The 50,365-nt window shown below is 70.3% G+C and carries 42 protein-coding genes; 25 read left to right on the top strand and 17 right to left on the bottom strand.

All coding sequences use genetic code 11. The features are described from left to right. The first annotated feature begins 242 nt into the window (after positions 1-242). The 5 genes from ACFP1K_RS31640 to ACFP1K_RS31620 all read left to right on the top strand — a co-directional run bounded on the left by ACFP1K_RS31640 (position 243) and on the right by ACFP1K_RS31620 (position 8,264). Positions 243-2,312, top strand: a complete 2,070-nt coding sequence (locus ACFP1K_RS31640; RefSeq protein ID WP_380760225.1) for a putative bifunctional diguanylate cyclase/phosphodiesterase — start codon at positions 243-245, stop codon at positions 2,310-2,312. 169 nt (positions 2,313-2,481) lie between these two features. Next, positions 2,482-2,781: an Asp-tRNA(Asn)/Glu-tRNA(Gln) amidotransferase subunit GatC gene (gene gatC, locus ACFP1K_RS31635; protein ID WP_380760223.1), complete on the top strand. Its 300-nt coding sequence runs from the start codon at positions 2,482-2,484 to the stop codon at positions 2,779-2,781. Next, positions 2,778-4,268 carry an Asp-tRNA(Asn)/Glu-tRNA(Gln) amidotransferase subunit GatA gene (gene gatA, locus ACFP1K_RS31630; protein ID WP_380760220.1) on the top strand — a complete coding sequence of 497 codons (1,491 nt, stop codon included), beginning with the start codon at positions 2,778-2,780 and terminating at the stop codon, positions 4,266-4,268. The genes gatC and gatA overlap by 4 nt, the downstream gene beginning before the upstream one ends. After that, positions 4,229-5,773, top strand: a complete 1,545-nt coding sequence (gene gatB, locus ACFP1K_RS31625; protein WP_380760229.1) for an Asp-tRNA(Asn)/Glu-tRNA(Gln) amidotransferase subunit GatB — start codon at positions 4,229-4,231, stop codon at positions 5,771-5,773. The genes gatA and gatB overlap by 40 nt, the downstream gene beginning before the upstream one ends. A 292-nt stretch (positions 5,774-6,065) precedes the next feature. Then, a complete protein-coding gene (locus tag ACFP1K_RS31620; protein ID WP_380760218.1) occupies positions 6,066-8,264 on the top strand; it encodes a VanW family protein in 2,199 nt (732 codons plus the stop codon). Positions 8,265-8,324: 60 nt separating this feature from the next. Here ACFP1K_RS31620 and ACFP1K_RS31615 read toward each other — a convergent pair whose 3' ends face one another. Then, on the bottom strand, positions 8,325-9,545 hold the full coding sequence (locus ACFP1K_RS31615) for a PQQ-dependent sugar dehydrogenase (protein WP_380760216.1): 1,221 nt from the start codon (positions 9,543-9,545) through the stop codon (positions 8,325-8,327). An 83-nt stretch (positions 9,546-9,628) separates the two neighbouring features. Here ACFP1K_RS31615 and ACFP1K_RS31610 point away from each other — a divergent pair, with 83 nt between their 5' ends. From ACFP1K_RS31610 to ilvC, 5 genes are all read left to right on the top strand, one after another. Then, complete coding sequence (locus ACFP1K_RS31610; protein ID WP_380760214.1) at positions 9,629-10,537, top strand: 2-hydroxyacid dehydrogenase; 909 nt, start codon at positions 9,629-9,631, stop codon at positions 10,535-10,537. Between the two features lie 251 nt (positions 10,538-10,788). Next, positions 10,789-13,425, top strand: coding sequence for a putative bifunctional diguanylate cyclase/phosphodiesterase (locus tag ACFP1K_RS31605; RefSeq protein ID WP_380760212.1), 2,637 nt, complete (start codon positions 10,789-10,791; stop codon positions 13,423-13,425). Positions 13,426-13,462: 37 nt separating this feature from the next. Then, on the top strand, positions 13,463-15,505 hold the full coding sequence (locus ACFP1K_RS31600; protein WP_380760210.1) for an acetolactate synthase large subunit: 2,043 nt from the start codon (positions 13,463-13,465) through the stop codon (positions 15,503-15,505). Next, positions 15,502-16,026, top strand: a complete 525-nt coding sequence (gene ilvN / locus ACFP1K_RS31595; RefSeq protein WP_347626761.1) for an acetolactate synthase small subunit — start codon at positions 15,502-15,504, stop codon at positions 16,024-16,026. The genes ACFP1K_RS31600 and ilvN overlap by 4 nt, the downstream gene beginning before the upstream one ends. Positions 16,027-16,063: 37 nt before the next feature. Then, complete coding sequence (gene ilvC / locus ACFP1K_RS31590; RefSeq protein WP_380760207.1) at positions 16,064-17,074, top strand: ketol-acid reductoisomerase; 1,011 nt, start codon at positions 16,064-16,066, stop codon at positions 17,072-17,074. 90 nt (positions 17,075-17,164) lie between these two features. On the opposite strand, the gene dacB is transcribed toward ilvC, so the two are convergent. From dacB to ACFP1K_RS31570, 4 genes are all read right to left on the bottom strand, one after another. Beyond that, on the bottom strand, positions 17,165-18,727 hold the full coding sequence (dacB, locus tag ACFP1K_RS31585) for a D-alanyl-D-alanine carboxypeptidase/D-alanyl-D-alanine endopeptidase (RefSeq protein ID WP_380760205.1): 1,563 nt from the start codon (positions 18,725-18,727) through the stop codon (positions 17,165-17,167). A gap of 163 nt (positions 18,728-18,890) precedes the next feature. Next, on the bottom strand, positions 18,891-19,430 hold the full coding sequence (locus ACFP1K_RS31580; protein ID WP_380760203.1) for an FHA domain-containing protein: 540 nt from the start codon (positions 19,428-19,430) through the stop codon (positions 18,891-18,893). 98 nt (positions 19,431-19,528) lie between these two features. Continuing rightward, a complete protein-coding gene (locus tag ACFP1K_RS31575) occupies positions 19,529-20,890 on the bottom strand; it encodes an MFS transporter (protein WP_380760201.1) in 1,362 nt (453 codons plus the stop codon). Positions 20,891-21,062: 172 nt separating this feature from the next. Then, entirely contained in the window at positions 21,063-21,959 is an 897-nt protein-coding gene (locus ACFP1K_RS31570) for a hypothetical protein (protein WP_380760199.1), read from the bottom strand. Between the two features lie 210 nt (positions 21,960-22,169). Here ACFP1K_RS31570 and serA point away from each other — a divergent pair, with 210 nt between their 5' ends. The 7 genes from serA to ACFP1K_RS31535 all read left to right on the top strand — a co-directional run bounded on the left by serA (position 22,170) and on the right by ACFP1K_RS31535 (position 29,111). Continuing rightward, positions 22,170-23,759: a phosphoglycerate dehydrogenase gene (gene serA / locus ACFP1K_RS31565; protein ID WP_380760196.1), complete on the top strand. Its 1,590-nt coding sequence runs from the start codon at positions 22,170-22,172 to the stop codon at positions 23,757-23,759. A 424-nt stretch (positions 23,760-24,183) separates the two neighbouring features. Continuing rightward, positions 24,184-24,306: a hypothetical protein gene (locus ACFP1K_RS31560; protein WP_380760194.1), complete on the top strand. Its 123-nt coding sequence runs from the start codon at positions 24,184-24,186 to the stop codon at positions 24,304-24,306. Positions 24,307-24,375: 69 nt separating this feature from the next. Continuing rightward, on the top strand, positions 24,376-25,434 hold the full coding sequence (locus tag ACFP1K_RS31555) for a 3-isopropylmalate dehydrogenase (protein ID WP_380760192.1): 1,059 nt from the start codon (positions 24,376-24,378) through the stop codon (positions 25,432-25,434). Positions 25,435-25,621: 187 nt separating this feature from the next. Beyond that, complete coding sequence (locus ACFP1K_RS31550) at positions 25,622-26,719, top strand: branched-chain amino acid aminotransferase (protein ID WP_380760189.1); 1,098 nt, start codon at positions 25,622-25,624, stop codon at positions 26,717-26,719. A gap of 99 nt (positions 26,720-26,818) precedes the next feature. Further along, positions 26,819-27,211, top strand: coding sequence for a GntR family transcriptional regulator (locus ACFP1K_RS31545; RefSeq protein WP_380760187.1), 393 nt, complete (start codon positions 26,819-26,821; stop codon positions 27,209-27,211). Then, entirely contained in the window at positions 27,208-28,098 is an 891-nt protein-coding gene (locus ACFP1K_RS31540) for an ABC transporter ATP-binding protein (protein ID WP_380760185.1), read from the top strand. The genes ACFP1K_RS31545 and ACFP1K_RS31540 overlap by 4 nt, the downstream gene beginning before the upstream one ends. Further along, positions 28,095-29,111 carry an ABC transporter permease gene (locus ACFP1K_RS31535; protein WP_380760183.1) on the top strand — a complete coding sequence of 339 codons (1,017 nt, stop codon included), beginning with the start codon at positions 28,095-28,097 and terminating at the stop codon, positions 29,109-29,111. The genes ACFP1K_RS31540 and ACFP1K_RS31535 overlap by 4 nt, the downstream gene beginning before the upstream one ends. A gap of 56 nt (positions 29,112-29,167) precedes the next feature. On the opposite strand, the gene ACFP1K_RS31530 is transcribed toward ACFP1K_RS31535, so the two are convergent. Next, on the bottom strand, positions 29,168-29,818 hold the full coding sequence (locus ACFP1K_RS31530) for an O-methyltransferase (protein WP_380760181.1): 651 nt from the start codon (positions 29,816-29,818) through the stop codon (positions 29,168-29,170). 355 nt (positions 29,819-30,173) lie between these two features. On the opposite strand from ACFP1K_RS31530, the gene cimA reads away from it, so the two are divergent. Continuing rightward, positions 30,174-31,748 (top strand): citramalate synthase, encoded by a 1,575-nt coding sequence (gene cimA / locus ACFP1K_RS31525; RefSeq protein WP_380760178.1) that lies wholly within the window; start codon positions 30,174-30,176, stop codon positions 31,746-31,748. 2,001 nt (positions 31,749-33,749) lie between these two features. Here cimA and ACFP1K_RS31520 read toward each other — a convergent pair. Further along, positions 33,750-34,223 carry a MarR family winged helix-turn-helix transcriptional regulator gene (locus ACFP1K_RS31520; protein ID WP_380760176.1) on the bottom strand — a complete coding sequence of 158 codons (474 nt, stop codon included), beginning with the start codon at positions 34,221-34,223 and terminating at the stop codon, positions 33,750-33,752. Positions 34,224-34,310: 87 nt separating this feature from the next. Here ACFP1K_RS31520 and ACFP1K_RS31515 point away from each other — a divergent pair, with 87 nt between their 5' ends. After that, positions 34,311-34,856 carry a YceI family protein gene (locus tag ACFP1K_RS31515; RefSeq protein WP_380760173.1) on the top strand — a complete coding sequence of 182 codons (546 nt, stop codon included), beginning with the start codon at positions 34,311-34,313 and terminating at the stop codon, positions 34,854-34,856. A gap of 9 nt (positions 34,857-34,865) precedes the next feature. Here ACFP1K_RS31515 and ACFP1K_RS31510 read toward each other — a convergent pair whose 3' ends face one another. The 3 genes from ACFP1K_RS31510 to ACFP1K_RS31500 are packed head-to-tail and all read right to left on the bottom strand — an operon-like array spanning position 34,866 to position 36,138. Next, on the bottom strand, positions 34,866-35,300 hold the full coding sequence (locus ACFP1K_RS31510) for a VOC family protein (protein WP_380760171.1): 435 nt from the start codon (positions 35,298-35,300) through the stop codon (positions 34,866-34,868). Further along, the gene (locus tag ACFP1K_RS31505) at positions 35,297-35,794 is read right to left on the bottom strand and encodes an SRPBCC family protein (RefSeq protein WP_380760168.1); all 498 of its coding nucleotides are present in this window, start codon (positions 35,792-35,794) and stop codon (positions 35,297-35,299) included. Before ACFP1K_RS31505 ends, ACFP1K_RS31510 begins: the two co-directional genes overlap by 4 nt. Then, positions 35,791-36,138 carry an ArsR/SmtB family transcription factor gene (locus ACFP1K_RS31500; protein WP_380760167.1) on the bottom strand — a complete coding sequence of 116 codons (348 nt, stop codon included), beginning with the start codon at positions 36,136-36,138 and terminating at the stop codon, positions 35,791-35,793. Before ACFP1K_RS31500 ends, ACFP1K_RS31505 begins: the two co-directional genes overlap by 4 nt. Positions 36,139-36,478: 340 nt before the next feature. Between ACFP1K_RS31500 and ACFP1K_RS31495 the strand changes: the two genes are divergently transcribed. Next, positions 36,479-36,874: a DUF4282 domain-containing protein gene (locus ACFP1K_RS31495; protein ID WP_380760165.1), complete on the top strand. Its 396-nt coding sequence runs from the start codon at positions 36,479-36,481 to the stop codon at positions 36,872-36,874. A gap of 42 nt (positions 36,875-36,916) precedes the next feature. Here ACFP1K_RS31495 and ACFP1K_RS31490 read toward each other — a convergent pair whose 3' ends face one another. Continuing rightward, positions 36,917-37,897: a helix-turn-helix domain-containing protein gene (locus ACFP1K_RS31490; RefSeq protein WP_380760163.1), complete on the bottom strand. Its 981-nt coding sequence runs from the start codon at positions 37,895-37,897 to the stop codon at positions 36,917-36,919. A 173-nt stretch (positions 37,898-38,070) separates the two neighbouring features. Between ACFP1K_RS31490 and ACFP1K_RS31485 the strand changes: the two genes are divergently transcribed. Next, entirely contained in the window at positions 38,071-38,526 is a 456-nt protein-coding gene (locus ACFP1K_RS31485; protein ID WP_380760161.1) for a rhodanese-like domain-containing protein, read from the top strand. Positions 38,527-38,586: 60 nt separating this feature from the next. Here ACFP1K_RS31485 and ACFP1K_RS31480 read toward each other — a convergent pair whose 3' ends face one another. Continuing rightward, positions 38,587-38,790 (bottom strand): DUF397 domain-containing protein, encoded by a 204-nt coding sequence (locus tag ACFP1K_RS31480; protein ID WP_380760159.1) that lies wholly within the window; start codon positions 38,788-38,790, stop codon positions 38,587-38,589. Next, positions 38,783-39,604 (bottom strand): helix-turn-helix domain-containing protein, encoded by an 822-nt coding sequence (locus ACFP1K_RS31475; RefSeq protein WP_380760157.1) that lies wholly within the window; start codon positions 39,602-39,604, stop codon positions 38,783-38,785. Before ACFP1K_RS31475 ends, ACFP1K_RS31480 begins: the two co-directional genes overlap by 8 nt. Positions 39,605-39,782: 178 nt before the next feature. On the opposite strand from ACFP1K_RS31475, the gene ACFP1K_RS31470 reads away from it, so the two are divergent. Then, a complete protein-coding gene (locus ACFP1K_RS31470; RefSeq protein ID WP_380760155.1) occupies positions 39,783-40,175 on the top strand; it encodes an ATP-binding protein in 393 nt (130 codons plus the stop codon). A gap of 161 nt (positions 40,176-40,336) precedes the next feature. On the opposite strand, the gene ACFP1K_RS31465 is transcribed toward ACFP1K_RS31470, so the two are convergent. Both ACFP1K_RS31465 and ACFP1K_RS31460 read right to left on the bottom strand, forming a co-directional pair. Then, positions 40,337-42,019, bottom strand: a complete 1,683-nt coding sequence (locus ACFP1K_RS31465; RefSeq protein WP_380760153.1) for a heparinase II/III domain-containing protein — start codon at positions 42,017-42,019, stop codon at positions 40,337-40,339. Positions 42,020-42,200: 181 nt separating this feature from the next. Further along, complete coding sequence (locus tag ACFP1K_RS31460; protein WP_380760151.1) at positions 42,201-43,673, bottom strand: DHA2 family efflux MFS transporter permease subunit; 1,473 nt, start codon at positions 43,671-43,673, stop codon at positions 42,201-42,203. A gap of 98 nt (positions 43,674-43,771) precedes the next feature. On the opposite strand from ACFP1K_RS31460, the gene ACFP1K_RS31455 reads away from it, so the two are divergent. After that, entirely contained in the window at positions 43,772-44,728 is a 957-nt protein-coding gene (locus ACFP1K_RS31455; RefSeq protein WP_380760149.1) for a helix-turn-helix transcriptional regulator, read from the top strand. A gap of 107 nt (positions 44,729-44,835) precedes the next feature. Here ACFP1K_RS31455 and ACFP1K_RS31450 read toward each other — a convergent pair whose 3' ends face one another. Beyond that, positions 44,836-46,161 carry a cellulose binding domain-containing protein gene (locus ACFP1K_RS31450; protein WP_380760147.1) on the bottom strand — a complete coding sequence of 442 codons (1,326 nt, stop codon included), beginning with the start codon at positions 46,159-46,161 and terminating at the stop codon, positions 44,836-44,838. 503 nt (positions 46,162-46,664) lie between these two features. Beyond that, positions 46,665-47,021 carry an antibiotic biosynthesis monooxygenase family protein gene (locus ACFP1K_RS31445; protein WP_380760145.1) on the bottom strand — a complete coding sequence of 119 codons (357 nt, stop codon included), beginning with the start codon at positions 47,019-47,021 and terminating at the stop codon, positions 46,665-46,667. Between the two features lie 115 nt (positions 47,022-47,136). Here ACFP1K_RS31445 and ACFP1K_RS31440 point away from each other — a divergent pair, with 115 nt between their 5' ends. Both ACFP1K_RS31440 and gltX read left to right on the top strand, forming a co-directional pair. Next, positions 47,137-47,913, top strand: a complete 777-nt coding sequence (locus ACFP1K_RS31440) for a fumarylacetoacetate hydrolase family protein (RefSeq protein WP_380760143.1) — start codon at positions 47,137-47,139, stop codon at positions 47,911-47,913. A 46-nt stretch (positions 47,914-47,959) separates the two neighbouring features. Then, positions 47,960-49,291: a glutamate--tRNA ligase gene (gene gltX / locus ACFP1K_RS31435; RefSeq protein ID WP_380760227.1), complete on the top strand. Its 1,332-nt coding sequence runs from the start codon at positions 47,960-47,962 to the stop codon at positions 49,289-49,291. Positions 49,292-50,365 lie beyond the last annotated feature (1,074 nt).

Genomic DNA, 50,365 nt, shown 5'->3' with positions numbered 1-50,365 from the left:
GGCCTTCTGGGGGGTGCTTGCGTCCGTCGCGCGGGGGGCCGGGGGCGGGCGGAGGGTGGGGTGGGGGCAAGTATGCCATTGTGCTGGTGGGCGGGGTGTTCCGGGGGAACTGGTCGCGGGGGGGCGGGGGGAATGGCGGAGGTTCGTGGAAATCTCCGGTGACGGAACGTGCCCAACCGGTTTCGCGAAGTGGCCCAAAGGTCGTACCCTCCCATAGTGACCTCTTGGGGGTTTACTTGCCTATGACGGACCCATCCGACACGCGCGACCTCGGCCCGCGGCCCTACTCCCCGCTCTGGATCTACCTGACCGGGGTGGTCGCCGCAGGCTTCGCGGCGCTGCTCGCCGCCGAGCTGAGGCTCGGCGTCGAGGAGTTCTCCGTGCTCGCGCGCACGTCTCTGTTCTGGATGCTGGTCGTGCTGGTCGTGCTGGGAGAACTCCGGCCGATCATCGTCTCCAACTCCCGGCTGGCCGGAGGCACGGCGACCTCGACGCTGTTCACCTTCGCGGTCCTGCTCTACCACGGCCTGTCCGTGGCCGTGCTGATCCACACGCTCGCGCTGGTGGTGAGCGGCCTGCTGCACCGCAGGGCCTGGCACCGCGTGGCGTTCAACGTCTCCCAGGTGGCCCTGGCCTCCACGGCGGCGGCCGTGGTGCTCGGCGCGTTCGGCCACCATCCCCACCCGGCGGATCCCTGGATCCCGGGCGGTACGGACATCGTGCCGGTGGGCTTGGCGGCCGTGGCGTACTTCGCGGTGCGCGGCGTGCTGGTCTGCTCCGCCGTCGCCCTGCACGAGCGCCGCTCCCTGCCGAGGGTGCTGCGGGCCACGATCGTCCACCAGAGCGTCATGTACGTCGCCCTGCTCGGCCTCGCCCCGCTCGTCGTGGTCGTGATGAACCGTTCCCCGGCGCTGGTCCCCCTGTTCGTGGCCCCGCTGGCGACGATGTACTTCACCGCCTCGCTGTCGCGCCGCCGCGACCACCAGGCCATGCACGACGGCCTGACCTCGCTGCCCAACCGCAAGATGCTGATCGTCCGCACCGAGGAGGCCCTCGCCGAGGCCCGCGAGGGCGAGCGCGTCGGCCTGCTGCTGCTGGACCTGGACCGGTTCAAAGAGGTCAACGACACCCTCGGCCACCCCGTCGGCGACCGGCTCCTGCAGATCGTCGCGCACCGCCTCACCCACAGCGTCCGCCCCGGCGACGTGGTGGCCCGCCTGGGGGGCGACGAGTTCGCGGTGCTGCTGCCCACGGTCCGCGACGCGTTCGCCGCCCGCGAGGTGGCCGCGCGGCTGCGGGTGGCGCTCACCGAGCCGGTGCGCCTGGAGGGCATGACGTTCGACATGGACGCCTCGGTCGGCATCGCGCTCTACCCCGACCACGCGCCGGACTTCGAGCTGCTGCTGCAACGGTCGGACGTGGCGATGTACTTCGCCAAGGAGGCCCGCTCCGGCGTCGAGGTGTACGTCGCGGAGAAGGACCGCAACTCCCCCGAACGCCTCAACCTGCTCGGCGACCTGCGCCGTGCCATAGGCGGCAGCGAGCTGACGCTGCACTACCAGCCCAAGGTCGGTCTCGTCACCGGCGTGGTCGAGGGCGTCGAGGCGCTGCTGCGCTGGCGGCACCCCGTGCGGGGGCTGGTGTACCCGTCGGACTTCATCCCGCTGGCCGAGCAGTCGTACCTCATGCGCGAGCTCACCCAGCACGTGATCGACGTGGCGCTCGAACAGGCCGCCGAGTGGTGGCACCGCGGCATCAAGGTCCCGGTGGCGATCAACGTCTCGGCGCGCGACCTGCTGGACCCCGCGCTGCCCGACCTGCTGGAGGCCGGCCTGCGCCGCCTGCGGCTGCCGTCGGACGCCATCCAGCTGGAGGTCACCGAGCGCATCCTGATGACCGACCAGGCGTACACCGCCGACTCGGTGCACGCCCTGGTAAGGCTCGGCGTGCCGCTGGCGCTGGACGACTTCGGCACCGGCTACTCCTCGCTGGTCCGCCTGCAACGCCTGCCGGTGAGCGAAGTGAAGATCGACGGCTCGTTCGTGCAGCGGCTCGGCAAGTCCAGGGACGACGAGCGCATCGTGCGCTCGATCGTGGACCTGGTGCGCTCGCTCGGCCTGCGCTCGGTCGCCGAGGGCGTGGAGACCGAGGAGGTGGCCGCCTGCCTGCGCGAGATGGGCTGCGACGCCGGGCAGGGCTGGTGGTTCTGCGAGCCGATGTCCGCCGCCGACGTCACCACCTGGCTGCGGGAGCGCCGCATGGCGGCCGACGAGCTCCCGCTGTGCGAGTCGGCCGAGGTCACCGCGTCCTAGCGCCTCCGGCCGCGGCGGACGACGGCCGAGGCCGCGCCGCCGAAGGGCCCCGGCCGGGCAGGCCCGCGTCATGGCCGGGGGAGCGGCGGTTAACGGTTCGGCCACGTTCGGTCACTCGCCCTAGGATGACACTTGTCCGATCGCCGTCCATGAAACGGGTTGACGACTCATGTCCGCCATAACCCGCGACGAGGTAGCTCACCTCGCCCGCCTTTCCAGGCTGGCGCTGGCCGACGCCGAGCTCGACCACTACGCCGCGCAGCTCGACCAGATCATCGCCGCGGTCGCGCGTGTCGCCGAAGTCGCCACGGGAGACATCCCGCCCTCCTCGCACGCCCTGCCGCTCACCAACGTCTACCGGCCCGACGAGGTGCGGCCCTGCCTGTCCCCACAGGAGGCCCTCGCCATGGCCCCGGCCGTCGAGGACGATCGTTTCCGCGTGCCGCGCATCCTCGGGGAGGAGGCATGAGCCTCACCCGCAGGACCGCCGCCGAGCTCGGCGAGCTGATGGCCACGGGCGAGGTGTCGGCCGTAGAGGTCACCCAGGCCCACCTCGACCGCATCGCCGAGGTCGACGGCCAGGTGCACGCGTTCCTTCACGTGGCGGCCGAGGCGGCCCTGGAGCAGGCCCGCTCGGTGGACTCCCGCCGCGCCGCCGGCGAGCAGCTCGGCCCGCTGGCCGGCGTGCCGGTCGCGCACAAGGACGTCTTCACCACCAAGGACATGCCGACCACGGCCGGTTCCAAGATCCTCGAAGGCTACCGGCCGCCCTACGACGCGACCGTGACCGCGCGCCTGCGCGAGGCCGGGCTGGTCATCCTCGGCAAGACCAACCTCGACGAGTTCGCGATGGGCTCCTCCACCGAGAACTCCGCGTACGGCCCCTCGCGCAACCCGTGGGACCTCGGGCGCATCCCTGGCGGCTCCTCGGGCGGCTCCAGCGCCGCCGTGGCCTCCTTCCAGGCCCCGCTGTCCACCGGCACCGACACCGGCGGCTCGATCCGCCAGCCCGCCGCGGTGACCGGCATCGTGGGCATGAAGCCCACCTACGGCGGCTCGTCCCGGTACGGCCTGATCGCCTTCGCGTCGTCGCTGGACACCCCCGGCCCGTTCGCGCGCACCGTCCTGGACGCCGCCCTGCTGCACGAGGCGTTCTCCGGCCACGACGTGATGGACTCCACCTCGATCCACTCCGAGGTGCCCCCGGTGGTCGAGGCCGCGCGGCACGGCGACGTCGCGGGCCTGCGGGTCGGCGTGGTCAAGGAGCTCTCCGGCGAGGGCTACCAGCCCGGCGTGCTCGCCCGCTTCCAGGAGGCGGTCGACCTGCTGGACTCCCTCGGCGCCAAGGTCGTCGAGGTCTCCTGCCCGAGCTTCACCTACGCCCTTCCGGCGTACTACCTCATCGCGCCGTCGGAGTGCTCGTCCAACCTCGCGAGGTTCGACGGCATGCGTTACGGCCTGCGCGTCGGCGACGACGGCACCCACAGCGCCGAGGAGGTCATGGCCCTGACCAGGGCGGCCGGCTTCGGCCCCGAGGTCAAGCGCCGCATCATGCTCGGCACGTACGCCCTGTCCAGCGGCTACTACGACGCCTACTACGGCTCGGCGCAGAAGGTCCGCACCCTCATCGCCCGCGACTTCGAGGCGGCGTTCCACCAGGTGGACGTGCTGGTCTCGCCGACCACGCCGACCACGGCGTTCCCGATCGGCGAGCGCGCGGACGACCCCATGGCGATGTACCTCGCCGACCTTTGCACCATCCCGGCCAACCTCGCGGGCAACGCCGCCATCTCGGTGCCCTGCGGCCTGGCGGACGAGGACGGCCTGCCGACCGGGCTGCAGATCATGGCCCCGGTCCTCGGCGACGACCGCTGCTACCGCGTCGGCGCCGCCGTCGAGAAGGCTTTCCAGGACCGCTGGGGCGGCCCGCTGCTGAAGGAGGCTCCGGCACTGTGACCACCACCCGCGCCACCATGCCGTACGACGAGGCGCTGGAGCGCTTCGAGCCGGTGCTCGGCCTGGAGACCCACGTCGAGCTCGGCACCGTGTCCAAGATGTTCTGCGGCTGCCGCACCGATTTCGGCGCGCCGCCCAACACCCACGTGTGCCCGGTCTGCCTGGCGCTGCCCGGCGCGTTGCCGGTGGCCAACGACAAGGCGATCGAGTCGACCATCCGCATCGGCCTGGCGCTGAACTGCTCCATCGCCGAGTGGTGCCGCTTCGCCCGGAAGAACTACTTCTATCCGGACATGCCGAAGAACTACCAGATCAGCCAGTACGACGAGCCGCTGTGCACCGACGGCTACCTCGACGTCGAGGTCGAGGGCCGCACCTTCCGCGTCGGCATCGAGCGGGTGCACCTGGAGGAGGACACCGGCAAGTCCACCCACGTGGGCGGCGCCACCGGCCGCATCCAGGGCGCGGACTACTCCATCGTCGACTACAACCGCGCGGGCATCCCGCTGGTCGAGATCGTCACCAGGCCGGTCGAGGGCACCGACAGGCTCGCGCCCGAGGTCGCCAAGGCGTACGTCACCGAGCTGCGTGAGCTGCTGCGCGCCCTGGACGTCTCGGACGTGCGCATGGAGCAGGGCTCGCTGCGCTGCGACGTCAACGTCTCGCTGATGCCCCGCGGGTCGTCCGCGTGGGGCACCCGCACCGAGACCAAGAACGTCAACTCCCTGCGCAGCGTCGAGCGGGCGGTGCGCGGCGAGATCGAGCGCCAGGCGGCGATCCTCGCCGACGGCGGCCGCATCGTGCAGGAGACCCGCCACTTCCACGAGGACACCGGCGCCACCACGCCGGGCCGGTCCAAGGAGGAGGCGCAGGACTACCGCTACTTCCCCGAGCCCGACCTGCTGCCGATCGCCCCGGCCCCCGAGTGGGTCGAGGAGCTGCGGGCCTCGCTGCCCGAGCCGCCCGCCGCCCGCCGCGCCCGGCTCCAGGCCGAGTGGGGCCTGTCGGACCTCGACATGGCGGCCATGCGCAACGCCGGGGCCGTCGACCTCGTCGAGGCGACGATCGCGGCCGGGGTGCCCGCCGCGGACGCCCGCAAGTGGTGGATGGGCGAGCTGGCCCGCCGGGCCAACGAGTCCGGCACCGCTCTCGCCGACCTGCCGATCACCCCGGAGCAGATCGCCCGGGTGGTCGAGCTGGTGGCCTCCGGCGCGTTGAACGACAAGCTGGCGCGCCAGGTTCTGGAGGGCGTGCTGGCCGGCGAGGGCTCCCCCGACGTGGTCGTGGAGGCCCGGGGCCTGCGCATCGTGAACGACGAGGGCGAGCTGTTCTCGATCATCGACGACGTGCTGGCCGCCAACGCCGACGCGGCCGACAAGGTCCGGGCCGGCAAGATCGCCGCGGTCGGCGCTCTGGTCGGCGGCGTGATGAAGGCCAGCCGCGGCAAGGCCGACGCCGGCCGCGCCCGCGAGCTGATCCTGGAACGGCTCGGCGTCTCCGGCTGAGAGCGCGTCTTTCCGGGGCCCCGCGGCGTGTCCGTGGGGCCCTTCGCGCGTCCCGCGGGGGATCTCCGCTGGTCACGTGGCGGGCTTATTGGTGAGGGTGGGGAATGGCAGAAATTCCCCACGCAGAGGGAGTGGATTCATCTACCGATGTAGAAGAATTTACGCGTGATAGTGGTTTAGTGTGAGGCGGGGGAGTCGGGTTCGAGTGGGAGGAGGCGGGGGCGTGCGTAACGCCGGTCCTTCCGTCGATCCGCCACCCGACCCTTTCGCAGCGGTTCGCCCCGATTCTCCAATGTCGCTGCCCGCAGACCGCGACCATCCCGGCGACCACCCGGCGGCCGAGCCCGCGCCCAACGGCAAACGTCTCCCGCGCGGCGTCTCCCCGCTGCCTCCCGGTGTGTCCCCCGAGGTGTTCACGCCTCCCGGATCCCCGGGCAGCCTCCCCGGCGCCGGGGTCCCGCCCCCGGGCGCCACGCCGCCGCCGGTCCCCGGCCAGCCGAGCGCGCTGCCTCCGCCGGGCACGGCCCAGTTGTGGACGGTGTCCAGCACCCGCCGCGGCGACATCACCGCCGAGCCGTCCGTGGTCATCGCGCCCGAGTCCGCCGAGGAGGAGCCCTCCGGCCGGCTGCGCGGCCCTCTGCTGGTCATCGGCGGCTTCGTGCTGCTGTTCATGCTCGCCTACGGCGTGCCCGCCACGTACATGTGGGGCAGGGTCCTGCCGGGCACCCACGTGGCGGGTGTGCGCATCGGCGGCATGACCGAGACGGCCGCCATCGACCGCATCCGCCAGCGTTTCGAGGGCCTGGACCGCCAGGCCGTCCCGCTCGTCGTGGACGGGCGGCGCGTCGGCGTGCTGGACCCGCAGGAGGCGGGCCTGGCGTTCGACGTCGAGCGCACGGTCGCCGCGGCGCAGAAGGGCTTCCCGAGCCCGGTCGCGGTGTGGCAGTCGCTCACCGGCGACCGCGAGCTGGCCCCGCTGATCTCCGTCAACACCGCCAAGTTCGCGTCCTGGATGCGCGGCGTCGCCAAGGACGTCGACCGCACCGCCCGTGAGGGCGCCATCGTCTACACCGGCACCACGCCGAAGGTCGTCCCCCCACGCGACGGCGTGATCCTCGATCAGCAGGCCGCCGCCCTGACGATCAAGCGGGCGTTCCTCAGCCGCCCCGCGGCGATCACGCTGCCGGTGGCGACGGTGCGCGCGAAGGCGGACGCCGCGGCGTTCAACCGGCGGCTCGCCATGGCCCGCGGCGCGGTGGCAGGCCCGATCACCCTGGTCAACGGCAACAGGCGGGTGCCGCTGTCGCCGGAGGTCATCGCAGCCAACCTCGTGTTCGTGGCCGACAACGGCGGAGTCGTGCGCCCGGAGTTCGACGCCAAGACCGCGGTGACCGATTACGAGACCACGTTGGTCGGTGCCTCCCAGGCGCCGCGCGACGCCGGGTTCGTCATCGAGAACGGCGTGCCGAAGCTGGTCCCGGCGCGCACCGGCCGCGGCGTGAACATCGGCGAGCTGGGCTCGGCCGTGTCCAAGGTGATCACCAAGGGCGGGGGGCGCGTCATCCCGGTCTCCCTGTCCATCACCGAGCCGGCCCTGCGCGACCAGGAGGCGGCGAGCTTCGGCATCAAGGAGAAGATCGGCCGGTTCACGACGTTCTTCCCCTGCTGCGCCGCCCGGGTGACCAACATCCAGCGGGCCGCCGACATGGTGGACGGCCACCTGGTGCGTCCCGGCGAGACGTTCTCGCTGAACGAGATCATCGGCCGGCCGGACCGGTCGCGGGGGTTCGTCCCGGCCCAGCTGATCGAGGGGAACCGCCTCGCGATCGGCATGGGCGGCGGCCTCTCGCAGTTCGCCACCACGCTGTACAACGCGGCCTTCTACGCGGGGATGACCGACTTCAAGCGCGGCTCCCACGCGTTCTACGTGCGCCGCTACCCTCTCGGCCGGGACGCGGTGCTCGCCTACCCCGACCACGACCTGGCGTGGCGCAACGACTCCGCCCACGGCGTGCTGATCAAGACGGCGTACACCGACGCCTCGGTCACCGTCGAGATGTGGAGCACCAAGAGGTACGACCGCATCGAGCCGGAGACCTCGCCCAAGTCCGCGGTGACGCAGCCCCACACCGTCACCGACGACGACCCCGGCTGCCTGCCGATGGACGGCGCCCCCGGCTTCACCGTCACCGTCACCCGGGCCTTCTACCAGGACGGCCGCCTGCTCAAGCGGGACGAACCGATGACCACGGTGTACCAACCCCGCGACCGGGTGATCTGCGCGCCGCCGCACTCGCCGACGTCGGACGGTTCGGTGGACAGCGATCAGTCCGGCAGCGGCACCCTGCCCCCGTCACCCGCCATCCGCGACAACGCCCCTCCGGGCAACGGCGGTTCGGGCCGGAACAAGGACAAGACGAAGAACAAGAACCGCGGCAACGGGAACGGTCACGGGAACGGCAACAGCGGGAACGGCAACAAGCGGAAATGACCCCGTTCGTGCCCATTTAGCCCTCCGGGACGGGCCGCGTGGCCCGTCCCGGAACGGAGATCACCGCATCGGGATGACCAGGATGCGATCGTCCCCTTTGTGCGGGGAGCCACGGCCGTCCTTGTTGCTGGTGGTGACCCACAGGCTGCCGTCGGGGGCCGTCTCGGCGGCCCGCAGGCGGCCGAAGACGCCCTTGAACCTCGCGACGGGGACGCCGAGCTTGCCGTCCTCGCCGACCGGGACCTGCCACAGCCGCGCGCCGCGCAGCCCGGCCGCCCACAGCGACCCGCCCGCGAACGCCATGCCGGACGGGGACGACTCCGCGACGGTCCAGGTGATCAGGGGGTCGGCGTACTCGTCGCGGCCGCCGGTGCCCTCCACGGCGGGCCAGCCGTAGTTGCGGCCCTTCTCGATGCGGTTGATCTCGTCGTAGGTGTTCTGGCCGAACTCGGTGGCGTACATGCGCCCCTGGTCGTCCCAGGCCAGGCCCTGGACGTTGCGGTGGCCGTAGGACCAGATCACGTTCTCCATGGGGTTGCCGGGGGCCGGGGTGCCGTCCACGGTCATCCGGAGGATCTTGCCGCCGAGTGAGCCGAGGGCCTGGGAGAGCGGGTCGTCGCCCGCGTCGCCGGTGGCGGCGTAAAGGTAGCCGTCCGGCCCGAATGCGATTCGCCCGCCGTTGTGGTTACCGCTCGCGGGGATTCCGTCGAGGATTTTCGTTGAATCTTTCAGTACTCCGTCATACCGATATCGCACGATACGGTTCTCGGTTTCCGTAGTGAAATAGACGAAAATATAGCGATCCTGGTTGAATTTAGGTGAAACGGCTACGCCGAGCAGACCCCCCTCACCGGAGGCGGAAACTCCTTCGATCTTCCCGACCGTGGTGACACGGCCGGCCTTGGTGACCCGCAGCAGTCGCGCCGAGTCGCGCTCGGTGACCAGCGCGTCGCCGCCGGGCAGGAACGCGATGCTCCACGGCACGCTCAGCCCGGACACCAGCGTCCGCGGCTTGCCGGGCGGCACCGCCAGCCCGACGCCCTCGGCGGGAACCGCGGGCTTGCCGGGGCTGGACGGGATCTCCTCGGGTGGGGCACTCGCGGCGGGAGCCTTTGCGGTGGCCCCGCCGCCGCCCCCGGGTGCGGCCTGGCCCTGCGTGCACCCTCCTGCCAGCACCGCGGCGAGCACGGCCGCCGCGGTGAGGATGTACGGCCGCCCTGTGCCCCCGAGGCGAAAGGGATGGCGGGCGCCCCGGTGGGACAGGGACAACTGGTCGTTCATGTGCGACCTCCTCCGTGACTCCTTACTGGTGCCCAGGCCCTGAGGTTCCTGAGCCGAGGGCTGTTCTCTTAGGGTTGACGTCCATGAGGATCTGGGCCCCGTCACAGGCCGTCGCCGATGTGCTGATCGATCTCCCCGAAGTGGAGTGCACCGTCTACTCCGGCGGCGCGGAGCCGCCCGACGGCGCCGAGCACGTCGAGGTGTGGATCCCGCCGCTGATCCCGCCCGGCACGCTTCGCGACCTGCTCGGCCGTATGACCAAGCTGCGCCTCGTACAGACGGTGACCGCGGGCGTCGAGCCGTATCGCCCGTACGTACCCCGTGGTGTGATCCTGTGCAACGCTCGTGGCGTGCACGACGCCGGCACGGCGGAGTGGGCCGTCGGTGCGATGATCTCCGTGCTGCGCGATTTTCCGGCATTCACCCTGGCCCAGGAAAGCGGCAGATGGGACTACCGCCACACGGGGGTGCTCGCGGACGCGTCCGTATTGATCGTGGGATACGGCTCGATCGGCCAGGCGCTGGAGCGCAGGCTTGCGCCGTTCGAGGTGGAGGTGGTAAAAGTCGCCCGCTCCGCCCGCGAGGGGGTGTACGGCATGGCCGACCTCCCCGCGCTGCTGCCCGAGGCGGACGTGGTGGTGCTGCTGGTGCCCCTGACCGACGACACCGTAAAGATGGTGGACGCCGGCTTCCTCGCCCGCATGAAGGACGGCGCGCTTCTGGTGAACGCCGCCAGGGGCACGATCGTGGACACCGGCGCGCTCGTCGCCGAGCTCGCCACCGGCCGCCTGCGGGCCGCTCTCGACGTGACCGACCCCGAGCCGCTGCCCGCCGGGCACCCTCTGTGGACGGCGCCGGGCGTGCTGATCACCCCGCACGTCGCCGGCAGCACCCCCGCCTCGGTGCGCCGCACCTGTAAGCTCATCCGGTCTCAGATGTTGAGATACCTGTCCGGGGAACCACTGAACAACGTGATCACAGGTTCCTATTGACCGTCCTGACAACGGATGCTGACTCCGACCGATAGGAAAGCAAACCCGTAACGTGGCTGCCTCGTGACCTCCGATGCGTACCGTGAGTTTCACCGCGCGACCGTCCGGAGGCACTAGGGCGCTTATCAGATCGGTGACGACTGGGCGGTTGCCGCCTCCCGCGCCACCGGGAGGGCGCGACACTGGCGACGTGACAGGGATGAGCCGCATGGGCGACGACGTTGAACGGGCTTCGTGACCCCAGGGTCCCGTTGACCGCCGCCGGCCTCGCCGCGGTGGTGCTGGCGGCTGCCCTGCTGTGGAACGGCTCCTCCGGCCTCGCCGCGCTCGCCGGCGGCGTCGCCGGGGTCCTCGCCGCGCTCTCGCTGGCCGTCGCCTCCGTCCGCGCCACCCGCTCGCGCCGCCGCTCCACCTCCTGGCGCTGGCTCGCCGCGGGCGCGGTCACCTGGGTCGCGGGGGCCGGTGTGCGCCCGGTGGCCGAGGGCACGCCGTTCGTGCTGACCTTCGCCGACCTGCTGCTCCTCGTCGGCACCGTGCTGCTCGCCATCGGCTGCGGCCAGACCGCGCGCCGCCGGGCGTACGGCCGGTCGCTGCTCCACTACGTCCTCGGCGCCTACATCAGCGGCGCGTCGCTGTTCGCCGTCTGCTGGGTGCTGCTGCTCGCGCCCGCCTACGCCGGTGCCGAGGAGCCGGGCACGCTGGTGCTGCCCGTGTTGTGCCTGCTGGCGACGTGCGCCGTCGCGCCCGCCGTGCTGGCCGCACGCTCGGCCGGCCGCCGGGTCGGCGTCGCGGCCCTGATCACCCTGGCCGCCATCACCGCGGAAGAGTTCGCCACCGCGCTCGGCCGCATGGACGGCAGCGGCGCCTCGCCGCTCGCCGTGCTCCCCGCCTGCGCCGCGTTCCTGCTGCTCTCCGCCGCCCCCTGGTCGGGCCGTGCCCTGGTGCGCCCGCCGCGCTCCACGCCGTCCGCGCTGCTCGACGGCATGCCGCTGATCCTCGCGGGCGCCGCGACGGTTGTGCTGGTGATCCGGGTGATCGCGGGTCCGGTCCAGCGGCCGGTGGCCGTGCTGCCCGTGGTGGCGGCGTCGGTCGTGCTCGTGCTGCTGGCCAAGGTCTTCTTCCTGGCGCTGACCACCGCGAGCATGCGCGGCACGGTCGAGTCCGGCGAGCGGCGCCTCATGCACCTCGCCGAGAGCGCGGGCGACGTCGTGCTGGTCTGCGACCCCGACGGCATGATGCGCGAGATGGGGCCGGGCGTCGAGGCGCTGTACGGCTACCACCCGCAGGAGCTGGTCGGCCGCTCCATCTTCGACTACGTCCACTCCGAGGACGCCGAGGCCGTGCAGGCGGCGCTGCGGGCGATGAGCGACGACGAGACGCACGACCGGCAGAGCGCCTGCCGCCTCGCCTGCCGGGTGCGCGCCGCGGACGGCACCTGGCGGCCCGCCGAGTCGGTCGCCACCCGCCACCCGAGCGAGGGCGAGGACCTCGTCCTGATCTCCACCCGCGACGTCAGCGACCAGGTGGCCCTGCGCAACCAGGTGGCCCACCTCACCTTCCACGACGGCGTGACCGGCCTGCCGAACCGCGCCTACTTCGAGGAGCGCACCCGCGAGGTGCTGGCCCGCCGCACCGGCGGGCGCACCGCCGTGGTGTTCCTGGACCTCGACGGCTTCACCGGCGTCAACGACTCGGTGGGCCATGCCGCGGGCGACCACCTGCTCAGCCAGGCCTCCCGGCGCATGCGCGCGGTGCTGCGCACCGGCGACACCCTGGCCCGCTGGGGCGGCGACGAGTTCGCCGTGCTCATCGAGTCGGGCTCCCCGGGCGGCGCCGGCGGGTCGGCGGGCTCCGGCGGCTCGGGTGACGCGCAGGTGGCGATCGACCTGGCCGAGCGGCTGGTGCGCGCGGTGTCGTCCGAGCCGTTCCGGGTGGCCGACCGCGACATCGCGCTGACCGCCAGCGTCGGGGTGGCGTTCGCCGACGAGGACATCACCTCGGGCGACCTGATCCGCAACGCCGACGTGGCCACCGCGCGGGCCAAGGAGCTCGGCGGGCGGCGTGTCGAGGTGTTCGCCGCCCACATGCACGCCGACGTGGTACGCCGCCTTGAGCTCGCCGCCGACCTGCAGCGGGCGCTGCTCGCCGAGCAGTTCGCCCTGGAGTACCAACCGGTGGTCGACCTCGCGACGTCCCGGGTGACGGCCGTGGAGGCCCTGGTGCGCTGGTGGCGCGGCGGCACGTTCGCCCCGCCCCGGCAGTTCCTCGGCGCGGCCGAGGACACCGGGCTGATCGTCCCGCTCGGCGAGTGGGTGCTCGGCCAGGCCTGCCGCGACGTCGCCGCGTGGCGGGCGTCGTCCTGGGACATCGGGCTGTCGCTCAACCTCTCCAGCCGCCAGATCACCGCGCCGCGCTTCGTGGAGACCGTCGAGGCGGCGCTGAGCGAGAGCGGGCTGCCGCCGAGCGCTCTCACCCTCGAAGTGATCGAGGAGATGCTGGTCGAGGACGCCGAAGAGATCATCGAGCGGCTGTCCCGGCTGCGCGAGCTCGGCGTCAAGCTCGCCATCGACGACTTCGGCACCGGCTACGCCTCGCTGGCCCTGCTGCGGCGGCTCCAGGTCGACATCATCAAGATCGACCCGTCCTTCGTCGCCGGCCTCGGCAGGGACGACGCGCTGACCATGCTCACCCGCACCATCGTGGGGGTCGGCCACGACCTCGGCCTGGTCGTGGTGGCCGAGGGCATCGAGTGCCCCGAGCAGCTGGAGCTGCTGCGCGAGATGGGCTGCACCCGCGGCCAGGGCTACCTGGTGGCCCGTCCGATGGCCGCCCGCGGCGTCGACACCCTCATGCCCACCAACCTCTCCCCGCTGCAGAACACCGCCTGACCCCGGCGCGGCGGCGCGCCGGGGGCCGCGCGGCACCGTGCCCGCTACGCCGTGCCGCCAGGGGATCGCGAATCGGCTGTCCCGAATCCTGAGACATGTGTCCGGGGATTTGACACCCCGGCCCGCTCAGGGGCTATCGTTGCGGCATGCATCTCTCTGGGGACTTCAGCGCCGGGCCCGCCCGGTTCCTGAACGTAGTACTTCGCCGGCGCGCAGGTCGCTGACGAACGAGTCCCCAACCTGCGCGCAGCCCCAGCGCCGCCGTCCCGGCGGGCGGGGCCTTTTTTATGGCCACACGCAGCTCAGCCAGGCAAGGAACGAGCCGATGACCGAACAGATGACAGGTGCGCAGGCCCTCGTCAGGGCACTGGAGCAGGTCGGGGTCGACACGGTGTTCGGGATCCCGGGCGGTGCCATCCTCCCCGCCTACGACCCGCTCTACGACTCCGCCAAGGTCAGGCACGTGCTCGTACGCCACGAGCAGGGCGCCGGCCACGCCGCCGAGGGCTACGCCCAGGCGACCGGGCGAGTGGGGGTCTGCATGGCCACCAGCGGGCCCGGCGCGACCAACCTCGTGACCGCCATCGCCGACGCCTACATGGACTCGGTGCCCATCGTCGCGATCACCGGGCAGGTCGCCACGCCGCTCATCGGCACCGACGCCTTCCAGGAAGCCGACATCTCCGGCATCACCATGCCGATCACCAAGCACAACTTCCTGGTGACCGACGCCGGTGACATCCCCCGGATCATCGCCGAGGCCTTCCACATCGCCTCCACCGGCCGCCCCGGGCCGGTGCTGGTCGACATCGCCAAGGACGCGCTCCAGGCCACGACCACGTTCTCCTGGCCACCGGTCATGCGGCTTCCCGGGTACCGCCCGGTGACCCGCCCGCACTCCAAGCAGATCAGGGAGGCCGCGCGGCTGATCGCCGAGGCGCGGCGCCCGGTGCTGTACGTCGGCGGCGGCGTCCACAAGGCGCGCGCGTCGGCGGAGCTGGCCGAGCTGGCGGAGCTGACCGGCATCCCGGTCATCACCACGCTGATGGCCAGGGGCACCTTCCCCGACAGTCATCGGCTGCACCTCGGCATGCCCGGCATGCACGGCACGGTCGCCGCGGTGGGCGCGCTCCAGCGCAGCGATCTGATCATCGCGCTCGGCACCCGCTTCGACGACCGGGTCACCGGCAGGCTGGACACCTTCGCCCCGCACGCCAAGATCGTGCACGCGGACATCGACCCGGCGGAGATCTCCAAGAACCGCCACGCCGACGTCCCGATCGTGGGCGACTGCCGCGAGGTGCTGACCGAGCTGCTCACCGCCGTGCGGCACGAGCACGCCGAGGGCCGCACGGGCGACTACACCGCCTGGTGGACCACGCTGAACGGCTACCGCGACACCTACCCCCTCGGGTATGACGAGGCCGAGGACGGCTCGCTGTCACCGCAGTACGTCATCAAGCGGATCGGCGAGATGGTCGGCCCGGACGCCATCTATCTGGCGGGCGTCGGGCAGCACCAGATGTGGGCCTCGCAGTTCATCGGCTACCAGAACCCCGGAACGTTCATCAACTCCGGCGGCGCGGGCACCATGGGCTTCGCGGTGCCGGCGGCGCTCGGCGCCAAGATGGGCCGCCCGGACGTCGCGGTGTGGGCCATCGACGGCGACGGCTGCTTCCAGATGACCAACCAGGAGCTCGCCACCTGCGCGCTGGAGGGGGTGCCGATCAAGGTCGCCGTGATCAACAACGGCAACCTCGGCATGGTCCGCCAGTGGCAGACCCTGTTCTACAACGAGCGCTACTCCAGCACCGACCTGCAGTCGGTGCGCCGTATCCCCGACTTCGTGAAGCTCGCCGAGGCGTACGGTTGTGTGGGGCTGCGCTGCGAGCGCCCCGAGGACGTGGACGCGACGATCGCCAAGGCCATGGAGATCAACGACGTTCCGGTGGTCATCGACTTCGTGGTGCACAAGGACGCGATGGTCTGGCCCATGGTCGCGGCCGGCACCGGCAACGACGACATCAAGGTCGCCCGGGACATGGCTCCGGTGTGGGAGAACGAGGAGGACGAGGCATGAGCCGTCACACGTTGTCGGTTCTCGTCGAGAACAAGCCCGGTGTGCTCGCCCGGGTGGCCGCGCTGTTCAGCCGGCGTGGCTTCAACATCGACTCCCTGGCGGTCGGGCCGACCGAGCACGACGACGTGTCGCGCATGACCATCGTCGTGAACGTCGCCGAGCTGCCGCTGGAGCAGGTCACCAAGCAGCTCAACAAGCTGGTCAACGTGATCAAGATCGTGGAGCTCGACCCGTCGCAATCCGTGCAGCGGGAGCTCACACTGATCAAGGTCCGGGCCGACGCGGAGAACCGCTCGCACGTGCTGGAGCTGGTGCAGCTCTTCCGTGCCCGGTGCGTGGACGTCGCCACGGACGCGGTGACCATCGAGGTCACCGGGACGCCGGACAAGCTCGACGCCTTCATCCGGGTGCTGGAGCCGTTCGGCATCAAGGAGCTCGTCCAGTCGGGCATGGTGGCCATCGGCCGCGGCGCCCGTTCCATCACCGACCGCTCGCTCCGGGCCCTGGACCGCAGCGCGTAGCCGTACGGCGACGCCGGGGTGAGCCGTACGAAATTCCATGAAAGGCAATCCAGTGACTGAGATCTTCTACGACGACGACGCCGACCTGTCGGTCATCCAGGGCCGGCACGTGGCCGTCCTCGGCTACGGCAGCCAGGGGCACGCCCACGCGTTGTCGCTGCGCGACTCCGGCGTGGACGTCCGGGTGGGGCTCCCCGAGGGCTCCAAGAGCCGCGAGAAGGCCGAGAACGACGGCCTGCGCGTCCTCACCCCGGGGGAGGCGGCCGAGGAGGCCGACCTCGTCATGATCCTCGCGCCGGACCACGTGCAGCGCTCCCTGTACGCCGAGCACGTCGCGCCGAACCTCGTGGAGGGCGACGCGCTGTTCTTCGGGCACGGCCTGAACATCCGCTACGGCCTGATCGAGGCGCCCGAGGGCGTCGACGTCGCGATGGTGGCGCCCAAGGGCCCCGGCCACCTGGTCCGCCGCCAGTTCACCGCCGGCCGCGGCGTGCCGGTGCTGGTCGCCGTCGAGCGTGACGCCACCGGCAACGCCTGGCCGCTCACGCTGTCGTACGCCAAGGGCCTCGGCGGCACCCGGGCGGGCGCGCTGAAGACCACCTTCACCGAGGAGACCGAGACCGACCTGTTCGGCGAGCAGGCCGTGCTCTGCGGCGGCGTGTCCGAGCTGATCAAGACCGGTTTCGAGACGCTGATCGAGGCGGGCTACCAGCCCGAGGTCGCGTACTTCGAGTGCCTGCACGAGATGAAGCTCATCGTGGACCTCATGTACGAGGGCGGCATCTCCAAGATGTACTGGTCGGTGTCCGACACCGCCGAGTACGGCGGCTACAGCCGCGGCTCGCGCATCGTCAACGCCGAGACCAAGGCCGAGATGCGGCGCATCCTGGACGAGATCAAGTCCGGCGACTTCGCCCGCGAGCTGGTGGCGGAGTTCGACGGCGGCCAGGGCAACTTCCGCAAGTACCGCGAGGAGCTGGCCGGGCACCCGATCGAGCAGACCGGCGCCAAGCTGCGTCCGATGATGAGCTGGCTCAAGGAGAAGTGACCGTCGCCGCGGCCCCGTCGCGGCGCGCCGCCGGCCCCGCCTCCGTACCCGGGCGGGGCCGGTTCCTTTTCACCTCGGGGTTTCAGGCGTTCAGCACTGGACCGGCTTGCGCCAGGAGCACTCCAGGTCCCCCGACGCGTCCTGCGGCGCCGTGCGCAGGGCGGTGGCGGCGGCCACGTCGGCCGGGTTCTCCCGGCTGAACCGCGCGAGCCGCACCGCGATGGCGTCCTCCAGGTTCTTCGGCGACGCCGACAGGTAGTCGTTCATCAGGATGGAGAACACCAGCTGTTCGCCGTCCGCGCCGGTCACGTAGCCCGAGAGGCCGGTGACGCCGGTCAGCGAGCCCGTCTTGGCGTGCACGTTGCCCGCCGCCGGAGTGCCCGTCATTCGGCTGCGCAGCGTGCCGCCGGTGAACCGGGCGGAGACCCCCGCGATGGGCAGGGCGTCGTACCACGTGCCGAACCACGGCTTGCCGCGCAGCGCGGCGAGGTACGAGGCCAGCTCGCCGGGCGTCACGCCGTCCACCTGGGACAGGCCGGAGCCGTCGCGCAGCCGTACGGCGGTCATGCCGTTGGCCGCGGCGAACCTGGCGGTGACGGCCAGCCCGGCGCTCCAGGTGCCCGCGCCGGAGACCGCGCGGCCCATCGACTTGGTGAGGATCTCGGCGTGCATGTTGTTGCTGAGCTTCATGAACGGCACCAGCAGCTCGCCGAGCGGCATCGACCGGCGCTCGGCGACGCTCGCGGCCGAGGCCGGTGTGGCGCCCCGGCCCGTGGAGCCCTGCACCCGCACCCCGTGCTTGGCGAGGGCGGCGCGGAACAGTGAGGCGGCGTATCCCGTGGGGTCGTCCACCGCGATCCACTCGTCGTACCGCGCGGCGACGGTGCCGGTGACCACGACGCGGTTGGTGCCGTGCACCCGCGTGACGAGCACGTCGGTCTCCGTGCCGGTCGTGGCGCGGTTGTCGATGGTCACGTGGGAGGTCGCCGGCGTGGTGGTCACCTTGGCCTTGGCGCCGGCCGAGGCGCCCGGCTCGACCGAGACGATGACCGACCCGGCGTCGTAGTCGGTGTCGGGGGACGCGGTGAGCGCGGAGATCTGGGCCGCGTAGTAGTACGGCTCGTCGTCCTGGGCCCAGTCGGTGCCGAGGCGCTGGTCGTCGAACCAGGTGTCGTCCGCGATCAGCTTGCCGGTGACGACCTTGATCCCGGCCGCCGCGACCTTGGCCGCCAGCGCGTCGTAGTCGGCGGCCAGCATGGTCGGGTCGCCGGTGCCCCTGAGGTACAGGTCGCCGGTGAGCGTGCGTCCCGAGCGGCGGCCCTTGCTCAGCACTCCGGTGGTGAAGCGGTGATCCAGTCCGAGGGTGTCCACGGCCGCCGCCGAGGTGAGGAGCTTCATGTTGGAGGCGGGGGCGAAGACCTTGCCGGGGAGCTGGGCGTACAGCTGCTCGCCGGTCGCGGCGCTCCTGACCACCACGCCCGCCCGCGCCACGGTGAGCCGCGGGTCGTTCAGCAGCTGGTCGAGGTCCCTGACAAGGTCGGCGACCCCCGGCGGCGGGTCCGCGGCGTTGGCGGGGACGGCCACACCGGACGCCCATGTCAGGGAGAGTGTCAGCAGAACGGCCGCCAGCGGGCCGGCCGGTCGTCGGGGCATCCGCACGGGTTCCTCCAAAGGTGAATGGCCCGGATCATGCCCAGGATCCTTCGGAAAGCCCGCCGCCGCGGCAATACGGAAATGTTCGTATCTTGCGCGGGTGTTCACGAACGCGGTCAAGACGGGCGAACGACGCCGGACGACCGCGGAGCGTTCGCGTCGTCTACTGGGGCGCGCAGACCATGAAGGCGCACTCGCCGAACGAGATCTCGTCCCCGGCGTGCACCCGTGCGGGCCCGACCAGGCGCCAGCCGTTCAGGCGGGTGCCGTTCAGCGAGCCGAGGTCGACCAGCAGCCAGTCCTCGCTGTCGCGGCGCAGCTCGGCGTGCACGCGTGAGACGGTGAGATCGCTGAGCACGAGGTCGCACTCGGAGCCGCGCCCCACGACGTACCGCGACCGGTTGTCGCCGGGCAGGGCCAGGCGGGGGAGGCGCGGGCGGCGCCAGGCCGACTCGATGCGCGTGGTGAGGTCGGACACCGAGGCCACCGCGTCGGTGATCCTGCGCCGCCATCTGCCGCGCGGCGGGAGGTCGGAGACCAGGTCGGTCAGCTCGCCCTGGCTGCGGGCCCGCAGCGCGCGGTCGACCCGGCCGAGGAACGTGTCGTGGGAGATCTTGCCCTCGACCGCGTGATCGCGGAGCTCGCTGATCGCGCGATCACGGTCTCCATCGGAGGCGCGCACTGGCGGATGCGACGAGCTCATCTCCCGAGTATCGGGCCGCTGACGGCGGAGTGTCCAGATTATGAGGGATCTGGGTTGCCCGGCGCCGTGGGGCGCCGGGGACCGGTGGGACGGGCGTGTCAGGCGGGCCGGGGAGGGGTGACCGCCTCGTCCAGGTGGGCGGCGGTCAGCCGGTATTTCAGCGTCATCAGCACCCCGCTGAGAATGATGATTGCGGGGATGATGGTTTCCGCGACCACGACGGCGCTCAGCGCGCTGTCGGGCTGGGTGACGGGGTGCTCGGGGTCGGAGGAGATGAAGCCTCCGACCGCCAGCACGCCGCCGACCACCAGGGCGCCGAGCGCGCTCACCGCGCTCTCCACGGCCGTCCACAGGCCGGTGAAGACGCCGCCCCTGCGCTGGCCGCTCACCGCCGCGTCGTGCGCGATCACGTCGGCCAGCATGGAGAACTGCAGCAGCTGCAGCCCGGCGTACCCGAGGCCGACGACGAAGATGGCCGAGTACGCCAGCCACGGCCCGGCGAACGGGGTGAGCCCCGCCGCCAGCGCGCCCGACATGAACAGCGAGCCGGACAGGATCATCGCGCCGCGCTTGTCGAGCTTGCGCGCCAGCCACACCCACAGCGGCATGGTGAACAACATCGGGCCCACCAGCACGGCGAACAGCAGGCTGGTCGCCTCGGGGTCGCCGAGGGTGTACGCCGCGAAGTACGGCGCGCCCGCGAGCATCACGCCCGCGCCGAGCGTCTGGGCGCTGGACAGGCCGAGCAGCCACAGGAACGGCTTGCTGGCCCGCGCGGCGGCGATCTGGGTGCGCAGGGTGCCCTCGGACTCGGTGCTGCCGGTCAGCGGCGCGCGGCGGGTGCCGAAGAACGAGGCGAGCATCGACGCCAGCAGGATCGCGGCGAAGATGAATCCCATCAGCCGGTAGCCGTCCAGCGTGCCGTTGGCGATGGCCGGCGCGACGATGCCGCTCAGCGCCACCGCGAGCGCGATGAAGATCATGCGCCACTGCAGCAGCGAGGTCCGCTCGTGGTAGTCGTCGGTCATCTCGGCCGGCATCGCCTTGTACGGCACCTCGTACAGCGCGTACCCCGTCGCGGCGATCAGGAAGAACAGCCCCACGAACAGCGCCGCGGGCGTGCCCTTCAGCGGGGGCCCGATGAAGGTCACCGCGAACGCGACGGGCAGGACGGCCGCCCCGGCGAGCAGCCACGGGCGCCGCGGGCCCCACCGTGAGGTGGTGCGGTCCGACCACCGGCCGACGAGGGGGTTGAGCACCAGATCCCAGGCCTTGGGCGCGAAGACCACCACGCCGGCCAGCCAGGCGGGCACGGCGAGGACGTTGGTCAGGTAGAAGAGCAGCAGGAGGCCGGGGATGGCGGTGAAGGACGCCGTGCAGAACGACCCCACCCCGTAGCCGAGGCGCACGCCACGGGAGACGACTTGCGGGCGGGGGGTGGCCGTCGTAGAGGGCAGCATTGCGACATTACAGCTCAGCAAGCGCTTGGCTGACCAGCCTTTGACCCCGCTCCGAGGGTCACCGATACGTCACAAGTGCCGGATCTGTCGTGTGAGTGGCGCGATGGGCACACGTGAACCGGTCGCGGCCGTCTCGTGCGGTCACCGCCGGAGGATGCGCGGTGCGGACGGGTCAGGAGTCGCGGACGTCGGCGCAGACGACGTGGGCGCCGAGTTCGATCATGCGGCGCTCGGTGTTGGCGTCGGCCACCCGGGCCATCAGCACGGGCGCCTCGCTGGCGGCCAGCTGGGGCAGCCGGGCCCGCACCATGCGGTGCAGGTCGCGCACGATGTCCTCGGCCGCGCGGGTGTGCACCTTGACGTGCAGCATGATGCCCGACGACCCGGAGACCGTGCGGGCCTCGGAGATCCACACGTGGTGCACCAGCGGGAAGTCCCGCAGCAGCTCGGAGATCGCGACGCGCAGCGCGGGCAGGATCGGGTGGTGGCACCGCTTGTAGCCGGGGTCGACCTGCTGCATCGGGCCGGACAGGTGCGGCCGCGGCGCGGGGATCCAGGCGCGGGCGGGTGCCTCGTCGGTGCGGCCGGACACCGGGGCGGTCAGCGTCTCGTGGCGGGCGAGCGGCTGGGCCACGGGCGCGGCCTGGTGGCCGACGCTGGCCATGGCGCCGGTGGCGTAGGCGGTCGGCGAGGCGCTCGACATGGCGGGCGCGGGCCGGGCGCTGCGGGTGCCGGCGAGGTAGCGCTGGAGGTCCTCGATCGGGATGGCCGCCGCGGCGGGACCGGCGGCGTCGATGACGATCTCGCGGACGCCGGTGACGCGCTGGATGTCGAGGATGGTGTCGGCGTCACAGGCCGACAGCGAGTGGTAGCCACGGTGCCGTGCGTACGTGCCGGTGCCTGTGTAACCGAGCAGAACGCGTTCGCCGGTCTGCGTCGTGCCGAGGACGACGGATCGATCCGGCCGTACGGCGACCAGGATGCCCCACTCGGCGAGAGCCGCAAGAAGCCGGTGCGGGCTGCCGTGCTGCGCGAGCACTTCTCCGAGAGCGGGGTTCCCGATGCTCATACGACACACGATAGGTAGTGGGACACAGCTTATCAGCCTAATCGTCAAGAAATGTTGTGATCAATACCAACTTGGCGGCTTGCGGGTGGAATCCAGTTTAGGGGGGTACCCCGGTCCGCGTCTCGTATGCCGGACGCTCGTGAGTTGATTCACAAGCACGGATAGACTCAGGGCTTGTCCGTGCATCCGCACTTCCTGAAGGACCCACCAGTGAACAAGCCCGTCGTCCTGGTCGCAGAAGAGCTGTCCGAGGCAGGGATCGCCCTGCTCGCGACGGACTTCGAGGTCCGTCACACCGACGGCGCCGACCGGTCCCAGTTCCTCCCCGCGCTCGCCGAGGTGGACGCGCTCATCGTCCGCAGTGCCACCCAGGTGGACTCCGAGGCTCTGTCGCACGCGCCTCGCCTGCGCGTGGTCGCCCGGGCCGGCGTCGGCCTGGACAACGTCGACGTGGAGGCCTCCACCAAGGCCGGTGTGATGGTCGTCAACGCGCCGACGTCCAACATCACCAGCGCGGCCGAGCACACCGTGGCGCTGATCCTCGCCAGCGCGCGCAACGTCGCCCAGGGGCACGGCGCGCTCAAGGCCGGCGAGTGGAAGCGGTCGAAGTACACCGGCGTGGAGCTGGACGCCAAGGTCGTCGGCATCCTCGGGCTAGGGCGCATCGGCCAGCTCGTCGCGCAGCGCCTCGCGCCGTTCGGCGTCGAACTGATCGCCTACGACCCCTACCTCCAGCCCGCCAGGGCCGCCCAGATGGGCGTGCGGCTGGCCTCCCTGGAAGAGGTGCTGCGGCAGGCCGACTTCATCACCGTGCACCTGCCGAAGTCCAAGGAGACGCTCGGCCTGATCGGCGACCGCGAGCTCCACATGGTCAAGCCGTCGGTGCGCATCGTCAACGTGGCGCGCGGCGGCATCGTCGACGAGGGCGCTCTGTACTCCGCGATCAAGGAGGGCCGGGTCGCCGGGGCGGGCATCGACGTCTTCGCCAAGGAGCCCTGCACCGACAGCCCGCTGTTCGAGCTGGACAGCGTGGTGGTCACCCCGCACCTCGGCGCCTCCACCCACGAGGCCCAGGAGAAGGCGGGCACCCAGGTCGCGCGCAGCGTCAAGCTGGCGCTCGGCGGCGAGTTCGTGCCGGACGCCGTCAACGTCCAGGGCGGCGCGGTCGCCGAGGAGGTCAAGCCGGGCCTGCCGCTGGCCGAGAAGCTCGGCCGGGTGTTCACCGCCCTGGCCGGCGAGGTCGCCACCCGCCTCTACGTCGAGGTGCGCGGCGAGATCGCCTCGATGGACGTGCGGGTGCTGGAGCTGGCGGCGCTCAAGGGCGTCTTCACCGACGTCGTCGAGGACTCGGTGACGTACGTCAACGCCCCGCTGCTCGCCAAGGACCGCGGCGTGGTCGTCGAGCTGGTCACCGGCGACGACAGCCCCGACTGGCGCAACGTGGTCACCGTGCGCGGCGTGCTCGCCGACGGCCGCACCGTCTCGGTGTCGGGCACCCTGTCCGGGCCGCGCCAGGTCACCAAGATCGTCGAGGTCAACGGCTTCGCGATGGAGATCGAGCCCACCGACCACCTCGCGTTCTTCACCTACACCGACCGCCCCGGCATCGTCGGCATCGTGGGACGCATCCTCGGCGAGCGCCGGGTCAACATCGCCTCCATGCAGGTGTCGAGGAACGCCAAGGGCGGCAAGGCGCTCATCGCGCTGACCGTCGACTCCTCCATCCAGGCCGATGTCACCGACCAGATCGCGCAGGAGATCGGCGCCGAGGGCGGCCGCACCGTCGACCTCGGCGACTGAGCAGGCGCCGCGCGCCCGTGAAACGGTCGGAAACGGCTTGATCGCGACGGCGGCCGAAAGGCCCGTCATCCCCCAGGGTGGCGGGCCTTTTCCATCTCAGCATGCCAAGCGGTTATCTCACATGTTGAGATAATAGGTCGTCCTAGGAGACAGCGCGGGAAGCGCCGGGTACCGTGAATGGTGATGACGCGCCAGGTACTCGTACTCATTACCTGCCGCGACGGGGTCTGACACGAGGCAGGCCGGCGACCCGTCGCGGTGCGTGGCGCGCCCGCCGGCCGACCCGCCGGTCCTGATCCGCGATCCGGATTACGGACCGGAGCCCACCCGGATTCGTCGACCGGAATCCGCGTTCCCTATTCCCACGGTGCCTGTCACAGCGCGGCGCCGCCCGTGAACGAGACGCGAGAGAACAGAGATCACCGTGATGTACGACATGTATCCCTGGGACCGTCCGGAGGAGCACCACCACTACGACGAGGAGGCGCCGGACCCCGTGCAGACGGCGCTCGACCGCCGGGACAACGGCGGCGCGCCCGTCCGCTGACGCCGCGCCCTCGTATCAATCCGTGAGATGTGGTGTTCGTCCACCGAGACGCGCCGGTAAGGTACCAGCATGCGGGATTCCCACAACATCCGGCTCGCGGTCATTCCGGGAGACGGCATCGGCAAGGAAGTGGTCGCCGAGGGCCTGAAGGTCCTCGACGCCGTCGGCCTCAAGGCCGAGACCACCACGTACGACCTCGGTGCCGCGCGCTACCACGCGACCGGTGAGACGCTGCCCGAGGAGACCCTCGCCGAGCTGCGGGGCTACGACGCGATCCTGCTCGGCGCGGTCGGCGACCCCAGCGTGCCGCCCGGCGTGCTGGAGCGCGAGCTGCTGCTCAAGCTCCGCTTCGAGCTCGACCACTACGTGAACCTCCGCCCGGTCAGGCTGTACCCGGGGGTGGAGACCCCACTCGCCGGCGACCACTCCATCGACATGGTCGTCATCCGCGAGGGCACCGAGGGCCCGTACACCGGGGCCGGCGGCGTGATGCGGCGCGGCACCGCGCAGGAGATCGCCACCCAGGAGAGCTTCAACACCGCCTTCGGCGTCGAGCGGGTCGTCCGGTACGCCTTCGAGAAGGCGATCACCCGGCCGCGCCGCAAACTCACGCTCGTGCACAAGACCAACGTGCTCACCTACGCGGGCGACCTGTGGGCCCGGGTGGTCGAGCGGGTCTCCACCGAGTACCCCGAGGTCGCCACCGACTACTGCCACGTCGACGCGGCATCGATGTTCTTCGTCACCCAGCCCGAGCGGTTCGACGTGATCGTCACCGACAACCTCTTCGGCGACATCCTCACCGACATCGGCGCGGCCATCGCGGGCGGCATCGGCCTGGCGGCCAGCGGGAACGTCAACCCCTCCTCCGTGGGTTCCGCCTCCTGGGCGCCGAGCATGTTCGAGCCCGTGCACGGCAGCGCCCCCGACATCGCCGGGCAGGGCAAGGCCGACCCCACCGCGACCGTCCTGTCCATCGCCATGATGCTCGACCACCTCGGCCTCACCGCCGAGGCCGCCCGGGTCGAGAAGGCCGTGGCCGACGACCTCGCCGGGCGTCAGGTCGCCGGCATCACCCGCTCCACCCGCGAGATCGGCGACGACCTCGCCGCGCGAGTAACCGGCTGAGGGCCCGCCTCACGCCGACACGACGCGCATGGTGGCCCCCTCCCGGGCCGCCGTGCGCGTTTTCGCGTTCCGGGGCACTGACCGGGCCACACTCCCGTTTGTCCAGATGTTGCAGTACTTTCCCGTTACCAGGTCCGTCGCAGAATGGATGCAGGCGCGACCTCGACAGAAGAGAAGGATCTTCGACATGACCACCGCTCCGCAGCTCAGCTTCGACGTGCAGCAATCCGAGACCGTGCGCACTCCGGCCGAGCGCGAGCGCGTACTCGCCGACCCCGGGTTCGGCACGCACTTCACCGACCACATGATCAGCATCGACTGGACCGAGGGGCGCGGCTGGCACGACGCGCGCCTGATGCCGTACGGGCCGCTGTCCCTGGACCCCGCCACCTCGGTGTTCCACTACGCCCAGGAGCTCTTCGAGGGCCTGAAGGCGTACCGGCAGGCCAACGGCTCGATTGTCACCTTCCGGCCGTACTCGAACGCCGCGCGCTTCAACAACTCCGCGGCCCGCATGGCGATGCCCGAGCTTCCCGAGGACCTCTTCGTGGAGGCGCTGGAGCTGCTCGTGCAGACCGACCGCGAGTGGGTGCCGACCGCGGAGGGCCACAGCCTCTACCTGCGGCCCTTCATGATCGCGACCCAGCCCGCGCTCGGGGTCAACTACCCGTCCAAGTCCTACAAGTTCATGGTCATCGCCTCGCCCGCCGCGGCGTACTTCCCCGGCGGCGTCAAGCCCGTCTCGGTCTGGCTGTCCCGCGACTTCACCCGCGCCGCGCCCGGCGGCACCGGCTTCGCCAAGTGCGGCGGCAACTACGCCGCGGCGTTCGTGGCCCAGCGCCAGGCCGTGGAGAACGGCTGCGACCAGGTCGTCTGGCTGGACGCCTTCGAGCACCGCTACGTCGAAGAGATGGGCGGCATGAACCTCTTCTTCGTCTACGGCGACCGCCTCCTCACCCCGGCCCTCACCGGCACCCTCCTGCCCGGCATCACCCGCGACTCCGTCCTCACCCTCGCCGCCGACCTCGGCCTCAAGGCCGAGGAGGGCAAGCTCTCCATCGACGAGTGGCGCACCGGCTGCGAGTCCGGCGAGCTGACCGAGGTCTTCGCCTGCGGCACCGCCGCCGTCATCACCCCCGTGGGCAGCGTCAAGGGCACCGAGGGCGGCTGGTCCGTCGCCGACGGCGCCCCCGGGCCGCTGACCCTCCGGATCCGCGAATCCCTCATGTCCGTCCAGTACGGCACCGCCCCCGACCCCCACGACTGGGTCCACAAGATCTGCTGACCTCCACCCATGGCCCGCCTCCTCCGAGGCGGGCCATTTGACTTCCGGGGGTTCCATACATCTATTGTGCTAGTTACATAGATGAATGGAGTCTCTAGCGTGATCGAGTTTCACCTGGACGAGCAGTCGGGCCTCTCGCCCTACCTGCAGATCGTCCGTCAGGTGCGGCAGGCGCTCCGGCTGGGGCTGCTGCGCGAAGGGGACCGGCTTCCGACCGTCAAGGAGGTGGTGGCCCGGCTGGCGATCAACCCCAACACGGTGCTCAAGGCCTACCGCGAGCTTGAGCACGAGGGCCTGGCCGCCGCGCGGCCCGGCGTGGGGACATTCGTCACGGCGACGCTCACCGACGCCTCGCTGGCCGCGCACGGGCCCCTGCGCCAGGAGCTCCGGCTCTGGCTGGCCAAGGCCAGGAAGGCCGGCCTCGACGAAGAGAGCATCGAGGCCCTGTTCATGACGACCTTTCGGTCCGCCGCTCAGCGGGACATAGCATGACCTCCCTCCTGCGGACCCAGGGGCTCGGCAAGAGGTACGGGCGGCACCCGGCGTTGTCGGACTGCACCCTGGACATCCCGGCCGGGCACGTCGTGGGCCTCGTCGGCCCCAACGGAGCCGGCAAGACCACACTGCTGCACCTGGCCGTCGGCCAGCTGACCCCCACCACGGGCGACATCACCGTGCTCGGCGGCAGCCCCGACGCCGGCCCCGCGCAACTCGCCAGGGTCGGCTTCGTCGCCCAGGACACCCCCACCTACGCCGGCCTGAGCGTCGCCGAGCACTTACGGTTTGGCGCCCGGCTCAACCCCGGCTGGGACGACGCGCTGGCCCGGGGCCGCGTCGAACGGCTCGGCCTCGACCCCGCCCGCCGCGCGGCGAAGCTGTCGGGCGGGCAGCGCGCCCAGCTCGCCCTCACCCTGGGCGTCGCCAAACGGCCCGAACTGCTGATCCTGGACGAACCGGTCGCCGCGCTCGACCCCCTGGCCCGCCGCGAGTTCATGCAGGACCTCATGGAGGCCACCGCCGAGCACGAGCTCAGCGTGCTGCTCTCCTCCCACCTGGTCTCCGACCTGGAACGGACCTGCGACTACGTGATCGTGCTCGCCGACTCCCGCGTCCAGGTGGAGGGCGAGGTCGAGGGACTGCTGGCCACCCACCACCGGCTCACCGGCCCGCGCCGCGACCCCGCCACGCTGCCCGCTGGCCAGCACGTAGTCTCGGCCAGCCACACCGACCGGCAGAGCACCCTCATCGTGCGCACGCGGGACCCGATCCACGACCCCGCCTGGACCGTCGGGCAGATCAGCCTGGAGGACCTAATCCTGGCCTACATGCGAAAACCCGCCCCCGAGGACCGCCGGCCCGTCCTGGAGGTGCTGCGATGATCTGGCTGACCTGGCGCCAGTTCCGCGCCTCGGCCGCGACCGTGGCGGGCGCCCTTGTCGTGCTCGTCGTGCTGCTGGGCCTCACCGGGCCGGAGCTGGCCAGTGACCACTCCTCCTGGCTCGCCGCCTGCGCCGCCGACCCGGGCGCGTGCCCGGGCTTCGCGAAGCGGCTCCTCGACGACTACGAGGGCCCCTACCTGATGGTCGGCGCCGCCGTCGTGCTGCTGCCCGTCCTCATCGGCCTGTTCTGGGGGGCGCCGCTCGTCAGCCGCGAGCTGGAGGCGGGAACCCACCGGCTGGTCTGGGGGCAGAGCATCACCCGCACCCGCTGGCTGACGGTCAAACTCGCCGTCACCGTGCCGGCCGCCATGGCCGCCGCGGCCGTGGGCGGCCTCGCGGCCACCTGGTGGGCCGCCCCCTTCGACGAGACCGCCGGCGGCGACTTCTCCCGGATGGCGCCCCTGATGTTCCCCGCGCGGGGCATCGTCCCCATCGGGTACGCGGCCTTCGCCCTCGTCCTCGGCGTGGCCGCCGGGATGGTGCTCCGCCGCACCGTGGCCGCCATGGCCGTCACCCTCGCGATCTTCACCGCCGTCCAGCTCGCCATGCCCCTGCTGGCCCGGCCGCACCTGCTGCCACCCGTCCGCGCGACCGTCGAGATCACCCGCGGCAACCTGGAAAGCCTGGGCGGCTCGCGCGACGGCCCTCCCATCCGGGTGACCACCCAGCCTCCCGAGCCGGGCGCCTGGGTCCTGTCCAGCACCACCGTCGACGCGTCCGGCCGCCCGGTCGCCACCATCCCCCTGTCCATGAGCTCGGGCCCCTGCACCCGCCGGGGCGGCGACGTCCAGCCGTGCCTCGCCGAGATCAAGCGCCTCGGCTACCGGCAGCAGACGACCTACCACCCTTCCAGCCGCTACTGGCCCCTCCAGGGACTCGAGACCGGGATCTACCTCGCGCTCGCGCTCGGCCTCGCGTGGTTCTCCCTCCGGCGGATCCGGCACCTGCCCTGACGCCACGCCGGCCTTCGCCGCCGGATCCTCGCGCGGATCCGGCGGCGCGGCCGTCGTCAGTTCTTGCGGATGAAGGTGAGGCCGTCCGCGATGGGCAGGATGGTGCTGGTCACCCGGGAGTCGCTGAGGACATGGGTGTTGAAGTCACGCATCGGGGCGGCGTCGCCGTCGGTGTAGTCGGCGACGGTTCCGCCGCGGAGGGTGTTGTCGGCGAGGATCACGCCGCCCCGCTTCAGGCGCGTCATGATCGCCTCGTAGTAGACGGGGTAGCCCGGCTTGTCGGCGTCGATGAACGCGAGGTCGATCTCGGGACGCACCGGGAAAGCGGCGAGGTTGTCGGCGGCGGGCCCGAGGCGCAGCTCGATGCGGTCGGCCACGCCCGCCTTCTCCCAGTACCTCCGGGCGATGGACGTCCACTCGTCGCTGACGTCGAAGCAGGTCAGGTGGCCGCCCTCGGCCAGCCCCCGGGCGATGCATATCGAGGAGTACCCGGTGAAGGTGCCCACCTCCACCGCGTTCACCGCGCCGGTGAGGCGGGTGAGCATGGTGAGGAAGGTGCCCTGCTCGGAGGATATCTGCATGACCGCGTCCTTGCTCGTGGCCGCGAGGGTCTCCTCGGCGAGCTCCTTGAGCACGTCGTCCGGCGCGGTCGTATGGCTCGCCACGTACTCGGCCACAGCGGGTGTGATGAACGAGAAAGCCTTCATGCCCGCCATTCTGGTCCACCCGCGCGGGGGTGAGCGATACGGGTACGGCCATGCGACCGGCGGCCTTGTCGTGGTGTGGTGCCACGTATCCGCTGGTCAGAGGCTTGCGGATGTCTCGCCCGCACAAGATTCCATCTCAGATGGTGAGATTGATGCGTCACATGGTGGTGGTGTGTGGCAGACTGATGGGCACCATGAATAACGGTCTGCTCATTATCGGCAGGCGCGCCGGCTGATCAAGGGACAGTGCCGGCGCGCAGACCTCTCACGTCCGTGAGGGGTCTTTTTGTTTGGGCCACAGGTTCCCGGCCACGACCGCGCGGCGCTCACCACAGCACCCCGAAGGAGACGAACCATGGCCGACGACCGCTTTCACGTGTACGACACGACGCTTCGCGACGGTGCGCAACAAGAAGGGCTCTCCCTTACCGTCGCTGACAAGCTCGCCGTCGCACGCCAGCTGGATCGGCTGGGAGTCGGCTTCATCGAGGGCGGCTGGCCGGGCGCCAACCCCAAGGACACCGAATTCTTCCGGCGGGCTCAGACCGAGCTCGACCTGAAGCACGCGCAACTAGCCGCGTTCGGCGCGACCCGCCGAGCCGGTGTGCGAGCGGCCGACGACCCCCTGGTCGCCGCACTGCGCGAATCGGGCGCGCCGATCGTGACGCTTGTCGCCAAGAGTCACGACCGGCACGTGGAGCTGGCCCTCCGTACGACCCTGGAGGAGAACCTCGCGATGATCCGCGACACGGTCTCCCACCTTCGTACGGAGGGACAGCGTGTCTTCCTGGACGCCGAGCACTTCTTCGACGGTTACAAGTCCAACCCCGCGTACGCGCTGGAGGTGCTGCGCGTCGCCGCCGAGGCCGGGGCCGACGTCGTCGCGCTGTGCGACACCAACGGCGGCATGCTGCCCGAGGAACTCGCCGAGGTGGTGCACGAGGCGGTCGCCCTCGGGACCCGCGTCGGCATCCACTGCCACGACGACACCGGCTGCGCCGTCGCCAACTCCCTGGCCGCCGTCCGGGCCGGCGCCACTCACGTCCAGGGCTGCGCCAACGGCTACGGCGAGCGCTCCGGCAACGCCAACCTGTTCACCGTAGTCGCCAACCTGCAGCTCAAGCGGGGCTACGACCTGGTGCCCCCGCAGTCGCTCGCCGACATGACCGGCATCGCGCACGCGATCAGCGAGGTCACCAACGTCACCCCCAACTCCCACCAGCCCTACGTCGGCGTCTCGGCCTTCGCCCACAAGGCCGGCCTGCACGCCAGCGCCATCAAGGTCGACCCCAACCTCTACCAGCACATCGACCCCGCCGAGGTCGGCAACGACATGCGCATGCTCGTCTCCGACATGGCCGGCCGCGCCTCGGTCGAGCTGAAGGGCAAGGAACTCGGCTACGCCCTCACCCCCGCCCAGTCCCGCGAACTGGTCGACCGCGTCAAGGAACTGGAGTCCGCCGGCCATACCTTCGAAGCCGCCGACGCCTCCTTCGAACTCCTCCTCCGCGACACCGTGAACGGCGAACGCCGCCGCCACTTCTCCGTGGAATCCTGGCGCGTGATCGTCGAACGCCGCCCCACCGGCGACGTGGTGAGCGAAGCCACCGTCAAACTCCTAGCCAAGGGCGAACGCATCGTCGCCACCGGCGAAGGCAACGGCCCCGTCAACGCCCTCGACCGCGCCGTCCGCGTAGCCCTGGAACAGCTCTACCCCGAACTGGCCGCCGTAGAGTTGATCGACTTCAAGGTCCGCATCCTCGAAGGCACCCACGGCACCGACGCCATAACCCGCGTCCTCATCACCTCAAGCGACTCCACCGGCGAATGGGCCACCGTAGGCGTAGACGAAAACATAATCGAAGCCTCCTGGCAGGCCCTAGAACAGGCCGTAACCTACGGCCTCCTCCGCGCCGGCCACCAGCCCTGACCATCCTGCGAGACCGGCCTGCGGCCCGGCTTCCCCGCCGCACGCCCCCGCCTCTCGTCGCCCACCGCGGGTTGTCTCTACCGGCGCCGGTACGGCGGGTCGTGGTGCGGCGAATCCGGCGCCGCCGTACGGCGGACAACCCGCGTGTGTGCGGCGCCGGTGAAATGGTCCTTGCGGAGGCCGCGCTCCGCGCGGGAGCCGCAAGGGCTGTTCTCTTGCGGGGGACGCCCCCGCACCCCCGGGGGCCTGCCGGGCTCATCGTGCTCACCGCGCGCTTGAGTGCTCGTCCCAACCGGCGCCGCGATGGTGGGACGTGGTACGGCGAATCCGGCGCCGCCGCACGGCGGACAACCCGCGTGTGTGCGGCGCCGGTGAATTGGTCCTTGCGGAGGCCGTGCTCCGCGCGGGAGCCGCAAGGGCTGTTCTCTTGCGGGGGACGCCCCCGCACCCCCGGGGGCCTGCCGGGCTCATCGTGCTCACCGCGCGCTTGAGTGCTCGTCCCAACCGGCGCCGCGATGGTGGGACGTGGTACGGCGAATCCGGCGCCGCCGCACGACGGACAACCCGCGTGTGTGCGGCGCCGGTGAATTGGTCCTTGCGGAGGCCGTGCTCCGCGCGGGAGCCGCAAGGGCTGTTCTCTTGCGGGGGACACCCCCGCACCCCCGGGGCCTGCCAGGCTCACTGTGCTCCACCACGACGCGTAGCGGCGGGTGACGTCCCCCGAAGTGGTGTAACTCCTGGGGATCTTCGTGAAGGGTGTCGATGGCCCGCCACCTGGCGCCTAGGGCGGCGCGTTCATGATCACGGCCTCGGAAATCACACCACCTGGCGGGACGTCACCTAGCGGCGAGATGGGCATCCCGCCGTACGACGGCGCCGCCCTCGCCGTACCGTGTCTCCTCGCTCCAGCGCCGACCAAGGCGACCGCTGGGGGCGGATGTCCGTTCGGGGAGGACAACCCCGTGCGGGTAACGGAAGAGGGGTTATGTCAACCGCCGTGCGGCGGCGCCGACCTCGCCGTACCGCGTCCACCCGCCTCGGCGCTGGAGAGCACTCGTCGCGGGGTGCGGCGTGTGCGCGGGCGGAGGGGGGCGGTGGTTGGGTGGGCGGTGGTGGCCAACCTGGTGAACGACAAGGGGTGGGCCAAGATCACCCCAACCCGGGTAGGGGTTCCCAGTTCATTCGCGACAGGACAACGGCAGGCCCCGACCAACCACCTACGTGGAACTGGTCAGCCAGAAGACAGACACCGGGCTGATCGCCGTAGGGCGGCGCCGGGTTCGCCGTACCGCGTCCCGCCGACTCGGCGCCGGAGAGCGCTCGTCACGGGGTGCGGCGTGTGCGTGGGCGGAGGGCGCGGGGTTGGTGAGCGGTACGCGTCCCGCTGCCTCGGCGCCGGAGAGTGCTCGTCGCGGGGTGTGGCGTGTGTGCGGGCGGAGGGGGCGCGGGGTTGGGTGGGCGGTGGTGGCCGAGCTGGTGAACGACAAGGGGTGGGCCAAGTTCATCCCAATCCGGGTAGGGGTTCCCAGTCCATTCGCGACAGGACGACGGCGGGCCCCGACCAACCACCTGCGTGGAACCGGCCAGCCGGAAGACACGGACACCGGGTCGATCGCCGTAGGGCGGCGCCGGGTTCGCCGTACCGCGTCCCGCCGCCTCGGCGCCGGAGAGTGCTCGTCACGGGGTGCGGCGTGTGCGTGGGCGGAGGGCGCGGGGTTGGTGAGCGGTACGCGTCCCGCTGCCTCGGCGGCGGAGAGTGCTCGTCACGGGGTGTGGCGTGTGTGCGGGCGGAGGGGGCGCGGGGTTGGGTGGGCGGTGGTGGCCGAGCTGGTGAACGACAAGGGGTGGGCCAAGATCACCCCAACCCGGGTAGGGATTCCCAGTCCATTCACCACAGGACAATGGCGGGCCCCGACCAACCACCTACGTGGAACCGGCCAGCCAGAAGACACAGGCACCGGGCCGACGTGGTCTGGGAGGTGCCTCGTCCCCGGGGGACGGTCAGTGCGGTGGTTCAGGAGGACGTGACCCGATCAGGTGGTCGAGGAGGATCTGGCTGATGTCGCCGAGTTGCCGGAGTTGCTGCGGGGTGAGCAGGTCGATCAGGTGTTCGCGCACGCTGTCCACGTGCCGGGGGGCCGCGGCGCGGAGGGCCGTCAGGCCGTCGTCGGTCAGGGTGGCGTGCCAGCCGCGACGGTCGTCCGCGCAGTGTTCCCTGCGGACCCACCCCTTCAGTTCGAGTTTGTTGACCGCGTGGGAGATGCGGCTGGGCTTGGAATTGGTCCAGTGCGCCAGTTCGCTCATGCGCATGGTGCGCTCGGGGGTCTCGGACAGCAGGACGAGCAACTCGTAGTAGGTCGGCGGCATGTCGGCCGCCGCCAGTAGATCACGCTCCAGCCGGTCGGTCAGCAGCCGGGCGGCCAGCCCGAATGCGCGCCAGGTGCGCTGTTCGTCGTCGTCGAGCCATCGCGTCACGCTGCCATCGTACTCAATGGTTGCGTGCTGAAATATGTCGATGTACTGTCCTGCTCAATATTTCAGCACTGAAATAATGGAGCAGGCATGAACCCCAGCGACCTCACCGGTACCTACACCCTGGACCCCGCACACAGCCGGTTCGGCTTCGTGGCCCGCCACGCGATGATCACCAAGATCCACGGCAGCATCCCCGTCAAGGAGGCCGTCGTCGTCCTTGACGCCGGCGATCCCGCCGCCTCCCGGGCCCACGTGGTCCTCGACGTCGCGGGGATCCACACCGGCAACCAGTACCGCGACGCCCACCTGCGCACCGGCGACCTCCTGGACGCCGCCGGCCACCCCTCCATCACCTTCGACTCCGCCGGCGTCAAGCACGCCGGTGGCGACGACTACGAGGTCACCGGAGACCTGACCATCCGCGGCGTGACCCGGCAGGTCACCATCGTGATGACCTACACCGGGACCGCGGCCGACGCCCAGGGTGTGACCCGGGTCGGCTTCGAGGGCGGGACCGTGATCGACCGCAGGGACTTCGGCATCACCTACAACGCGATCCTGGAGACCGGTGGCGTGATGATCTCCGACAAGATCACGATCGAACTCGACCTGTCCGCCGTCAGGGCGACGTGATCGGATTTTCTAGACGCGCCAGGGCATGTGCTGGAGGGTCCAGGTGTTGCCGTCCGGGTCGGCGAAGTAGGCGTAGTAGACGCCGCCGAGGTCTTGGACAGGGTCCACTTCGGCGCCGCGGGCGATGAGGGTGGCGCGGGCCTCCTCGATGTCGGCCACCACCAGGTGGAGGCCGCGTAGGGTGCCGGGGGGCATTTCGGCGAAGGGGATGCCCTGGGTGAGGCAGATGGAGCAGGCCGAGCCCGGCGGCGTGAACTGGACGACACGGACGCCGTCCGCCGGGGTCACGTCGACGTCCAGGCGGAAGCCGAGCGCGCTGTAGAAGGCCTTGGCGCGGTCGATGTCGGCGACCGGGACGGGGATCAGTTCGAGCAGGAACATGCCGGGGAGGACGGGCGGGTTGACGACCGCTTCATCGGTCTCGGTGGGCTGCGTATCGGTCATAGGGGCTCGCCTTTCACGGTCGTATCACTCAGCAGGGCGGCGAGACTGTCGTACGCCTCGCCCACGCCGCGTTCCATCGGAGTGCGGAGCACGCTGTCGCGGGCCTCTCGCGTGGGATAGCGCACGGTGGTCGTCAGCACGGTGCGCCCGTCGTTCTCGTCCAGCACGGTGGTGACCAGGGCCGCGCCCTCGTCCCAGCCGTCGTGCACCTCGGTCTGCACCAGCCGCCCAGGTGCGTCGATCTCATGAAATATCCCGCTCTGCCCCATCTCGGCCCCGCCTGGCCCGCGCGACACGAACCGCCACGTCCCACCCGGCCGCAGGTCGACCTCGCAGACCACGAGATTCCATCCCCGCGCCCCGTGCCACCGCCGCAGCAGCTCCGGCCGCGTCAACGCGTCGAACACCAGCCGCCGGGGCGCCGCGAATCCCCTGCTGAGCACCAGCTCCGTATCGGACAGGGGAGTCACCACCAGCCCCTCGGCCGGGATCACGGCGTCTCCCGTCCGGCGGCGCCGTCCTGGAGCTCGGAGAGCAGCCCGTCCAGCCGCTGGTAGCTCTCCTCCCAGTAACCGCGGTAGTTCTCCAGCCAGTCCATGGCGTCCCTCATCGGCCCGACCTCCAGCCGGCACGGCCTGCGCTGCGCGTCCCGCCCTCGCGAGATCAGCCCCGCGCGCTCCAGGACCCGCAGGTGCTTCGACACCCCGGGCTGGCTCATGGCGAACGGCGCCGCCAGCTCCCCGACGGTGGCCTCCCCCTGCGCCAGCCTGGCCAGGATCGCCCGCCGTGTGGGATCGGCGAGCGCCGCGAAGGTCGCGTCGAGAACATCGGCAGCCATGTGCATTACCCCTTGGTTTAATAACTAGGTGGTTTTGTACAGGCCGCGCCGGTCCCCTGTCAAGGCTCGCTCTCCTGGGTCCGCCGGTCGAGGGCTGCCCGGCGACCCCGGCTGGGCGCCTCAACAAAACGCATAAATGCAACATGGGACTAATGGGGCATATCAATAGATATATAGCCGTCATTTCCTAGAGTAACCAAACCGATACGGAAACAGTCTGTCGGTATCCATATCGATCCCTACCATTAGCTCTACATTCATGCCCGGTCGGCCGGACATAGATGGAACGCCCCCGCTCGCCTCCAGGAAGGGGCGAGTGCCTTCTGATCGAGGACGGAACATGACTGATCCCCACCAGAATCAGGATCCGCACCAACCCCAGGGGCAATACGGACAACCCTCGCATCCTGGCCATCACCAGCAGATGTACCCACCCAGGCTCGCCCAGATGGGGTTCTTCGCCCGCGTTTTCGACCTCAGCTTCAATCACTTTGTGACGACGAGCCTTATCAAGGTCATCTTCGTGGCCATCCTGGCATTTCAGACACTCTGGGCATTGATTACTTTGATCTCCGCCTTCAACACGAGTGCGACGGCCGGCCTCCTCGCTCTCTTCCTGGTGCCGCTCGGCTTGTTCTTCGGCGTGCTCCTCACCCGCGTGTGGATGGAACTCCTGATCGTCATATTCAAGATCAAGGAAGATCTGGGAGCGATCCGCAACCGCGGCGGGTTCTGAGAGGTCCCTTCCTCCGGTCGCCTACGAGATCGCCGCCGTCCTTCATGGACGTCGACCTCCTGCCGAGGCATGGCTCCCGGGCTCGCGGGTGTGGAAGGCGCGGCGGTAGGCCGATGGCGAGATTCGCATCGTCTGGCCGAAGTGGTGGCGATAGGTCACCGCCGTGTCGAACCCGACGGTTTTGGCGATCTCCTCGATGGGGGTGTCGGTCGTCTCCAGGAGCGCGAGGCTGGCTTGGACACGCTGGTTGATCAGCCAGCGGATCGGGGTGGTGCCGGTGGAGCGGGCGAAGTGTCGCAGGTAGGTCCGGGGTGACATGTGGGCGTGCCGGGCCAGCGTGTCGACGGGGAGCGGATCGGCCAGGTGCTCCAGGGCCCAGGCCATGCTCTGCGCCACCCGGTCGTCGGCGAGGACGGCGGGCATGGGGGCTTCAATGAACTGGGCCTGGCCGCCGTCGCGGTGCGGGTGGATCACCAGGCGCCGGGCGACGGCGTTGGCGATGGCGGCGCCGAAGTCCCGCCGGACGATGTGCAGGCACAGGTCCAGTCCGGCGGCGCTGCCGGCGCTGGTGAGGATGTCGTCGTCGGCGATGTAGAGCACGTTCGGGTCGACCTGGACGGCGGGGTACCGGCGGCGTAGCGAGTCGGCGTAGCGCCAGTGGGTGGTGGCCCGGCGGCCGTCGAGGAGCCCCGCTCCCGCCAGGGCGAACGCGCCGGAACAGATCGACATGATGCGGGCCCCGCGCCGGTGCGCCAGGCGCAGCGCCGCCACGAGCTCGGGTGAGGGAGCGGCTGTGACGTCGGGCACGCCGGGCAAGATCACCGTGTCCGCCACCGCGAACTCCTCCAGCCCGTGCGGGGTGCGCAGGACCGCCCCGCCCACGACACGGACCGTCCCGGGGCCCTCCGCGCACACCGTGAGTTCGTACCAGGGAACGTCGAACTCAGGTCGCGGCAACCCGAAGACCTCGGTGACGATGCCGGTCTCGAAGACGGACATACCTTCGTAGGCGAGGACGGACACTGTCGGCCCGCGCCGACCCGGCGCCGGCAACGACGCTGGTGGCTGCGATGGCAGGGGTGTCAGGAGCGGTGGGGACTTGGGTGTGGGGAGCGGCGGCGACATGGCGGGATATTAGCGGAAGGCGTCATTCACGCCACTGGTGGCGATCGTCCCGTATGAACAGGATTGGCGGCATGTCCACTGTGCTGTCCACCCCGCCCGCTGCCGCCGAGGCCGCCGCCCACTTCGCCGCCCGGCTGCGCTTCGAGACCGATGTCAGCGACGTCCACGCCGACCTGGAGGCCGGCGCCCCCGGCGTCGTAGTGGTCGACTCCCGCAGCGGCGAGGCATGGCGCCAGGGCCACCTGCCCGGCGCCGTCCACCTCCCCACAGCCGAGATCGCGACGCGAGCCGCCGAACTGATCCCCACCGGCGCCGCCGTGGTCACGTACTGCTGGGGCCCCGGCTGCAACGGCGCCACCCGAGCCGCCCTGCGCTTCGCCGAACTCGGCTACGAGGTCAAGGAGATGCTCGGCGGCTTCGAGTACTGGGTGCGCGAGGGCTTCCCCGTACAGATCGGCGGCGACCGCGTCCAGCGCCCGACCGACGACCTGACCGCCGTACGCTCCGGCCCCCTCTGCGGCTGCTGAAGCCCCTCTCCTACCAGCCTGCCGTGACGGTACGACACCGCCACGGCAGGTCTTCGCACGTCAGACGTCGATCAGCCCGGCCTTGATGCCGCCGACGAACGCCGACCACTCGGCGCCGGGCAGCAGCAGTGCCGGACCGGCCACGTTCTTGCTGTCCCGGACGAGGACGACTCCGGGCACGCTGGTGGAAACTTCGACGCAGTTGCCGCCGTCGGAGCCGCTGTGCGTGCTTTTGTGCCATTGAGCGTTTTGGAGGTTATTCATGCTGATCCACCGCCTCGTGTATGAGTTTGAGTGATTGCCGGGCCGGAGCGGCCTCGGAGCGGAGCGCATCGTAAAGGCGAATTAGTTTCGTGATCACCGCCCGATCATCGATGACACGACCATTGGGCTGACCTTCCACGTATGCCGCATAGGATGACCCATTCCGCTCGGCGATGATGAACCCGCCGAGCAGGCCGCAGTGTGTCTGAGCCACACAGGGCACGATTTGGATCGTCACCTGCGGGTGCCGGGCGACCTCAAGCAGGTACGTTAGCTGCTCCCGCCGGATATCCATATCCCCCATAGGGCGATGAAGTACGGACTCATCCATGAGTATGGCGAGAAGTGGTGGTTCGTCGCGGCACAGAATGGATTGTCGTTGCAGGCGGCCTGCAACACGCTCCTCTACCGCCTCTGCCGTTACACCCGGCTCTGCCGACAGGACCAGGCGGGCATATGCCTCGGTTTGCAGTAGGCCGGGGATCAGCATCGGTTCCCAGCCGCGCAGCGTCGTCGCGTCCTGTTCCTCCTCCAGCCACGGGCGGAAGTGTTCCGGGGCCTTGTGCCATGTGGTGGCGGCGTGGAGGCGGGTCATGGCGCCGTCCAGGGCGAGGGCCTGGTCGCACAGTTCGGCGAAGCGTTTTGAGGGGATGCGCTTCAAAGATTCGATCATCGCGACCATGGACTCGGAGTAGTCGATGCGTTCCGCCAGTTGCTTCTGGGTCAGGTTGGCCGAGGTGCGGTGGCGTCGCAGTTCGAAGACGAAGAGGGCGAGCGGGGACTCGTGGGGGTCGATCTCGGGTCCTTGCGCCATAAAATACCTACCCGTGAAAAATGGGGGGATTTTCGTGGGCTCACCAGTTGTCACACCCCTGGTGTGATGGGATGGTGAGCTGGATTCACTACTCATCGTAGTCGCTCGTTGTCAATGTGGTAGGGCGAAGTTTCGAATATTCAAAGGGTCCGGCTACGAGCGGTTAGGTGTTTCGTGAATGATGGCTGGCGGGACGATTGGCGTCATCGAGTTGTTCGGTTCCCCGGAGTCCGTATCCCTGGCACGTGAATATGTGAAGACCACGATCGGCGACTCCCACCCCGCGCTGGACGACGTGACATTGCTGGTTTCCGAACTCGTCACCAATGCCGTCGTCCACTCCGGCTCCCGCGACGGCGGAAAGGTGACGCTCACCATCGCCGACCGCCGGGATCACGTCCACGTAGAGGTCAGGGACTCCGGCGGCGACGCCGTACCGCGTCCCTGCGCGGACCCGCTGGCGGAAGGCGGCCGTGGCCTGCTGCTGGTCGACATCATCTCCACCTGCTGGGGCGTCAAGGAGGACATCGCCGGCCGGACCGTCTGGTTCGCACTGGCTTACCGGGAATAGGCGATCCGTGCGGCCACGATTGTGCACGGATGGTGCTGCATAGCGAGCGTCGGCCGAATATGTCGGTTCTGGCGGCTGTGGTCCTGGCGGCGGTTCCGGTGATGGCCGGTGTTGCTGCCGGTCTCCGGGTGGGACACCGCGCCGCGGCCGGTGAGCGGTCCCTACGAAAGGGTTCCTGAGGCCGAGTAGCGGAAGCTTGTGCTGGTGTCGCCGGCCTTGACCGTGACGCGGGACGAGGTGCAGGTGACGTCGGCGGTGTCGGTGCCGGGGACGGTCAGGGTGAGCAGGGATGTGGCGGCGGGGGAGACGATGACCGAGGCGGGGACCTTGCGCATGTAGGACGGGGAGATCCAGCCCTGGTAGGGGTTGGTGCGGGCCTTGATCAAGGACTGGCCGGTGACGGGCTTGCAGCCGGGCATGGCGACCTGCAGGACGGTGGCCTTCCAGCCGGACTTGTCCTTGACGACCACCCGGCCGGACTTCGCCGTGACGGGGGTGAGGGCCGGGTCCAGGTGCCAGTAGCTGCGGGCCTTCGCGCCGGGGACGGTGTCCAGGACGGCCATCAGGGCGTCGTCGTGGTCGACGAGGACGGAGCGGTAGCGGGGGACGCCGTAGGCCTTGTCGGTGAGCTTGTACGACTGGCGGTCCGCCTTGATGGACGAGCGGACCAGCGAGGTCGCCGTACGGCCGCGGAACGGCTTGCCGACGACGACGGGGACGTTGTGGGCCTCGGGGGACATGGTCCAGTAGCGGTAGCCGGTGCGCTCGTAGGAGTGGAAACCGGCCTCCACGAGGATGTCGCGGCCCTGCGCGTAGTACGTGACGCCGAGGTGGTCCTCGTGGCCGTGGAACTTCAGGCCGGGGCCGAAGCGGATGGAGTAGAACGACGACCCGGGCTCGTCCCACTTGCCGCGGCCGAACACGTAACCCGCGTTGAACACCCTCACCGTCTGCTTGGGGTGCTTGAAACCGGACGGCTTGACGTCGGCCGCGCCGTCGCCGATGGGCACCATGAAGCCGTTCGGCTGGGTGGCGTGGGTGATGTAGTTCTCCAGGCTCTCCCACCGCTTGGCGATCTCGGACGGCACCTTGCGGCCGCAGTCCTCGATGGCCTCCATGGCGACCTTGAGCCGTTCGTACACGTAGATGCCGTACCGGGGCGCCTGCTCCTGCAACGCCCCCTGGGTGTCCACGTCCAGCTTCACCGTGCCGGTCATCCGGCGCACGGCGAGGCCGGCCCACTCCTTGTGCCCGGTGCGGCAGCCGATGCGCAGCAGCGCGATGTCCTGGTCCAGGCCGTGGTTGTGGCCCTTCTCGTACTTGGCGGGGTCGGCCAGGATGCGGGCGTGGTCCACCAGGCTGCCGGTGAGCCAGGACGCCTTGACGTGCCTGCTCAGGCACACCAGCACGGGGGCCCGCAGCGCGATGGGGTGCTCGTCCCAGGCGTAGCGGCTGGTCCGCGCGCCGCCCTTGGGGTTGCTCTGCACCCAGCTCTTGACCAGCTCGGTGGCGCGGTCGAGGTAGCTCTCCTTGCCGGAGGTCTCGTAGTCGGCCACCAGGCGGCCGACCCAGCGCAGCGAGGAGAACACCATGTCCCAGGACCGGTTGCCGTACGGGCTGCGGTTCCAGTCGATCTTCTGGCCGATCTTGACCGGCGGCAGGTCGAGGAACTGCACCTCGCCCGACATCACCTGCTCGGAGGTCGGCGTGGCGGGCAGCCAGTCGCCCTGGCACTCCGCGCTCTGTTTCACCGCCACCGGTCCGGCGGAGGCCGGTACGGCCTGGGTGATGGCGCCGCCCGCGAGGACGAGACCGACGAGGAACGCAAGGGTCCGGCGGGGCACAGCCAGTTCCTTCCTGGACAAGGCGGGGAAAGCCGGATCATGCTGTCCGATTCCCAGGGAACCGGTCAAGTCGCTCGGGTCCCGTGGAACACATCGTTAACAACCAGTTGTCCAGGGCATTAGCAGGCACGGGTACGCCCCGCCCCGCAGGCGGGGGCGGGACGGGGCGGACCCGTGGACTTCACATGGAGTGCTCGCGTGCCTTCCTCGGCAGCTTGAAGCCGAGCAGGAAGGCCACCGCGATCACGCCGATCGTCACCAGGGACGTCGTCTCGGCGGCGCTCAGCGCGGCGCGGACGTGGGCGGGGCCGGGGGCGTCGCCGAGCACTTGGAAGAAGATCGTGCCGATCACCGCGACGCCGAGCGACATGCCGAGCTGCTGGATGGCCTGGATGGCGCTGGTGGCCGAGCCGACCTCGTGGTCCTCCACGTCGCCCATCACGATGTCGTACAGCGGCACGAAGATCATGCCCATGCCTGTCCCGCCGATCAGCAGCGGGACGATGAAGTGGCCGCTGCCGAGGCCGTCCGCCCCGGCGACCCGCAGCACCGCGACCAGCAGTACGAGCCCGATCGCCATCCCGGCCAGCCCGGCGTGCAGCAGCCTGCGGCCGAGCCTCGCCATCAGGGCGCCGCTGACCCCCGACCCGATCATCGCGCCGAGCGCCCACGGGGCCATGGTCAGGCTGGCGCGCAGCGGGGAGTAGCCGAGGCCGATCTGCATGAAGATGCCGAGGGTGAGCATGGTGCCGCCCATGGCGCCGGTGAACGCGACGGCGAAGAACGCGCCGGACAGGTAGGACCGCTTGGCGAAGACGCTCGGCTCGAGCAGCGGCGTCGCGCCGGCCCGCTTGCGCCGCAGCTGGTACCAGCCGAACAGCGCGATCACCGGCACCGAGCCCACGAGCAGGGCGAGGATCCAGGCCGGCCAGCCGAGCTCGCGGCCCTGCACCAGCGGGAAGATCAGCATCGCGGTGCCCGCGGCGGCCAGCAGCACGCTGACCTTGTCGATGCGCGCCGAGCGGGCGGCGGGCGGCACGGACGGCAGGAAGCGGCCCGCGACGATCAGGACGTACGCGCCGATCGGGACGTTGACCAGGAAGATCATGCGCCAGCCGGTGCCGAACAGGTCGGCGTCGATCAGCACGCCGCCGATCACCGGGCCGAGCACCGCGGACAGGCCCATGATCGGGCCGAAGGCGGTCCACGCCTTCTTCATCTCCTCGGCGGGGAACATGTCGCGGATCAAGCCGAAGCCCTGCGGCAGCATCACCGCGCCGAACACGCCCTGCAACACCCGCGCGGCGAGCAGCATCTCGGGGGACACCGCGAAGGCGCAGATCAGGGAGGCGACGGTGAAGCCGCCCGCGCCGATCATGAGCATCCGCTTGCGGCCGAAGATGTCCCCGAGCCGCCCGCCGATCAGCAGCACCACCGCGAGCGCCATGGTGTACCCGGCGGCCATCCACTGCAGGGTGGCGTACGAGCCGCCGAGGTCGGCGCGGATGGCGGGCGCCGCGACGTTGATGACCGTCGAGTCCAACAGGTCCATCACGCTCGAGGCCATGACGGCCGTGAAGGCCAGCCAGCGCCACCGGTACAACGGTGGCCGGCCGGTCACGGCCGCTACGGGGGCTTCGAGGCTCGCTGTCATGAAGTTCTCCAGGTATCTCTCGCCGGTGAGGACGTTGAGACCACACTATGAGGGATAGCGGTCACTTTCCGGCCGCAATTCACGCCATCATGGGATACATGGCGAACACCAGCTCACGCACCCTGCGCCTGCTCTCCCTGCTCCAGACCTACCGGTACTGGCCGGGCGCCGAGCTTGCCGACCGGCTGGGCGTGTCCGCGCGCACCCTGCGCCGCGACGTGGACCGGCTCCGCGAACTCGGCTACCCCGTCAAGGCCAACCGCGGCGTCGAAGGCGGCTACCAGCTCGGCGCCGGCGCCGTGCTCCCCCCGCTGTTGGTGGACGACGAGGAGGCGGTCGCGCTCGCCATCGGCCTGCGGGTCGCCGCGCAGGGCGCCGTCGCGGGCATCGGCGAGGCGTCCGTCCGGGCCCTCACCAAGGTCGTGCAGGTCATGCCCCCGCGCCTGCGCCGCCAGGTCGAGGCCCTGCGCACCGCCACCGTCACCACCATGTGGAGCGGCGGCCCCACCGTCGACGCCACCATCCTCACCACCGTCGCCCAGACGTGCCGCGACGAGGAACGCCTCCGCTTCGCCTACGAGGCCCGCGACGGCGAACGCACCGACCGCTACGTCGAACCCCACCGCCTGGTCCCCATCGGCCGCCGCTGGTACCTGGTCGCCTACGACCTCACCCGCCACGACTGGCGCAGCTTCCGCCTGGACCGCCTCACCGACCCGTCCGCCACCCGCGAGCGCTACCGCCCCCGCGAGCTACCGGCCGAGGACGCCGCCGAGTTCGTCCGCCGGGGCATCGGCGCCCTGACCGCCCCCGTCCACGCCGTGGAGGTGATCGTCCACACGTCCGCCGCCACGGCCCGCCGCTCGACCGCCAACTGGGCCACCGTCGAGGAGATCGACGACACCCGCTGCCGCATGACGATGAACGTCGAGAACCTCCACTGGCCCGCCATGCTCCTCGGCACCATCGGCGCCGAGTTCGAGGTCCTCTCCCCGCCGGAACTGGTCGAACACCTCCGCGAATGGTCCACCAGATTCGCCCGATCCACCGCCTGACCGGCGTTCTCCGGTGCGGGCGGTCGCCGAGACGCGACAGCGGCACCCCCGCTGGTGGCGAGGATGCCGCTGTGGCGACGCCGACGCGTCGCCGCGCCGTCACCGGGTCAGGAAGCGCTGCAGGAGACGGTCGGTGTGGCCGCGCTTCCGCTGGCGGTGAAGCCGAATGTGGTGCTGCCGTTCGCCGCGACCGAGCCGTTGTAGGTCTCGTTGCGGACGGTCACGTTGGCACCGGAGCCGGAGCGGACGCCGTTCCACAGACTGCTGACGGACTGCCCGCCGGGCCAGGTCCAGTTGACCGTCCAGCCGGTGATGGCTCTGGTGCCCGCGGTGACGGTGACGGTGGACTGGAAGCCGCCGGGCCAGGAGTTCGTCGTCGTCATCGTGGCCGCGCATCCACCGGGCCCCGTCGTCGGCGTGACGGTCGGGGTGACCGTCGGGGTCACGGTCGGTGTGACAGTCGGGGTCACGGTCGGGGTGACCGTGGGGGTGACCGTGGGGCTGGGGGTCGTGGTGCTCCCGAACTGGGAGATGAACTTCCACACCTCGCCCTTGGTCCAGGTCTGGGCGCCGTTCTCGGTGTAGGTGCCGTCGACAGGGCCGGGCGTGTGGCCGTTGTCGAACGCGGCCCAGACGACGGGGTAGCCGGCGCGGCATCCGGAGTAGGCGGTGACGATGTGGGCTCGGCTGCCGGAGCCCGGCTCGGGCGGGTTCTGCGCGGTGCAGCCGTTGTTACGCACGAACCTGTCGCGCAGTGTGCGTCCTTGGGAGATGTTGAGGACGCTGTCGGTGATGCCGTGCAGTCCCATGTAGGCGATGGGCTGGGTGCCGCCGCTGCATCCGCTGAGCTGCGCGCCGGAGAAGACGGCGACGGCGCGGAAGACGGTGGCGCGGCTGCACGCCAGGGAGAAGCTCATGCCGCCGCCGTAGCTGAATCCCATGGAGAAACGCAGCGAGGGGTCGACGCAGAGGTCGGCCTCGACCTGCCGCATGATGTCGTCGATGAAGGTGACGTCCTCGCCGCCGGAGTTGGCCCAGCCGTTGTTGAAGCCCTGCGGCGAGACGAAGATCGCGGTGTTGTTGGACAGCTGCCGCTGCCCGTAGTAGGCCCAGGAGGCGCCGCTGCTCCCACCCGAGTCGACGTCGTTCATCGTGCCGCCCAGCCAGTGGAGGCCGAAGATCAGGCGGTAAGGGTTGTTGTTATTGTAGTTGGCGGGAATCCGCAGGATGTAGGTGCGGTTCTTGCCGCTGGTGGTGATGTTCCGCGTTCCGCTGGTCAGCGTGGGGCTCTTTCCGCATCCCGCGGTTCCCGCGAGCATCGCGGAGGACGCCGAGGCTCCTGTGCTGCCGCTGCTCATCGCCGCGTGGCCTGTCACCAGGACGACGGCCGCCGCGAGCGCCACGGCCGTGAAAACGGACCTATGCTTCAACATTTGTGATTCCCTTTGGCCGTACGGATCGAGCCGGTGATAAAGACATGTTCTGCGTCCTCTCCATCAGCGGCATCGAATGCCCGGGCTGGAAACCGGAATTGATGTGTGAGCGCTAACATTCACCAGGGCTTATCGGTATGCCACTTGCGCGCTGCATGGGGGTGTGGTGCAAGGGGAGCAAATACGACCCGATTGGGAATGTCAAGCAGCTTGATAAATGGTCCCGGGTCCGGGGCCCGCAGGGCGTGCCCTCCGCGTGTGCTGGCCAGGGAGGGTAGGTGTCCGGTCCCGGCGCACAGCGATGAAACTTTCGTCGTGAACTGGTCGGTCGCGTGCCGCGTGGAGGGGTGGCGGCCCCCCAATTATGATCGTGGGACGCCGCCGTCACGTGCTATTGCGCCTCGCCCTGAATTTTTAGCGGAATTCCGATAATTTCAGCCGGGCTCGGCCATTTCCGGGTCTGCTTCCGCCTCGAAGAGGTGCGGAATGCGGGCACCGCGTCGTCAGGCCTGCTTGTGGCCGGTGCTCTCGACCACCTCGAAGGACCACAGTTCGGAGCCGGTGGCGGCCTGGCCGTGGCCGTGGCCTCGGGGGGCGCCCTCGGCGGAGGCCTGGGCGGAGGCCTGGGCGTGGCCGGACTGGAAGGCCTGGCTCTGCTGCCAGTTCTGGAAGTCCTCTTCGCTGCGCCAGCGGGTGTAGACCAGGTAGCGGTCGGTGCCGTCCAGGGGGCGGAGGAGCTCGAACCACTCGAAGCCGTCGGAGGACTCCACCATGCCGGCGCGGTTGGCGAAGCGACGCTCCAGTTCCGTGCGCATCTCGTCCGGGACGGTCAGGACGTTGATCTTGACGACCGATGGCACCTGGGACCTCCTCAGTAGGGCACTGCGGACACCCTATGATCCACCACCGCCGCCCCGCCCGGACGGCATGCGGGTGTGTGTCCCCGGCGTTCGCGGGCGGCACTAGCCTTGGGATGTGCGTATCGCGAGGTTCTCCACAGGTGACGGTGCGGCGTTCGGGGTGGTCGAGGGCGCGCCGGGGGCAGAGTTCGTGTCCAAGATCGACGGGCATCCGATCGGTGAGGTGCGGTTCTCGGGGGAGCGTTACCCGATCCAGGAACTGCGGCTGCTCGCGCCGATCCTGCCGAACAAGATCATCGCAGTGGGCAAGAACTACGAGGCCCACGCGCGGGAGATGGGCGGGGAGCCGCCCGCCGAGCCGATGATCTTCAGCAAGCCGTCCACGTCGGTGGTCGGGCCGGCCGACGCCATCGCGTACCCGCACAAGCTGTCCGAGCGGGTCGACTTCGAGGGCGAGCTGGCCGTGGTGATCGGCCGGCTGTGCAAGGAGGTCCCGGCCGAGCGCGCCAGCGAGGTGATCTTCGGGTACACCTGCGCCAACGACGTCACCGCGCGCGACCTGCAGCGCAGGGACGTGCAGTACACCCGGGCCAAGGGCTTCGACACCTTCTGCCCCCTCGGCCCGTGGATCCAGACCGAGCTCGACCCCTCGGACCTCGCGATCACCACCACCGTGAACGGCGAGCTGCGCCAGAGCGGGCGCACGTCCCAGCTCATCCACGACATCCCGAAGCTGATCGCGTACATCACCGACGTCATGACGCTGCTCCCCGGGGACGTGATCCTCACCGGCACGCCGGAGGGGGTCGGGCCGCTCGCGGACGGCGACGAAGTGAGCGTGGGCATCGAAGGCATCGGCACTCTCACCAACCGGGTGGTTCCCCGTGACTGATCTCGACGGCGCGCTGCGGGTGCGCTTCGCACCCTCCCCGACCGGCATTTTCCACGTGGGCGGTGCCCGTTCGGCGCTGTTCAACTGGGCCCTCGCGCTGCGCTCCGGCGGCCGATTCGTGCTGCGCATCGAGGACACCGACGCGGCGCGCAACCGTCCCGAGTGGACCGAGGGCATCATCTCGGCCCTCGCGTGGATCGGCATCCACGGCGACTCGCCACACTTCGAGGGGCCGTACTTCCAGTCGGCCTACGAGGAGCAGCACCGCGCCGCCGCCGCCAAGCTGGTCGCGGACGGGCGGGCGTACCACTGCACCTGCACGCGGGACGACGTCAAGGCGCGGACCGGGTCGGACTTCCAGGGGTACGACGGGTTCTGCCGGGGCCGGGGGCTGGCCGAGGGGGCCGTCCGGTTCCGCACGCCCGACGAAGGCGTGACCGTGGTGGACGACCTGGTGCGGGGCCGGGTGGAGTTCCCCAACCAGGCGATCGAGGACTTCGTGATCGTCCGTGGGGACGGATCGCCGTTGTTCGTGCTGGCCAACGTGGTGGACGATGTCGAGATGCGGATCACGCACGTGGTGCGCGCCGAGGAGCATCTGTCCAACACGCCCAAGCAGCAGTTGCTGTGGGGGGCGCTCGGCGTGACGCCGCCGGTGTGGGCGCATGTGCCGGTCATCGTCAACGAGAAGCGGCAGAAGCTGTCCAAGCGGCGGGACAAGGTGGCGCTGGAGTCGTACCGGGACGAGGGATACCTCCCCGAGGCGATGGTCAACTACCTGATGCTGCTCGGCTGGGGCCCCGGGGACGACCGCGAGATCATGCCCTGGTCCGAGATGGTGCCGCTGTTCGCGCTCCCCGACGTGAACCCCTCCCCGGCGTTCTTCGACGAGAAGAAACTGCGGGCCTTCAACGGCGAGTACATCCGCGCCCTGCCCCTGGAGACGTTCATCGCCCGCTGCGAACCCTGGCTCGACCCCACCTGGGACCTGTCGCTCTTCGCCCGCCTCGCCCCCCTGGCGCAGACCCGCATCGCCGTCCTCTCCGAGATCACCGCCCAGGTCGACTTCCTGTTCCTCCCCGAGCCCGTCTTCGACCAGCCCAGCTGGGACAAGGCCATGAAGCCCGGCGCCACCGACATCCTGTCCGGCTACCTGTCCCGCCTGGAAACCGTCTCCTTCGACCCCGAGTCCCTGAAGACGGCCCTGGAGGAGGTAGGCGTAGACCACGGCCTGAAACTAGGCAAAGCCCAGGCCCCCATCCGCGTAGCCATAACCGGCCGCACCGTAGGCCTCCCCTTGTTCGAATCCATAGAGGCCCTAGGCCGCGAACGCTCCATAGACCGCCTCCGCACCGCCCTAACCCGCCTCCAGCCCTGATCCTCCAGGGCTGGCCCTGACGGCGCCCGCTCCGTCTTTGAGAGGGGGCGTTCGAACCAGCCCCTTGTGGCGGGACGTGCTATGGCGATTCCGGCACCGCCGCACCGCCGCACGGCGGCGCCGGCGAAGCCCCGTCGCTTCGTGGGGTTCGTCTTACCGGCGCCGAGACGGCGGGATGTGGTACGGCGAACCCGGCGCCGCCCTACGGCGATTGACCCGGTGTCCGTGTCTTCCGGCTGGCCGGTTCCACGTAGTGGTTGGTCGGGGCCTGTCGTTGTCCTGTGGTGAATTGACTGGGAACCCCTATCCGGGTTGGGGTGATCTTGGCCCACCCCTTGTCGTTCACCAGCTTGGCCACCACCGCCCACCCAACCCCGGCGCCCCCTCCGACCGCACACGCGGTACCCCGTGACGAGCACTCTCCGGCGCCGAGGCGGCGGGACGCGTACCGCTCCCCAAACCCCGCGCCCTCCGCTCGCACACATGCCGCACCCTGTGACGAGCTCTCTCCGGCGCCGAGTCGGCGGGGACGTGGTACGGCGAACCCGGCGCCGCCCTACGGCGATCAGCCCGGTGTCTTTGTCTTCTGGCTGGCCGGTTTCACGTAGTGGTTGGTCGGGGCCTGTCGTTGTCCTGTGGTGAATTGACTGGGAACCCCTATCCGGGTTGGGGTGATCTTGGCCCACCCCTTGTCGTTCACCAGCTTGGCCACCACCGCCCACCCACCCCCGCGCCCCCTCCGCCCGCACACACGCCACACCCCGCGACGAGCACTCTCCGGCGCCGAGGCAGCGGGACGCGTACCGCTCCCCAAACCCCGCGCCCTCCGCCCACGCACACGCCCCACCCCGCGACGAGTGCTCTCCAGCGCCGAGGCGGGTGGACGCGGTACGGCGAGGTCGGCGCCGCCGTACGGCGGTTGACATAACCCTTCTTCCGTTGCCCGCACGGGGTTGTCCCCGAAAGACATCCGCCCTGGTGACGTCCCGTGGGGTGGTGTAAATCAAGTGATCGAATCGTCTGGTTGTGGGCGCGGGGTGAGTTCGGCGAGTGTGGTGGCAGAGGTGTTGGCGT

The organism is Sphaerisporangium aureirubrum (assembly GCF_042658925.1).
Lineage (GTDB): Bacteria > Actinomycetota > Actinomycetes > Streptosporangiales > Streptosporangiaceae > Sphaerisporangium > Sphaerisporangium aureirubrum.
Note: the sequence above shows the minus strand (reverse complement) of the source record. Positions and strands in the feature narration are given on the sequence as shown.

Bases quoted from the DNA above. Each gene is read 5' to 3' on its own strand.
- ACFP1K_RS31550 (WP_380760189.1), top strand. From the start codon at position 25,622: ATGACCACCGCTCCGCAGCTCAGCTTCGACGTGCAGCAATCCGAGACC.
- ACFP1K_RS31530 (WP_380760181.1), bottom strand. From the start codon at position 29,818: ATGAAGGCTTTCTCGTTCATCACACCCGCTGTGGCCGAGTACGTGGCG.
- ilvN (WP_347626761.1), top strand. From the start codon at position 15,502: ATGAGCCGTCACACGTTGTCGGTTCTCGTCGAGAACAAGCCCGGTGTG.
- ACFP1K_RS31555 (WP_380760192.1), top strand. From the start codon at position 24,376: ATGCGGGATTCCCACAACATCCGGCTCGCGGTCATTCCGGGAGACGGC.
- cimA (WP_380760178.1), top strand. From the start codon at position 30,174: ATGGCCGACGACCGCTTTCACGTGTACGACACGACGCTTCGCGACGGT.
- ACFP1K_RS31540 (WP_380760185.1), top strand. From the start codon at position 27,208: ATGACCTCCCTCCTGCGGACCCAGGGGCTCGGCAAGAGGTACGGGCGG.
- ACFP1K_RS31495 (WP_380760165.1), top strand. From the start codon at position 36,479: ATGACTGATCCCCACCAGAATCAGGATCCGCACCAACCCCAGGGGCAA.
- ACFP1K_RS31455 (WP_380760149.1), top strand. From the start codon at position 43,772: ATGGCGAACACCAGCTCACGCACCCTGCGCCTGCTCTCCCTGCTCCAG.
- ACFP1K_RS31570 (WP_380760199.1), bottom strand. From the start codon at position 21,959: ATGAGCATCGGGAACCCCGCTCTCGGAGAAGTGCTCGCGCAGCACGGC.
- ilvC (WP_380760207.1), top strand. From the start codon at position 16,064: ATGAAAGGCAATCCAGTGACTGAGATCTTCTACGACGACGACGCCGAC.
- dacB (WP_380760205.1), bottom strand. From the start codon at position 18,727: ATGCCCCGACGACCGGCCGGCCCGCTGGCGGCCGTTCTGCTGACACTC.
- ACFP1K_RS31450 (WP_380760147.1), bottom strand. From the start codon at position 46,161: ATGTTGAAGCATAGGTCCGTTTTCACGGCCGTGGCGCTCGCGGCGGCC.
- ACFP1K_RS31575 (WP_380760201.1), bottom strand. From the start codon at position 20,890: ATGCTGCCCTCTACGACGGCCACCCCCCGCCCGCAAGTCGTCTCCCGT.
- ACFP1K_RS31535 (WP_380760183.1), top strand. From the start codon at position 28,095: ATGATCTGGCTGACCTGGCGCCAGTTCCGCGCCTCGGCCGCGACCGTG.
- ACFP1K_RS31500 (WP_380760167.1), bottom strand. From the start codon at position 36,138: ATGGCTGCCGATGTTCTCGACGCGACCTTCGCGGCGCTCGCCGATCCC.
- ACFP1K_RS31485 (WP_380760161.1), top strand. From the start codon at position 38,071: ATGTCCACTGTGCTGTCCACCCCGCCCGCTGCCGCCGAGGCCGCCGCC.
- ACFP1K_RS31620 (WP_380760218.1), top strand. From the start codon at position 6,066: ATGTCGCTGCCCGCAGACCGCGACCATCCCGGCGACCACCCGGCGGCC.
- ACFP1K_RS31610 (WP_380760214.1), top strand. From the start codon at position 9,629: ATGAGGATCTGGGCCCCGTCACAGGCCGTCGCCGATGTGCTGATCGAT.
- gatA (WP_380760220.1), top strand. From the start codon at position 2,778: ATGAGCCTCACCCGCAGGACCGCCGCCGAGCTCGGCGAGCTGATGGCC.
- ACFP1K_RS31475 (WP_380760157.1), bottom strand. From the start codon at position 39,604: ATGGCGCAAGGACCCGAGATCGACCCCCACGAGTCCCCGCTCGCCCTC.
- ACFP1K_RS31480 (WP_380760159.1), bottom strand. From the start codon at position 38,790: ATGAATAACCTCCAAAACGCTCAATGGCACAAAAGCACGCACAGCGGC.
- ACFP1K_RS31580 (WP_380760203.1), bottom strand. From the start codon at position 19,430: ATGAGCTCGTCGCATCCGCCAGTGCGCGCCTCCGATGGAGACCGTGAT.
- ACFP1K_RS31470 (WP_380760155.1), top strand. From the start codon at position 39,783: ATGATGGCTGGCGGGACGATTGGCGTCATCGAGTTGTTCGGTTCCCCG.
- gatC (WP_380760223.1), top strand. From the start codon at position 2,482: ATGTCCGCCATAACCCGCGACGAGGTAGCTCACCTCGCCCGCCTTTCC.
- ACFP1K_RS31640 (WP_380760225.1), top strand. From the start codon at position 243: ATGACGGACCCATCCGACACGCGCGACCTCGGCCCGCGGCCCTACTCC.
- ACFP1K_RS31515 (WP_380760173.1), top strand. From the start codon at position 34,311: ATGAACCCCAGCGACCTCACCGGTACCTACACCCTGGACCCCGCACAC.
- ACFP1K_RS31460 (WP_380760151.1), bottom strand. From the start codon at position 43,673: ATGACAGCGAGCCTCGAAGCCCCCGTAGCGGCCGTGACCGGCCGGCCA.
- ACFP1K_RS31615 (WP_380760216.1), bottom strand. From the start codon at position 9,545: ATGAACGACCAGTTGTCCCTGTCCCACCGGGGCGCCCGCCATCCCTTT.
- ACFP1K_RS31510 (WP_380760171.1), bottom strand. From the start codon at position 35,300: ATGACCGATACGCAGCCCACCGAGACCGATGAAGCGGTCGTCAACCCG.